Here is a 57671-nt window from a genome sequence, read left to right on the forward strand (position 1 = left end):
ACTAGGATCGTCGATGGCCTGGTTCAGGTAATGTTCGAGGTTTTGCTTCAGCCAGGCCGAGGACAGGGGTTGGGGTTCTGCAGAGGGCTTGTTTTGTGTTTTGGGTTCAATTTCAGCCTGAACGTCACTGGTCGGTTTGATGTCGGGTTTTAGTTTTTCCTGCTCGGCTTGACTTTCGGGTTGGGTTTTTTTAACCGGCTCCGGCAACACCTCGTACCAAAACCAGCCGCGCTGTTTGTCGGCGAAATAGGAAACCTCGGGCGCGCTGTCGTTACCCGTCGCCAGCGAGGCTTTGAGACACAAACTCATGATGATCGGTAAAGAAATGGCGTTTCGGTTCATCGCGCCATTGTCCGTCAGATTTTCCCAGCGACTTTTGCAGCTGACGACGAAAACGCCATCAGCTGCAAGATAGTTCGAAATGCGATCGCAGATCGCGACCGTAACGGCAGACGATCGCAAATTCGGCGTCAACTGCAATCGTTACCCCATCTCGGTTGCCTAAAATGCCGGCTTTATTGCGAATGGGCGATGGGCCGTAAATCCCAATAGGAAATTGACTTTCGATTTGCCTACGCTAGTAGGGAAACGTGGCAACGGTAATCGGCCGCAAAGCCGAAGTTATTTCCTGGGTAGGCATGAATCTCACCGTTTTGCCAATGCAATGCCTAAATGAACCATCCAGAAAATGACAGTGATATGCCTACTACGGTAGGCATTTAAGGTGCAAAACCTATGCACTAAGCCACTTTCCAAGGCTCGCAATGAACAGAAAATTCCGTTAGGCATTGTCCATGTCTATCCCTACAGTTAAGTATTAGGAAAATTCATGTCCAGCGAACATCCTGTCAACGCACAGTCCACTCTCACCGAACAAGACCTGCTGCATTGGATCGAAACCCGGTGCGATCATCTCCAGGCCCAAGCCAAAGTGTTGGTCGACGATTATTGGCGCCAAATGAAAAGCCAGCGTCAGAAACACAGCAAAAGCGAATCAGGCCGAATTGGCGTCCGCATCCGCTGCCGGGAAAGTCAACGCGCTTTCAGCATTGAGTGGTACCGCATGGCCACGTTGCGACAAAACGGTCAAACCAAGCCCATTGCGCAGTACGTTAAGAAAGGCCGTGGCTATCGTTATCCGCTCGGTAACCTGCTGAAGAACGAACCCGCCTGGGAGACGGAATTAGTCGAAGAACTGGAAACCGAGTTTGCTCATATCCGGCAACAGCTCGATCGGTTGGGAAAAATTCGGGATGCGGTGCAGCGATATTGCAAGGTGATTGATGCCAATAACAAATTCATCGGTTGAGATGACTAAATGACAATCTTTTCACCGATAAACCAGAGAGCATCATAGTCCCCAATTGTTAAGGGTTATCGGATGCCTGCTCATCATTTGATGATAACCTTGGGACCACAAACCATGGTGGGCAGGCTTCGGACAACCCTAAACAGATTTGCACCTTCGGTTTGCACCCGAAGTAAACGTCAGCTATCGAGCAAGACGAACTCACAGTATCGGCCACTTTGCGACATTTAAGTTTTGAAATGAATGGCTGTTGCACGACGGTTAGCTGTCTTTCAACGCCTGCCGTAATAGTCAACAAATTCAGAGCGTAGCGTTCAGTTGGTGTCCTTGTTGGCGGCGTTGTAATGTTCTTAATATCCGAGGCCACCAAGGTACGAGGGAATCATGCCCAGATCCATTACACGCCGAACCTCTTTCTGCGTGAGATTTCTTGCAACGTATGGAAAGAGAGTTATTAGAAGTGCTTTTGAAGCTTCGAATGCCTCTGGTGTGTATTCATATTCGCCGTAGATCTGATTCAATGAAGCCATCACCCAGCGTATATACATCGTTGGGATTCTAAGATCGAATATATCTTCCCACCCGTCGTTATACCCATCACCTCGCCTCTGATCTGCGAGAATATGGTCACAACCGTGCTCCCCCCTGCAGCACCAATAAATTTCTTTCACATGCCGGTAATGGATTCCGTCCTCTCGCTCTTTGAACTTGCTCCATTCAACAACAATACCCCGCCGCCCTTCCGTGATATCTTCACCGCAGTTCTTGCAAAATAGTCTTGAATGATCAGCAAAAATCTGTGCTGGATTCGGATTTTCTTTTGCCCAAGAAGAGAACGACTTCGGGAAATACCGTTCAGCAATTTCAAGGCCTTTTGGCGAAGCCAAGAGCATTTGCTCTATCTTTGATGAATCAAAGAATTGGTGCTCAATCGTACCAATGCCTTGAACTTTCATGATTAAACCTGAAGATGGAATTGTTGAATAGAACCCAATAAATCCCTGACAACCGTTAGATTCCACGGAATCTCGAATCTCATTTTCGTCTGATTTTGACACGGATGCACCAGAATGAGCCTTATGTTTGCAGCTAACAAGCCATCTTACTGAGGTGTTTCCTGAAATACCTTTTCTTTCCTCTTCTACCAAAATATCTGCCCCACCGTCTGCACCCCGGCCTGGCTCTCGAATAATCTTGTACCCAAGGTGTGCAAAAAAATCCCTAGCAAACAGTTCAAACTTGTCTTGTTCACCTGTCGCTTTGTGAGCTTCAGGTATTTCTTTGAAATTTAATATCGACATTTGGAATTAACTTTTATTGAACAGAATTTTGAGCCAATCGGTGCTAGGCGGCCGGCCTTATCACGCAGCATCCAGCGACCGAAGGGAACGAGGTTAAGCGCCGGATATGTTTCATCGCATCAGAATCTTGGCTGTGATGATGGCAGGGTCGTTCTCATAACCGCGCTCCGCGAGAGCCACAACTTTTTGTTTGATGTCCTCAGGCGACCAAAAAAACCAGTTTTTACCCGACATGAACTTTCTAATTGGCTCACTTCGACCTTGGTAGACCTTGCCAGCGGCAAGGCCAAGGATGATCTTCGTATCGGAATTCGCCATGTCGCAGGCAATGAGATCTGTAATCAAACGTGTAAAGACGACCTTGCGATAGCGATCGGAAGTGAAAAGTTTGTATCTCCCCTCCGGGACTTCATGTATTTCCTGTAATTGTTCGAGATTCACGCCAGATGAATCAAGAAAGGACTTCGCCTCAAGGACGAGCAATTCGTTCTTGGAAAAATTAAGCGCAAGGATGTCAATCTCCGGCCTGGGAATTGAGTGCTTTCCAATCTGACGTTTTTCTTCCTTTGTTACGTTGACTTTGAATGACCTACGAACCCAATAGCCTTCGGCTTCAAGTAGTGTGGAAATGATGCCCTCGAAATGATCCATCAGCAGCTCACTTAAACATAACTAGCAATTATGTAGTTTCCCTATTTTTTCCAGCTAAAACTTATTTGTACGATAATTGACTGGTTAGCGTGGAATTTTCTTTTCTGTATATCATTCGGTAATTATAAATGATGGCCGGTAATGATCTAACTGTTGCCATTCAATCAGATTAGGCGATAGACAGCAACTGGTCGCCACAAGACGACCAAGCGCGTTCCGAATAAGCCTAGTGACAATCACCTCACTAGCATTCGTTTCAAAATCGAAATCCTGGCCATCACCAGTCCCTATATATAGATTAAATAAAGATTATATATAGATTAGCACCCTCGATTTTCAGCTTGAAAGAATCGCTGCAGACCACGAATAGCAAGGCCTGCGGCGATTTCACAAATTGCCCGAAGCGTCGGTCTAATGCCGTGTCAAACGTCGGCCTAATGCCGTGCTTTTTGTCGGTCTAATGCCGTGCCCGTCGGTCTAATGCCGTTACCTTGTCGGCCGAATGCCGTGCCTCCGTCGGTCTAATGCCGTATCCGCGTCGGCCTAATGCCGTATTGAGAGGCTTCTGCCAACCCAAAATAGCGTCGGTCTAATGCCGTGCTTTTTTAGTTCTGCTGGTCGCCGAGAAAACGCTGTTGGCTGGGCGTCGGCTGGCGTTTGATCCTCACGATATCATCGGCGAATTCAAAGCTAGCCAGAGTGCCGATGTTCACCAAGGCCTCTAACGCTTTACCCAACCGATATTTGAAATCGCGCAGGGTTTTCGAGCCGCTGCCGCTCAGTCGGTGAATGGTGGCAATTTTCATCGGAAACGGAGCGGCATGGGACGACAGGAAACCGTGTAACCATAATGCCAAGGGTTGCTTTCGTAATTTCTGCCGCTGTTCGAATTCGATGTAGGTGTAGCCCTCTTCGAACAGGCGCAGCATCGACTCAGTCAACTCCACCACATAGCGCTGCGTCCGTTCATCACGGTAATAACGCAAGAAACCTTTTTCACCGAAGGCATCCCTGCCGTGAAAGGTGATTTCGACAAAGGCGCCGCCTAAGCGGGCCATCGATTCTTTTAACCATTCATGCTGGCTTTTACCGCTACCGCGCCCCAATGCCGTCAATAGGGCATGGGCGCTGAAGGTCACACTAAATCCCGGTAATTGTTGCCGGGACAAGTGCACTATCTGCATCCAGACATCGAGATCGGATTGATTGAGCTGTATGCCGAGGTAGCGCACCTCTATACCATCGACCGCAGCCAGCAAAGTGCGTTTTTTGTAGGCAATACGTTCCTTTCCCTGGATGCCGGCGAACAATGCGCTCCGCAAACAGGCATTCGGCGTACCGCGAATTGCCGATGGCCAGTTGGGCAAAGACGTCAAGGGTTCGACAACCCGCAATTTGGCTTTTTTCCGTTCCGTCAGAGACTGAAAACGTTCGGTGAGATTGTCCAGCGAATGGTTTGTGCTATTTCTATCCATGACGGCCGCCTCACTTCTTCAAGCTGCCGGGATTGCAGCCATGACTCAGAACGTTTTGCGGGTTAGTCATTGTTCTGACTAACGCCTGCTCCACCGGCGTCATATCGAGCTGGTGATGGCAATATTTTCGCCAGGCGCGTTCGATGGCCAATGTATCGTCATTCGGGCTATCTGATATGTGGGAGGTGCTGACATTAAGGACATGCCCCGCTGCGTCGTCACTTGCCACGTAACCGCCAAGCGGCTGATCGGCTTGCCTGACGACGTGTTCAATCGATGAAGACCGTAATACCGAACCGCCCAATCCACCTGTCTGCCAAGCATTATCCAGGCGCCAGGGTTGTTCGGGTTGAACCGGCACAATCGATTCGATGACGGTCTCACTTATGGCAGCATCGGGCCGATTTAGCGAAGTACAGGCCGTGCCACATATTGCGGACACAAGACAGTGGATTGCGAGCGATTTGGATTTCATGGGAGCTCCAGGGCTAATTTTTAGGAGCTCGTTACACTAAACACTCTTTTGCGAGGCCTGCTTGCAGCTGACGTCGAATTCGTCGTCAGCTGCAAGCGACGATTGAAAAATTCCCGGCAAGATGCGGCGTTATGGAAAATACGCCTTCGACTCTCATTACCCGCATCCGCCAACGTCTGTTTGGCGTCGAGTCCGCGCCTGTCGATCAGGTTGCGACAACGATTGATGAGGATGTGCCGCGTTATCCGCCGTTTATGAAGGGTCTGCCAGCTGCGCCTGTGGAACGCATACTGTCAGGTCAAACGGAGTTGATTTCCGCCATCGAACAGGCGCTGGCCATGCCGGATAATCTTTATCAAACCATAGTCGCGCCGGTCATCCGTCGCTATGCCGCCTACAGCCACTTGTTGCCGGCTTCGGAATCGCATCACCATCGCGGCGCCGGTGGGTTATTTCGACACGGATTGGAAGTTGCACATTGGGCCACTTTGGCTTCCCAAGGCAGTTTGTTTGCCACGTCAGCATCACCCAAGGAACGAAAAGCCCAAGAATTACGCTGGCGTCTGGCGGTCTGTTTTGCCGGGCTGTTGCATGACATCGGCAAACCGGTCGCCGATATCGCCGTGGTCGACGCACAGGGGCAACATACCTGGAACCCTTGCGATGAAAATATCACTGACTGGGCTGTGCGACATGAGATCGACCGGTACTTTCTGCGCTGGCGAGACAACCGCCATAAACGCCATGAACAGTTTTCGGCCTTGGTGATCGAGCGCGTCCTGACACGCGAAGCCCGCACATTCATTCTGGAGTCCGGCCCCGACATCATGCAGGCCATGCTGGAAACCATTAACGGTTTGGACCGCGGCTCCAAAGTCTACGCACTGGTGATCACCGCCGACTGCAAAAGCGTAGAACGGGATTTAAAAGCGCACTACCAAAACATCGATTCGGCCTTGGGCATGCCGGTGGAAAAGTACCTGTTCGACGCTATGCGCCGCTTGGTCAAGTCCGGACAGTGGGCCGTCAACGAAAAAGGTGCTCGGCTATGGCGTTTTGAGGATGGCCTGCATATCGTGTGGCGGGCCGGTGCGCAAGACATCGTCACATTGCTTGCCAAGGACAAAGTGCCCGGCATTCCTCGCGACGAAGACACCTTGGCGGACATTCTGATCGAACGCGGCTTGGCCATTCCCAAATCCTGGCCAGATGGTCGGCAATACCGCTATTGGCAAATGCAGCCTGAAGGCTTGGACAATCCGCTGTATCTGTTGCGCCTGAAATCCGCGGAACTGATCTTCAGTGGTGAGCTGCCGCTCGTGGTTGAAGCGCGCGAAATCAACGAATCCGATGCGACCATCGTAAAAGCCGAGCCAGTTACCAATCCGGCACCGAAACTCAGCAAACCGGCAAAACCCAAGAGCGTCGCGGTTATGAAGCAACCCCAACGCGCTGATAAGCCGAAGCCAGTTGAGCCCAAAGAACCGCAGATAGAACCTGCTCATGACACGAGCGCTGAACTCGAGCTACCGGCCATTGAATCGGCACCAGGCATTTTGAATTCCTTGCCCTCAGATCCCGATCAAGGTCTGTCTGAATCCACATCAACCGATGGCCTCCCTTCGTTGTGTCAGGCCGAACAACCTAACAACGCAACTCGCGCCGAACCGACCAACGCAGAAAAAACTGCATCAGCCGCAAAACCTGATTTCTCCACGAGGGATTCGAAAAGCGTCTCCAATCCGGTCGACAGCGTCAAGTGCTGGTTGGAAAACCATGGCGATGCCGGCCAATGGCTATTGGACATCGCCGCTATGCTCAATCAAGGCCAATGGCAGTTAGGCAACGATATATTGGAAGTCCAAGACAAATACTTGCTCCCGTTTCCAGCGACGGCTGAAAAACTCGCCGTCGATCCGCCCCAGTTCATCAAAACCCTGGAGGACAGAGGTTGGCTGGTGACCGACGTTCTGTCGCCGATGCGAAAGGTACAAACCATCCAATCGGTCCGCGGCGTCCTGCTGGCATTGGAACCGAGTTTGGCTTTGAAGGCATTACTGAAATCCCAAGGCAAAGCCACGCTGACAGCATCATCCAAACAAGCCCCAAGCAACAATACCGATAAGACCAGAGATCAAGTTAAGTCTGCTCAGCCTCAGGACGAGACGCATCTGAAGCCTAAGCCTGTCCAGCCCAAATCAAACGCAACCGGCATGCAAAAATCAATCGGCGGCAACGTGTCAGACAGTTTGGCCAATTCCGAGCCTGATAAGGCAAGTGATCCCGTAACAACCCCACCGGCAAAAGCCGGAACGATCGATTTGCTGATCACGCATGTGCGGCAACAAAACATTCCGCCCGATGAATCATCGACAGACGGTCACTGGCACACAGTGTCCAATGCCGCGCTGGAGCAATTTCTGACGCAACATCCGACAATCAAACGCACTCGACTGATGCTCGATATCGCCAACCATCCTGATTGCCGTTCGGTCAGTGCCGCGGAAGGCATTCAGGTTCGGTTATGCCCATGAAATCCGATTACGACTACCAATTTCCTTGGCGACCCATCTTTGAGGTGTATGCCATCTCGGGTTGGTTGGGCGGTGCTGGATTGGCGCATTTTACCAGTCGCTGGTCAGGCTTGCCGCATGAGCCGTTCGACTGGTTGATGACGGCATGCGGAGTGATGGCGTGCTGGCGGCTGTCGCCGGCGTTGAGTCTGTGGTACCGCAAACGCCGGTTGCGTCAGTTTCGATTCCAATACCTGGATGCCGAAAAGCTTGTGACCCTGGTGAATCGCAACCCCGAGGCCTTGTGGTTCGGTTGGGGATTTGATTGGGTACAAAAGCATGCGCAATTGGCCTACGAGATTTTAAAACGCGATGTCTCGACCTTGATTCCCAGCGATCATCAACGCATGGGTTCGGCTTGGATACACGGCCTGGAAGTGTCCGAAAATGACATTCGCCAGCCTTTACAGCATACCGCCGGCCATACGCTGCTGGTCGGCACCACCGGTGCCGGTAAAACCCGTGCCTTTGATGTATTGGTGACGCAAGCTGTGTTGCGCGGCGAAGCGGTGATCATCATTGATCCTAAAGGCGACAAAGATTTGATGGCCTGCGCCAAACGTGCCTGCGCCTTGGCCAAGCGTCCAGATCGATTCGTGTATTTCCATCCGGCATTTCCGGAAGACAGCGTCCGACTCGATCCCTTGCACAATTTCAACCGGCCTTCGGAGATTGCCAGCCGTATCAGCGCCATTTCGCCCAGCGAAAGCAGTAACGATCCGTTCAAGGCGTTCGGTCAAAAATCACTGGATAACGTGATTCAAGGCTTGATGGTCATCGAGGAGCGGCCAACGTTGGTGAAGCTTCGCCGTTACCTGGAAGGCGGTCCTTCGACGCTGGTGATTCAAGCCTTGGAACGCTATTTCGACAACAATCTGGGCCATTGGCGACAAGAGGCGCGACCTTACCTGAAAAATGCCAAGGAGACTGATTCCAAAGCGGTAGGTCTGGTGCGGTTTTACCGGGAAGTCGTGCAGTACCAATTGCCTAATCTGGATTTGGAAGGCTTGTTGTCTTTGTTCGAACATGACCGGGCGCACTTCAGCAAGATGGTAGCCTCCTTGATTCCGATCATGAACATGCTGACCTCCGGTTCCTTGGGCCCCTTGCTGTCACCGAATCCGTACGACGTGGATGATCTGCGTCCCATCACCAATACTGGCCACATCATCGAAAAAGCCCAGGTCGCTTATATTGGCCTAGACTCGTTATCGGACGGCATGGTGGGCAGCGCGATTGGCTCGATTCTGTTGGCGGATTTGGCCGCCGTCGCCGGCGACCGTTACAACTACGGCGTCTCAGACCGACCAGTGAATGTGTTCGTCGACGAAGCCGCCGAAGTCATCAACGATCCATTCATACAGGTGTTGAACAAAGGCCGTGGAGCCAAGATTCGCCTGTTCATCGCCACCCAGACCTTTGCCGATTTCGCTGCCCGAACCGGTTCTCAGGACAAAGCCCGGCAAGTGCTGGGCAACGTCAACAACCTGATCGCACTCAGGATCATGGACAGCGAAACCCAGCAGTACATCACCGACAATCTGCCCAAAACCCGTTTGAAATACATCATGCGCACCCAGGGCGTGGCCACCAGTGCGACCAATCCCACGGTGTTTTCCGGCAATGTCGGCGAACGCTTGATGGAAGAAGAAGGCGATTTGTTTGCGCCACAGTTACTCGGACAACTGCCTGACTTGCATTACATCGCCAAGTTATCCGGCGGCCGGATTGTCAAAGGTCGGTTGCCGATACTGCGGTCGGCACATGACCGCCAAGGTGCGAGCTCATGACCCGCAATCTGTTGTTCAGCCTGATGCTTTGGCTACTGGAAGTGATCCTGGTGGCCAGTTTTGTGTCTGATCGCTGGACGCGCGAATTGCAGCGCGCCGAAGATCAAATGATGATCGGCTATTTTGGCGCCGCTAAAGAATCACAGATCAGCCACACCGCGCAACGCTGGTTTGATCGCTTGTTCGTCAGCACCGGCATCCGCGACAGCGTGTTCCGCTACTTCATCCCGACTGAGCGCGAACGGCAGATGTCCAAAGGCTTCGAGGATGTGGGACGTAACGATTTATTTCCCTTCATCGAAAGCCGGCTCAACGTGCTGTGGGATACGATCTTTCAAATGATCAAACGTCTGACCACGGCGTGTATCTGGTTGCCTCACCTGGCGGCTGCTTTGCTGCCGTTTGTCATCGACGGACTGGTGCGGCGCAAGATCAGCCAGACCAATTTCGATTACCCCAGTCCCATGGCGCATCGCTACAGTCTTTACCTGATTTTAGGAGCGCTGTATCTGCTGCTGGTCAGTTTGACCATGCCGTTTCCGATTTCGCCGCAAGCCGTGCCAATGGGTGTCTTTGTCGTCGCCTACGCCGTCAACGTGCTGTTGGCCAATACACAAAAGCGGGTCTAGGTGTGCCATGAATGTCATCTGTTTTCTGCACGGCATGATCCACACACATCCGGCGCATAACCCCAGGCTCAGGCAAAACCCCAAACTTGTTTTACCCCTCAACCTCAACACAACCCAGGAGCATTATCATGTTAAACCGTTCTATTAACGACACCGCTACGTCGGATCCTTTGGTTAAATTCATTACGTTAACCGCTAAGACAGTCGCCCTGAACCCAACGTCGCCTGAGCTCGATTCACTTTTTCGAGCGTTTATTGAGTCCTGTATTGCAAATGGCCAGGACGATATTTTGGTAAGCGCTTTACGACAAGCGGAAGGTTTGCACGTATTTTCGCTATTAAATGAGCGCATTGTTTCGCTCGCCGAACGCATTCGGGTGAGATTGCCGTCTATGCCGAATGCAGAGTCGATCGTATTCGCCATTCCGATGGTCATCGAGCCCCATCCTGGAAAGGCTTTACCTAAGCGTATTGAAGACCCCGAACGCATTAGACAATTGCTTCAAAGCCATGGGCTGATCAATGATGGACAAACTCTCGCCATTCACGACGAATTATTCAGCCTTGAAGACATCAACTGGTTACCTAGCCAAATTCGCCAGCTCAACCAGCAGTTGATCGAGCAAGCCGAAGGCGAAATTTCAACATCGGAATCACGCCGTTCTTTTGTTATGAAGCCCTCGGAGAGTCCGGAGGGGGACCTCATTTTGCGCTTCCTGGTGGGTGTGTTGATTAGCGATCAGGCATTAACGCCTCTTTTTTGTGAACAGCCCCAATCGGATGACGTTGGCGGATTTGCCGAAGAATGGTCAGAGGCCTTTAAAGAGGAGATGGATGAACAAACTGGTCACAATGTCTGGGAGATTGAAAAACCCAATCCGCTGAGTATTGCCGCCTCGCGCGGGATTCATTTACTCAATGAGCTTGATATCTTCTATAAGCTAAATATGAAAGCCCAAGATTATCCCGTGTCAAAAGTCCTGCTCAGTAAACATGGCGTCGATGGCATACCCACGGAAATACGGGCGGCTTTTTTTGATCGTGAAAAAGAATTGTCAACCGTTTACGTTTGGCCGCTCTTGACAACCGATGACGCTAAGTCAGTATTCGAAGACATCAACGGGCTACTGACCAATCTCAATATTCCTCACGTGATTGACAACAATCTTCTTCCTGCCATCGAATTCACGGGGAATTTCCAACACTATTGTGAATCGATGTCCAGACAATTGGAACCAGAGGAGCCTCAAACGTTCTTTATATGCTGAGTCATTTGGGTTGAACATGATGATGGCAGCCTGATGGCCTTTGAAGAGGGTCAGATGTAGCGCCCAGAATTTACATGAAATGGCTTGAATCAGCTGGCATACCCTCGCGGTCATGGTCAAAAGCCGGGCTGCGAGGATTATTGCTTGTTAAAAAGTCACTCAGTGGTGCGATTAGTGCGCCTTCGAGAGCTGCAGCCACAAGCATCATGATTGACTAGTCGGAAAAACAACTAAAGATCGCATTCCCAAAGCAAAAACCCATCGACAACATCCTGCGTTGATTGATGACGCTTGGCGTTGATCAGCGACATGAAGGACTCATTCAGAATCTGCAATGCTGCCGGATCGTCGGCATTAACGTATCGGCTTGATCTTCCCTGTCCGTTCTCGCACCTCTCAGGCTGCCAATTTTGCGGATAGGAATTAACTTGATAGCCATGGTCAGCCAGTATCTCGGCAACAAAGGGTTCTCCGCTTTTGACCGTCCACTTAACCTTTTTCAATGTGTGTAGTCCACCCAAAAGAGCCAGTATTGGCTTGTCGCGTGGGAACTCAGATAATCGGTTGGCCATATTTACGTCGCGGTCTTGATCGGCGTCAATGGCCTCGATTCTCAAGCATGGAAATTTCGATTTGAGCGTGACTAGATAATCAATCAGTTTTCGCATACCTGGATGATCGATGGCATACGGTACTTTAATCTCCGCTACCTGTGCTTCGCCATGGGTTACAGCATCGATGACGGGTTGTTGATTGCGGTTAATTTCGAGTCCGACAGTCAGGCATTGATGTCTTTCCAGCGCCGCATCAACCAGTAGAGCGAAAAGCTGTGTTGATTCCGGTTTCTGGTGGCTTTCGCCGATGATGACAATGTTGCCGGGTTTGATATTGTCCTGGTTGGTCGAGAAATCATTCGACCATCCAAGACTGGGTAGCAATACAACATAAATACCAAACCAGCATCTTTTCAGCATCTAAATGGCTCCTAAGAAATAAAAAGGCGTGTTTTATTAGCCTTGTCTACCGATAACGCCTCCGTTAATTTCAGTAGAGCAGAATGAATAAGACTCAGCTTAGAACGGCCAAACTGCATGACCAGAAGCTATTCCATACACCGCTCATCATCATGCCTTGGATTGTTTACATAATCGCTGATCGGTGTTGTAGTCATATCAGCGTACGCCTGATTATCCAGTAAGTGAAACACGTCATCGTCAGTGGCTGATTTATCCAGCCAATCCCGGTAATGGTTTGCAGGCATGATCACCGGCATACGTTCATGAATCGGTTGCATCAGTTGCGTTGCTGCGGTCGTGATGATGGTACAGGAATACAGTGTTTGCGCTTCGTGCTCCCAATGTTCCCAAAGTCCAGCAAAGGCAAATAACTGATTGTCTTGCCGGTGGATATGAAACGCTTGTTTATGCGTTTCCAATTTCTGCCACTCATAAAAACCTCTTGCGACGACTAAGCTGCGTCGCTTAAGGAAGGCAGCACGAAAACTGGGTTTCTCTCTAATGGTTTCTGCTCGTGCGTTGATGAGGTGATGGCTGTGTTTATCATCTTTTGACCATGACGGCACTAACCCCCAAAACAGGTTTACCGATTTTAGCGATTTATCGTCTAGCTCAACGATGCACAGGATTTTTTGCGCAGGGGTAATGTTGTAGCTAGCTTGAAAGCGAGGCAAGCGTGGCAACTCAAAATGTTCAGCAATGCTTTCAGGGGTTGCTGTGAGCTGATAACGACCGCACATTGCAAATGCCTCCGTAATTAACGACTGGCACTATTAAACGTCAGAAATGCATAACAACCAAACACCACAACAAATAAGAACAAATACAAAACAATTCCGTTTTTGAGGTACACTGCTTGCCCTCATCAGAACCACGAATTTGGGATATAAGCATGAGCGTCATTTCTATATCAAGCTATCAACCACGCAATACGAAGCCATTGAATAGTGCTGCACTATGGTCTGACGATCTGGAACTGCCGATTCTGGAACCTCAACAGCAACTGAGTACGCTTGAATTACCGTTATTCACGTCTAAAGTGCCTGCGGGTTTTCCATCACCGGCTGATGATCATTTGGAATCGACGATAGACCTCAATCAACATTGCATCAGCAATCCACCAGCCACCTTCTTCGTTAAAGTAAAAGGTCATTCCATGACCGGTGCAGGCATCAATGATGGTGATATGTTGGTGGTAGATCGTTCTTTACGTCCAAACAGCAATAGTATCGTGGTTGCGGTGATAGACGGTGAAGTCACCGTTAAAGCGCTAGATACGACTACCGATGAAATTTGGTTGCGATCAAAAAATCCCGACTATCCTGACTTCCAGATTAAAGAAGGCATGGAGTTGCATATTTGGGGTGTGGTCAAAAACGTGATTCGTTCGCTACCGGTATAGATGACTCCAGTACCCATATTCGCGATAGCGGATTGCAACAATTTTTACGCCAGCTGTGAACGGGTTTTTCAGCCCAAATTAAACGGTAAACCGGTTGTAGTGCTATCCAATAATGACGGTTGCGTGATTGCCAGAAGTAACGAGGCCAAAGCCCTGGGTATCAAAATGGGTGCCCCTTATTTCAAAATTGAGCCGTATGCCAAGCAAGAAGGCATTGCGGTATTTTCCAGCAACTATGCGTTATACGGTGACTTTTCTCAGCGAGTCGTTCAAACCTTATCACGCTATGCGCCAAGAATTGAAGTCTATTCCATTGACGAATGCTTTTTGGATTTTACCGGACTGCCACAAAACCTGACGGAGTATAGTTTAGAGATTTGTGCGATTGTAAAGCAATGGACAGGTATACCGATTTCCATTGGCATTGCGCCAACTAAGACCTTAGCGAAGTTAGCCAATCGGTTAGCGAAAAAAGGTCATTCCAAACATGGGCCCGCTCTGGACTGGCGCGATATTGCTGATCCCGATGCAGTGTTAAAAACCATTGCGCTGGATGACCTTTGGGGTATTTCCAGACGTTGGAAAGACAAACTCAACCAAATTGGTATTCATCATGCATTAGCACTCAAGCAATCTGATCCAAAACAGCTACGTCAACATTTTGGTGTAGTGATGGAACGCATTGTGACGGAGTTGAACGGTATTTCCTGTATTGCCTTAGAAGAAATGCCCGCACCGAAAAAACAGATTCTGACTTCGCGTAGCTTTGGTGAGCGATTGACAAAGTACGACGATTTACGCGCAGCGGTGACACACTTTGCTTCGCGCTCTGCGGAAAAGTGCCGACAACAGCAATTGACCACGCACGTATTGACGGTGTTTATTCATACCAGTCCGTTTGATACCCGCAACCCGCAATATTCCAATAGTGCAACGATTGAGTTTGATCGTCCAACCAGTGATACCGCGCGATTGAATGCAGCCGCTCAACAAGGTTTGAAGCGGATTTTTAGACGTGGCTTTTCTTATCAACGTGCCGGTATTCTATTGCCTGACTTATGGTCAGCAAATGTCGCGCAGCTGTCGTTATTTGACAGCGGTGAAAACAACCTGCGATCTGATCAGCTGATGACCGCACTGGACGACATTAACCGCAAACATGGGAAACGCACCATTCGCTATGCGAGTGAAATGCTTAGTAAGCGTTGGCAGATGCGTCAACAATTCAAATCGCCGTCCTACACCACCAATATCAAGGAATTGCTGACGGTTCAAATTTGAAGAAAATCTTATGCTTTTGTAATCGCTATTTCATTCCTCACCCGACATACGTTTTCGCCAATGCAGACACAAGCCCAAGCATCTTAGAGTCTCGCCTCTTCGAAGACGACTCTCTAGGCCTCCGGCAGCAGGCCAAGAGTAGCCGAAGAATAATCTATGGTCACTGACTGCAAACTAGCTCATTGTCACCAATGATTTGGCTTGGTGTTTGGTCAAAAATCTAATCTATTATTGAAAGTCGAAGCGTTATGTACGGAATATTACGTAAGATTAAGATGACTCGAACGCCTGACCTAGGGATGCGGTGACAGTCAACATGTTAGGTTTACGTTGGGCGTCACAGACGGACATGAGACATCAAACAATCATGACTCTGGTTGTTGTATTGGTGACGCTGCCCATGGTCGTCGCTATCGGTACCTATCTTCGAACCTTTGATCAGCTGCGATTCTCCATTAACGATCATTGATAGCACGTAAACATAGCCTGAGTTGGGTTACGCTATCCGTAAGCGCTCTTTCAACAGCGTCTATAGTTCCTGATTGAAATCACAGAAGATAGTGTCCACGTATAACAAGGTGGACACCTATGATGGAGAACAAGAGTCGATTATCGCGACCACTGGTGGTGGGACATCGGAGCAATGGCCGTTGTCGTTATGATCCGGAAGCCAAACGGGAGCTCGTTGAAGCCTGTCTACAACCGGGTGTTTCGGTAGCCCGGATGGCACTGGCACACGGCATCAATGCCAATCTGCTGCGTAAATGGATTAACCAGTACCGTGAAAATTCCAGCTCAGTGCCGCCAAGTATCCCGGCCACGCTATCGGCCTTCGCACCGGTTCTGTCAATGGCGGTGACAAAGCCGGTAAAAGCCACTCTCCATGTGGCGTTACCCAATGGGGTTAAACTGGAACTGCAGGGTGTTGGTTTGACCGATCTTTCCCCTTTATTGAATGATCTGGCCGCTTTGACATGTTCCGTTTCGAGCCCGGGTTAAAGGTCTACTTGCACCGAGAACCGGTCGATGGCCGCAAAGCCATCAATGGTTTGGCGCTGCTGGTTGAGCATGCGTTGGGGTTGAATCCGTTTGAGCCGGCCATCTACGTGTTCAGCAATCGTCGGCGGGATCGGATCAAGCTGCTGTTGTGGGATCGTACCGGATTCTGGTTGATGATCAAGCGGCTGGAGGCCGATCGATTTCGCTGGCCGAAAGAAGCCGCTGTGGTGACCTTGACGGTCGAGCAACTCCACTGGCTGTTAGCAGGAATTGATCTGGCAGCGATGCGGCCGCATCCGACTCGAAACTATACCCACGTAGGCTGAAGTGATGGTGTAAAGCCTGTAAAATAGCGGCATGACGACCGCCATCACGCTGTCCACCGAAGAGTATCAGGCCTTGCTGGGCGAACAGCAACGGCTGGCCCATCAACTGCGGTTGATGACGGTCGAGCGTGATCTGTTGAAAGAACGCCTGGATGCCTTTTTGCATCGTCTGTTTGCCGCCAAGTCCGAGGCCAGGGCCAATCCGGCTCAACGCGATCTGTTTCTGAACGAAGCCGAAGCGCTGGCCCCCCAAGGTGTGCCGATTGCCGAGGAAGTCACGCCCGAAGCGGTTGAAGTCGCCGGTCATAGCCGTCAAAAGCGCGGCCGCAAACCCCTTGATCCCCACCTGCCGCGCGAGATCGTGCGCCACGAACTACCGGAAGCCGAACGCGTGTGTACTCATGATGGTGCGTATCTGGTAGAAATCGGCACTGAAATCAGCGAGCAGCTCGACATCGTTCCGCAACAAGTGCGAGTCATTCAACATCACCGCGTCAAATATGCCTGCCCTTGCTGCGATGACAGCATTCGGGTCACGCCGGCACCGGCGCGTATTATCCCCAAGGGCTTACTCACCGAAGCGGCATTGGCCTGGGTGGTCACCGCCAAATATCAGGATAGTCTGCCGCTGTATCGGCAAGCCGCACTATTAGGCCGATTCGGTGGCGATCTGTCGCGTACCACCCTGGCGGCCAGCATGGTGCGGGTCGGTCAGGCGGTGCAGCCAGTGATCAATTTGCTGCGCGACCATCTGCTGGACGCCGACCTGATCCTGGGCGACGAAACCGTCATTCAGGTGCTCAAAGAATCTGGGAGAGCCGCGCAAAGCAAGAGCTACCTGTGGGCACAGATGACCGGTTCCGGCCCGCCGATCCGGCTGTTCAGCTACACGCCGGGGCGCGGCGGAACTCATGCGCACCCCCTGTATGAAGGCATTAGGTCAGGTGTAGCACTGATGAGCGATGGCTATGAAGTGTATAACGCCATTGCCGCCGCGCGCGGTGCGGTTCATCTCGGCTGCTGGGCGCATGCACGCCGTTATTTCGTCGAAGCGGAAGCGGCCATCCCCAAAGCCGCACGTAACGCACAGCAACCCGCGACGCAGTTTATCACCGCGATGAGCGAGTTGTATGCCATCGAAGCCAAGGCCAAAGACCTCAGCGCCGAACAGCGCAGACAACGGCGCCAGGAACAAAGCCGACCGGTTTTAGCCAAGATCGAAGGCTTGCTGCTACAGCATCTGCACTCGGTGACGCCCGGCAGTTTGCTGGGCAAGGCCCTGCATTATCTGTCGTCGCAATGGCCCAAATTGACGCGTTTCGTCGACAATGGTGCCTGGCCCATAGACAACAATCTCTGCGAAAACGCCATACGTCCCTTCGTGGTGGGGCGCCGCAACTGGTTATTTTGCGACACGGTGGCCGGTGCCCAAGCCAGCGCCAATCTCTACTCGCTGATCGAAACCTGCAAAGCCAACGGCATCGAGCCTTACGCCTATCTGGTTGAGTTATTCCGTCAGTTGCCCCGGGCAAAAGCCGTCGAAGACTTCGAAGCATTGCTGCCTTGGCGTCTCGCCAATCCAACGGCCTAATCAAACTCGTACGGCTTTGTACTGAAATTCAATAGCGTCGTTTAAAGGGCGCTTACCGCTATCCTTATTTATGCCTTTGAAAAAACCCGATCAAAATAAGTTGGAGGAAATATTATGTCCCGTGAAATTTTACAGGCGATAGCTGATATTTATAAACGGCATGACCCCGAAGATGCCGATTTTTATACGTTGGAATGGGTGCAAGAGAAGTGTTCTTATTTTTACAAGTCGCCAAAAGAATTGCTGGCAATTTTGCAAATGAGCCAAGACCGGGGGATCAACACTGAAGGTGCGCTGTGGTCAAAAGAGGACGGTTTAGCAGCCCATCGCGAGATGAAGTATAGCGGACCAGTTGATGCATATTCTTACGAGCTAATGGAGAAAAGCGGTGAACTGGCTAGACTAGAGGCTGCTTGTAAGGCTGAGGAAATTGCGAGGAAGCTAGCCATTGAAAGCTTGCAGTGCTAATGCGGGTAGTAGCGAAAGCCCACTCCGGACCTTGCTAGCCGAAATGTAGTTCTCCGCTTTATGGTCGGCAGCAGCCTCTCGCACCTCTCCAAAGCAGCCAGTCGGTCGAAGTTAGACTCTGTGAGCCGTAGAGCCACAAAGCCGCCGTTGGCGATCTCAACCTATCGGCCAAAAGCAGTCGGCCGGGGTAACTTTCCAGTTTTGTTATTTAAGGCATCCCGTAATCCAATTGAATGTCCGGTTTTCGGCGAGCAATTTGACATTATGGTTGAGCCACTACGGCCAAAACCGGCCGGTGGTGATGGTGGCGAAAATTTTGATCCCTATCTGCAACGAATGGCGGTTTTTCGGCAAGCAATCTTGAGACGTCTTCGGCTTAGCCCGGCCAAAACCCGCCTGTCGGGGTAACTATCCAATTTCAATAGTTCAGGTATCCTAAGGCTCCGCGGAATGTCCGGTATTCGGCGAGCAAAAGCTGTTATGACTGTCTCACCGCGACCAAGAGTTGTAGGCCGTTAGCGGCAGGTGTCAGACAGTTCGAGGGATATACCACTCTGCCGCGATCTGATGCTGGACCATGACAATAAGTTAAAGATTTTCGTCAAATAGATCAGAAATATCGCATTTAAAGTATCGTTGAATGATGTCTGCCAATTCATTTCTGGCATCGTCTTCATGCCGCGCGAAGCGATGGTATAAAGGCTCCACAATGCCCACGAAAATGTTTAACAACTCCGGATCAAAATGCTTGCCAGCCTCTCGCTGGAGGTGATCTATCGAATCTTCGTAGCTCAATGCCATTTTGTAGGGACGCACCGACGTCAAGGCGTCGAAGACATCAACGATGGCGAAAATACGTGCCGCCAGCGGAATTTCCTGTGTTTTCAGACCTGAATAGTAACCGCTGCCGTCGAATCTTTCATGATGGTTACCGACGACATCGCCGGCATCGCGTAACCATTGGCAATGATTGATGATGTCCAGTCCATGCAAAACGTGGGTTTTCATGACTTCGAATTCGCCGGCATCCAGCTTTCCGGGTTTCAGCAATATATGATCCCGGATGGCAATTTTGCCAATGTCATGCAAAAAAGCGCCCTTAATTAGCGTGCGAATACGGCCGGCGTTCAATCCAGCCGCCTCGGCTAGCCTGACGGCATAAATAGTCACCCTAAAATTATGCGCGTCGGTCTCGCTATCGCGTTTGGCAATCGCACTGCCAAAAGCTTGTAAGGTTTCCAGATTCGCATCCAGCAGATGTATCGATAATCGTCCAAGGTGATCGAATAAGCGGCGCACCACCGGATAATGCAAAGAGGTCACCAGCATCACCAGCAATACCGAAACGGCAACCGAATGGATAATATCGCGCCATAATTCCGCGATAGCCTGCGGAGCAACCGAATAAAGACCCCTTAATGTCGCCACGATTCGGCCATCGGCATCCATGATGTTCAAGCCAATCGCATACACGGGGTTGCCGTCAGGCCCTATCAATGGCGTCAAGGCAAGCTTGTTTCCGCTAGCGGCGGCTTGTCGATCATGGTTCTGAATCAGAGTTTGTAGCTGGGGATAGTCCAAATCTTCCATGCGCCCAATTTCCAGGCCTTTGGCATTGTGAATCGATAACCAGACAAAATGCCCGAAGGCACTGTTCGTGGAAACTTTCCGCAAATCGTCCACCGCTTGCTGTACCTGCGATTCCCAGGGGCGATGGCTGAGTGCCTCAATATCCTGGATCCGTAGTTTCAGTAATTCGATGGCGAGATGGGTGCGCTCGGCGATGACGGCTTCGAACCGCCCGCGCTCCAGCCAAAATACGCCGCCGCCAACCAGAATGGACACCACGGCCGACAAGGCTATTAGCCGGACTATCAAACTCTTCCGTAAAGAACCAATTCGTGATTTCATCGATACGCCAATTGGTATGCGATTCTAATTTTTTTCATTCAATAATGCTTGATCAGTAATCTGTTTATACAAATGAGCAACTTGGGCATATAACGCTTGATACTCAGGATGCTGGTCTACTAATGGTTTAATTCGTTGGGCATCCCTAATCAAGTCCTCCAAAAACTGCCTATCCCAATGATCTAAATGCTCCCCATTTGCCAGCCTTTCCTGAATGCTTTTGGCTCTTGGTATGATCTCACTGGTAAGTTTTTCCAGCAGCACTATTGCGATGCCCTGGTCGTTTGAAAATTCAGTCATGTTAATTCCTCCTAATTGTTGGATTTACGGCGCTAACGATTTGCAGATGAAATTAGTGTTTACTGAGCAATGAGCGGTCTTCGTCGCAGATGACCAACGTCATGGTGCGTGGCCGAGGCTGCTTTATAAACTCGGAACACTGGCTCCGGAAGCTTAGCTATCACGGCTCAGTCGGAGCAGTTCCTGCCTGGCGCCAAAACTGAAGTCTTTCAGCGGGTCTGCAAGTCCAGAAGCCGCCATTTTGGGTAGTTCTTCTATAGACAGTTTGGGTCGAAAATACTGTTCCACGATACGCTTTATCGTTTGGTCCGCGGCATCAACGACCGAATCCGAAGAAGTAAGTCGGATACGGTTCAGCAGCGCATAGGCATTCATCAGGGTTTCGGGATGCTCCAGCGTGCGATCGAAGGCATCCATCGCCAACTTGGAGCATTCATCAATGAACTCGGTATAGACCAGTTCGCGCCGGCGTATTTCAGCATTGATCGATTCACGCTTGCTCTGGGCTTTTTGAGTAAACCGCGCGGTCGCGATGCTGGAAACTCCACCTACCAAAGACCCGAGAACAGCGGAAAGCCCGCTGATGATAGATTGATCCATTGTTGCTACCTTTTATTGATGGATATGAAAAGTCCGTTGGTTTTTCCGCGCGAACAACACTACTGCTCTTTCGGCAGTGCGCCGCTCATGCCCTGGATTACCGGAATGGCGATGACGAGTGCCAGTAAGCCGAGACTTAGGTCGTAGAAACCCATCCCCTTTGAGAAGGCACCGCAGCAGATCGATACCTTCTCCTACGATATAGTAGTTACGCACCCCCGTTTCATGCGAAGTAAAGCTACTGTCACCATCCCCCGCCCAAAGCTTTATATAAAGCAACATGCCCCGTCGCCCACGCCAAACGGCTTTGCAACAGTTGCTCGCGGGCATTGTGCCAACTGCGGCGGCTATCCAGCACACTTGAGAGATCGGCCTCGCCTTCGGAGTAATAAGCCTCCGCGGTTTCCGCGGCCTTTTTTGCCGACTGCACGGCGCTTTCCAGGGCCAACCGCCGGCTGTGTTCGCCCTGCAGCGTGGACAGCCCGTCTTCGACTTCCCGCAGCGCCGCTAAAACCGATTTTTCATAGGCCATCAGCGCTTCCTGGTGACGGGCTTCTTGAGCATCGATGTTCGCCAGCAGGCGACCGGCCTGGAAAATGGGCAGCGAAACGCGCGGACCGAAGCCGTAGAAACCGCTGGACAGGCTGGTGAAGTTGCTCAAATCCTGGCTCTGAAAGCCGGCCGCACCGGTCAGGGATAATTTGGGGAATAATTCCGCCACCGCCGCACCGATGGATGCGGAAGCCGATGCTACCGTGCGTTCGGCCTGGCGGATGTCGGGCCGCCGCCGCAGCAAATCGGAGGGCATGCCTGGCTGAACGGCAGGCGGGACGGGAATCGCCGCCTGGACTTCTGCCAATTCGCCTTCCAATCCGGCAGGCGGCAATCCGGCCAACAGCGCCAGAGCATGCCGGGTATTCTTGATCTGCGCTGAGATAGGTGCAACGCTGCCCTCGGCCGTTTCCAATTCAGCTTTCGCCCGCTGCACATCCAGTGCCGTCGCCATGCCTTCCTGAAAGCCGGCCTCGGCCAGACGCAAGATCTCACGCTGGTTTTTCAGGTTATCTTCGGCTATAGCCAGCCGGGAATGCAGCGCCGTTAATTCCAGATAGGTCCTAACCACTTCGGCGGCTAGGCTGACTTGTACGTCGAGCTGGCTATCGGCTATCGCCTCGGCGTTGGCTTCAGCCGCTTCCTGTTGACGGCGGATGCCGCCGAATAGGTCCAGTTCCCAGGAGCTGTCGAAACCGGCCTGGAACAGGTTAAACGGCGTGCCGAGAGGACCCAGCGTGGAAAGCAGACCGTTCTTACCTTGGCCTCCTCCTTGTATCGAACCCAGCGCACCCAGTAAGGCATTGGGGCTGATCCGTTGCCGTTGAAAAGCGCTGGAGGCGTTGACGCTGGGCCAGCGTTCCGCGTCGGTCACATCGCGTTGAGCTCTGGCGGCCTGGATGCGGGCTCCTGCCGCCTTGAGATCGAGGTTGCCTTGCAGCGCCCGCTCGACCAGCCGATTCAGCCTGTCGTCGTTGAAGCCCCGCCACCATTGCGCCAGTTCATTAGCGGCAGCGACGGTGGTTGCCGGGGCCGCTTCGGTCCAGCGTTCCGGCATGGCCGGCTGCGGCGGCTGATAATCTGGGCCCACCGCGCAGGCGGTGAGCAAGACGGCAAGACCCAGCAGACTTAGCCGCCGAAAAATAAGTGTGGTCTCATTCCCGCGCGCCGCGCAGGACTCAGAAAAGTGCATAGCCATCTTCATTCCTCCCGTATCCCAAACCAAGCCACATACAAAGCCGGCAGGAATATCAAGGTCAGCACAGTAGCCACCAATAAGCCGCCCATGATCACCACGGCCATCGGTCCCCAAAACACGCTACCGGCCAGGGGGATCATCGCGAGGATTGCCGCGGCGGCGGTCAGCACGATAGGGCGCAAGCGGCGCACGGCGGACTCGATCACTGCATCCCAAGGCCTGACGCCGGCGGCGATGTCATGCTCGATCTGATCGACCAGGATCACCGAATTGCGCATGATCATCCCGGCCAGTGCAATCACGCCCAATGTGGCGACAAAGCCGAAAGGCTGATCGAAGATCAATAGAAAGGCCGCCACGCCTATCAGTCCTAGCGGCGCCGTCAACAGTACCATCGCGGTACGCTTGACGCTCTGCAACTGCATCATCAGCAAGGTCGCCAGGCCGAACAGCATCACCGGCATCACCGCATTGATCGAGGCCTGAGCCTTCTGGCTGCTCTCCACCGCGCCGCCCACTTCTATCCGATAGCCGTCGGGCAGTTTGGCGCGCAGGGCTTGCAACAATGGCTCGATTTGAGCGGTCACTTCCGGCGCTTGAGTGTCGTCGCGGATGTCGCTGCGCACCGTGAAGGTCGGGAAACGGTCGCGGCGCCAGATGATGCCTTCCTCGAAACCGTATTCGGCACGCACCAACTGGCTCAGCGGCACCGACTTGCCGTTTCGGGTCTGGATATTGATCTCCTCGATCAACGACGGGTCGTTGCGCTCGCCGGGTTCGCCGCGGCCCAGCACCTCGATCAATTTGTTGTTTTCCCGGTAATCGGTGATTCCGAATCCCGACAGCTCGGTATTGAGTGCCAGGGAAATGTCCTTGGAACTGACGCCCAATACCCGCGCCTTATCCTGATCCACGTCCAGACGCACCGCCTTGCTGGGCTCGCTCCAATCCATCTGCACGTCCAGTGTATGCGGATTGCCGCGCATGACCTGGGCAACTTCCTCGGCAATGGCGCGGGTTTGTTTGATGTCGCGCCCCGACACCCTAAACTGGACCGGAAAGCCGACCGGCGGCCCGTTTTCCAGCCGGTTGACGCGGGCGCGCAGCAAGGTAAAGTCGTTGTCGAACGCGGCGAGCAAGCGGGCGATCAGTTTTTCCCTCGCCGCCATATCCTTGGTCAGTATCACGATCTGGGCAAAGTTGTCGTGCTCCAATTGTTGATCCAAGGGCAGGTAAAAGCGGGGCGAGCCGGCACCGACGTAACTGACGTAGTTGACGATGTCCGGATCGTCTTTCAGCAAGGCTTCGGCTTTTTGGGTTTCACGCTCCGTGGTCAAGATGGACGATCCCTGGGGCAGCCAAAGATCCACCAGCACTTCGGGACGTGCGGAAAACGGGAAAAACTGCTGTTCGACCCAATGGAACGAAGTCATCGCCAGCACAAATGCCACGGCGGTCGCCGTCAGTACCCAGCGTCGGCGGCGCAGACAGCCGGCCATCAGCCGCCGGAATTTCGGATAAATACTGCGGTTATAGACCTCGGCCTCGTCTTGCACACCGTGACCCGTGAGATCCGGTAATAGCAGATAACCGATATAGGGCGTGAAGATCACGGCGACCAGCCAGGACACCAACAAGGCAATGCCCACCACCGCAAAAATCGTGAAGCAATATTCGCCGGCGGAAGACTTGGCGAAGCCGACCGGCGTGAAGGCCGCCGCCGTCACCAGGGTGCCGGTCAGCATCGGAAAGGCCGTGGAGGTGTAGGCGAAGGTCGCCGCCTTGATCCTGTCCCAGCCCTGTTCCATCTTCACCACCATCATCTCGACCGAAATGATCGCATCGTCCACCAAGAGCCCCAAGGCGATGATCAGCGCGCCCAGCGATATGCGCTGCAAATCGATGCCCAACAACTTCATCACCAAAAAGGTAATAGCCAATACCAAGGGGATGGACAAGGCCACCACCAAGCCGGTGCGCCAGCCCAGGGACAGGAAGCTGACCGCCAGCACGATGACCAGCGCCTCCTCCAGACTCTTCATGAATTCGGCGACGGACTCCCTGACGACGCCCGGCTGATCGGATACCTGATGCACGTCGATGCCGACCGGCAGGTTGGCCGACAATCGGTTGATCTCGGCGGATAGTTGTTCGCCCAAGGCCAGGATGTCGCCGCCCTTGGTCATCGATACCGCTAACCCAATGGCGTCTTCTCCGCTGTAACGGAACTTGGGTGTCATGGGTTCGGCGTAACCGCGATAAACCCGGGCGATGTCGCCCAGCCGGAACTGCCGACCATTGGCTTCGATGCCGATTTCGCGTATCGCCTCGACCGATTTCAAGTCGCCGCTGACGCGCAGGTAGAGCTTATCGCTGGCTGTGTCGATGCTGCCGGCGGGATTCAGGCCGTTCTGCTCGCGCAGGGTCTTGGCGATGATCATCGGGTCTATGCCCAGCGTTGCCAATTTACGGTGAGAAGCCTCGATATAGACCTTCTCTTGCTGGACGCCGATCAAATCGACCTTGGCGACACTGGGAATTCTCAGCAGCTCCTGGCGCACGTCGTCCACGGCGTCCTTTAGTTCGGCATGAGTAAAGCCGTCGGCAGTGAAAGCGTAAATCGTGCCGTAGGTGTCGCCGAACTCGTCGTTGAAAAACGGCCCGCGCACGCCCTCTGGCAGCGTATGGGCGATGTCTTTCAGTTTCTTCCTCACCTGATACCAGGCATCGGGCACTTGTGCATTGGGGGCATATTCCTTGAGGTTGACGAAGATGAAGCAGCGGCCGGACTCGGAGTAACTCTTCACGTAATCCAGCCAGGGCGTCTCCTGCAATTTCTTTTCCAGGCGATCGGTCACCTGTTGTTCCATTTCCCGCGCCGTCGCCCCCGGCCATTCGGCGCTGACAACCATGGTCCTGATGGTGAAATCCGGATCTTCGGCTCGTCCCAGTGTGAAATAAGCCAACGTTCCTGCCAAGGAGACGGCGACCAACAAATAGGCGATGAAAGACTGATGGCGCAAGGCCCAGTCGGACAGATTCAATGACTTCATGGGCTAACTCCCAACAGGCGTACCTTCTGTCCCGCAACCAACTTGTGCACGCCGGCGGTGACGATGGTTTCGCCCTCGTTCACCCCTTCGTTCAATTTGGCATTCTCATTGTCATATCCTGCCACCGTGACGGCGCGAGGGTTAACGGTTTTGGTCACGGGATCGAACACCCATACCGCCGTTTTTTCGTTATCTTGGGTCAGCGCCGTCAACGGCAGACTAACCGCGGGCCGTGCCTCGTCCTTTTGTACATGCACGGTAGCGGTCATGCCCAAGCTGACGCTAGCGTCGGCGTCCGCGAGCGATACCTTGGCAGTATAGGTCCGCAGTACCTCATCCACGCCCGGCGAGACCTCCCGGAGCCGGCCCTGGTAGAAATGTTCAGGCTGCGCCCACAGATTGACCTTGATAGAAGTGGCGGTACGTAAGTCCTGTAAGCGGTTTTCCGGCACGCTGATCACGACTTCCTTTTCGTCGGTTTGCGCCAGACGAACGATGGCCTGACCGGCGGCGATGATTTGTCCCGGCTCGGCATCGACGGCGGTGATGACGCCGGCACGGTCGGCCCGCAGTTCCGCGTAGGCGGATTTGCGGGCATAACTTCCCAGCGAGGCGTGCAAGGCGGCGACACGGGCTTCGGCGCTGCGAACCTGGTCGCGGCGCCGCTCCAACGCGGCCGGACTGGCCAGATCTTTTTCCTGCAGATTGGCGAGATGGCCAAGATCTTTGCGGGCCTGATCCAGCTCGGCCTGCGCCGCCGCCAGTTGCGCCTCGGCCCCGGCTTCGTCCAAACGCACGTCGGCTTGGTCCAAGGTCGCCAATAATTGGCCACGTTCGACGGTAGCTCCCACGTCCACCAGACGTTTGACGAGTTTGCCGCCAACCTGGAAAGCCAAGGGACTCTCGTGTCTAGCCCTGATTTCGCCGGAATAACGAGCGGTGGTCGCCGTTTGCCGGTATTGCGCCTCGACCACTCGAACCGGTCGGGGCGGGGGGTCGGCCGTTTTGGATTCTGAACAGGCCGTCAGAAAAATTGCGCTTAAGGCTGCCATAGCAATGAGTTTGGCATGCCAATCTTGCGATAGATGCGTCGCTTGGGTGCAGAAGGTTCGGCTACAAATGAAACTGTTGCCGAACCTAGCGTAACCCGAGAACATCAAAACCTTGTGATTCATCGTTGCACTCCTCTGATCATCGCGTTAATGGTCATTTTGGCGGTATCTTCGACACTACGCCACTCTATCCAGGGGTCGCCGTAGAGGTTGATATGAATGGCGACGACTCCGTGCGTGCCAGCCCAGAAAGCTTGTGCCAACAAATGGGGATCGGTGAATTCGGAAGCCAGCAATTGCTTTGCGATGGCATCTTCAAACGTATTCAACAGCAGCAGGTAAGCGTCGGTCTCCGGATTGCCGTGCCCCATTTCAGCCAGTTGTTCCACTTCATGCAGCCGGTTGCTCATAAACATCAGCCGAAAGTGATTGGGATACTCGATGCCGAATGTCACGTAAGCCATCCCGGTCTTACGCAGCCGTTCCAGCGGCTCAGGCTCGTCGGCAGCGTTTTGGATCGCCTGCATCAACGACAACATATCCAACCGGCACAGTTCCCGAATCAAAGCATCCTTGTCCTTGAAATGGAGATAAATAGTGGTGGGGGAATATTCAATTTCCTCGGCAACGCGGCGCATCGTTACTGCGTCGTAACCTTCGCTAGCAAATAACCAGCGCGCCGCATCGAGAATTTTGTTGCGGACTTTCAGGCGATCCCGCTCACGCCGTTCGGATATGCTCATAAACACCATTTATTTACTTAACGGCGTTATCTTAGTAACCGTTGTTATTATTTGTCAAGTAAACAATTTCAAGGGAGCTTAGTAGCGTTGAGAAACTGGCATTTGATTACATCAATGCCATATACGGGTTAGAGGGAGCTTTGTAGAAAAAGGAATACACCGAATGTCCGCAATATTAGGAGCTTCTACCAGTCACCGATGCGTTTTTGACGAAGTGAATGAATGTCTCCAAGCTGAAATCGCGTCAGCTATTTCCTCAGTGGCTGGAAACATCTGGAGAATGAGGAGCCCAAGCCTACGCTGCGGTTGGCAAACCAAGCGAGGCGCATATAAATGTAGGAAGTATCTGCAGAGGGCAAGCCCTGAGGGGGGAAGCCGTTGGCTCCGAGCGCTGGTTGCGGAAACCGCCTGATCGCTAATGTGGAAGCGGTTAAGGGCGCGGTCTTGTCACTCCGATTCGATCCAATCCGTTAAAGAAAATAAGCCCCCATTAACGGTTAAGTCCATTCGATAACGGTCAATTTCACATACCCCACTGGCGCCTAGCCTGCTTAGCCAACTAAACATTACTGAGTTATCGGCAAGAACGAAACCTCTTAATATCTCTATGCCTTTTTTACTGGCTATCCGATCGAGCATTGCAAGTAGAACAGTTCCGAGCCCCCGATGTTGATAACTATCGATGACTACCAGAGCAAATTCAGCTATCGTGGGCTGATCCTGAATACGGATAAACCGAGCAATCCCAACGCCCTGATGTTCAGGCTCATTATGTGCGTGTGCAATCCACGCAACATGATCGTGTTGATCGATTTCTGTAAAATTTTGCAATTGGGCATCGGTTAGTTTCATGATGGGAGAAAAGAAACGGAAGTAGCGCGATTTCAAGGATAAAGCCAACATGCCTTGTTGTATAGTTTCTTTGTCGTCAGGCCGGACAGGCCTAAAATCGACCAACTCACCATCCCGCATTGGCAGGGTAAATTCTTTGAAGTTGTCGATACTGCTAAGATACTGGTCATTCATTTTACGATCTGGATGGAAATTATCTTTAACAGCAACACTATAAAGGACGCCTAACCGGTTCGGTCAATCGTCGATCAACCTTATGTGCTTCAAGCCCTCGGCAAAACCATTATCCGGCATGAGCAAAGCTTGCTTAGCACTGTGCGGGCACTAGGCGAAAAAAACCCGATTAGTTACCGTCGAGGACGTTGACAACTGAGCCGGTGCAAGTCAGGCCCGATCAGCCCCGTTCCAAAGGGTTAGTCACGGTAGTATGACAATAATCTCCTAAAACCACTGTTTGGAGACTGTCATGAACCCAGTAAATCAAAACGCGCAACATGATCCTTGGAACAAAGGCAAGTTGATTGGCCAGAAGTCACCACTAAAATTAAAGGAAATTTGGGCCATACGTATTCGTTTGCAGATGGCCAAAAATACCCGCGAACTGGCGCTCTTCAACCTCGCTATTGATAGCAAGCTTCGGGGATGCGATTTGGTCAAGCTTAAAGTTTGCGACGTTGCCCAAGGTGGCCGGGTATCATCACGCGCAATGATAATGCAGCAGAAAACGCATCGACCAGTTCAATTTGAGATAACGGAACAAACCAGAGACTCTTTGGCCAATTGGATTAGTCAGGCGCAACTAAAATCCGATCAGTACCTTTTTCCAAGTCGAATTCATCATTCGCCACACCTTTCGACGCGGCAATATGCTCGAATAGTTGAACATTGGGTGACATCTATTGGTCTTGATCCCGCTGCTTATGGCACACATACCATGCGACGGACAAAAGCGACCTTAATTTACCGTCGGACAAAAAACTTGCGTGCCGTCCAGCTATTGCTAGGTCATACTAAGCTCGAAAGCACGGTGAGGTATCTAGGCATCGAAGTTGACGACGCCCTAGAAATATCGGAGCAGACTGAAATTTAGCGGCTTGACTCAAAGTGGCGGCTACTCAAAATGTAGCCGCCGTTTTTATATCGATCCATCGAGTCTGGGGGCGGCGGATTCGATGGCTGCTTTGTAGACCTCCAGTTCGCAGAATCTGGATTCGACTGACTGACCGGTTTGGAGAAACGCGACAGGCAGCAAAGGGTCGGTTTGGCTCAGTGACGAACGGCGGCTTTCGGGTATCAGAATTCAATGACGGCTTTCGGGCGATAAACTTTAAGAGACGACAGTCAAATGGCGACCCTTTTCTGACCCTCGTGCAATGGCTGGGAATGACAGATAACCATCAAGGAGCTGACATCCGATAATGCCGTCAAAAGTTTTTCAAAAAAACTATATAGGCTTGTAATTAAGCCTGCCAAGTCAGCAGAAAATGCCATTTTCTGCTCACAATAATACAAAAACAGGTGCTTCGATTCTCATATGATATGCAAATGAGAATGCATTTTTCGTCGAATACTGGCATTTATTATTCGTGGCTTTATGTTACGTGCAATAAAATCCAGCATTAGCGTTAATGTCGTTAGGCTAACAGACCAATTATCAGGCCATCGAACCGATAGTTTTGCGAAAGCGGGTCAAAGCCAGGATGAAAAAAATACTGCCAATAGCAATCAAGGAAAGTAGTTGCGGCCAGATGATACTGATGCCAGCACCTCGGTACAGGATGGCTTGGGAAAGCGAAACGAAATGGGTGGTCGGCGCCACTAGCATAATATTCTGCACAAATTCCGGCATGCTTTCACGTGGAGTAAGTCCGCCGGACAGCATTTCGAGCGGCAGCAGGATAATCAACAATAATAAACCGAGCTGCGGCATCGACCGAGCCACAGTACCGAGAAAAATACCCAGTGATGTGGTGGTGAACAGGAAGAGCGTCATACTGGCCACAAAAAGTAACATCGAACCTTGTAGCGGTACTTCGAGCAAACCTTGCACGATAACAATCATAGACACTGTCCCTGCTATTACCACGATTAGCCCCATAGACCATACTTTCGCCAGCATGATTTCCAACGGGGTTAGCGGCATGACCAACAAGTGCTCGATGGTGCCATGCTCGCGTTCTCGGATCAATGCCGCACCCGTAAGGGCAAGCGAAAGTGTGATGATGCTGTTGACCAGTTCTATCACTGAGCCAAACCAGACCGAGTTTAGGTTCGGATTGAATAAGGTCCGTATTTCCAGTTCGACAGGCAAAGTTACAGGTGAGCGATGGCCTTGGCCGAATGTCGACACTTCGCCATTGACGATGTTTTGCACATAATTGTTGCCGATAAAGGCTTGTGAGATGCGGGTGGCATCGACATTGAGCTGTATCGTCGGTCGCCGTCCGGCCAACACGTCGCGTTGAAAATCGGGCGGAATATCTAATACAAAGGTGTAAAGTCCTGCATCCATACCGGGATCGGCAGCATGCTGGTCGATAATTTTTGGTGCCAAAAAATGCGGCGGATAAAAGGCATTGGCAATACGCTCCGATAAAGGCGACTGGTCTTCGTCGACGATGGCAATCGGCGCTTTATTGAGCGATTGCGGCAGGCCATTGGCGATTACATAGATCTGGCCGCTAAACATGAAGCCAATAATGAGCAGCATCAGTGGGTCGCGGCTTAGGCTGCGTATTTCCTTGATACCGAGATGAAATATATTGCGCAAAGAGTACATGCCTACCGCTCCTGTTTATCAAGCAACCAAACGCTCAAACCCACCATCAGCAAAATCGCCAAAACAAGCGGCAACAAATAGATACCCAGGTCGGCGAAGCCCAACGCTTTATTGAAGGTTCCACGGCAGATGGTCAAAAAGTGCGTGCCTGGAAAAATCTCGCCCAACAAACGGGTACCACCCTCCAGCGAAGATACCGGATCAATCATGCCGGCAAAACGGATGGAAGGAATAAATGAGGCAAGAAAGGTGGCAAAGATGGCGGCAACCTGGCTGCGGGTAAAAACCGAGACCAGTAAACCAAAACCGGTGGCGAATGTGACATAGAGGAAAGCAGCCAAGGTCAAGAATAAGAAATCGCCTTTATGCGGTACACCAAAAACCCATACCGACATTGCACACATACAAAAGAAGTTGACCATACCCATGGCGATGTAGGGCAATTGTTTGCCGACCAGAAATTCCAGCTTGGTGACCGGGGTCACGTATAGGTTAAGGATGGAGCCAAGCTCCTTTTCGCGCACCACACTCAATGCACTGAGCATGGCGGGTATCATCATCAGCAGCAGCGGGATGACAGACGGCACCATGGCTGGCAGGCTCTTGACGTCGGGATTGTATCGAAAGCGGGTTTCAATATTGATCAACCCTGTCGGAATCGAATTGGTAGCATGACGACGCACCTGTTCCAATAACCAAGTCTGGTGCATACCTTGCACATAACCGACGATATTTTCAGCGCGCGTCGGCATCGCGCCGTCGATCCAAGCACCGATTTTGACCTTGTCGCCGCGTTGCAGATCGCGTGCAAAGTTGGGCGGTATCTCCAATGCCAGACTCAGTTCGCCGCTACGCATGCGGCGATCAATTTCTTGGTAATCGGCAATGGGGGGTTGGGCGATGAAGTAGCGCGAACCACCCAGGTCGAGCGTATAATTATTGCTAAGCGTGGTTTGATCGCGATCCAGCACAGCAAAGCGAAGATTTTCGACATCCATCGTGATGCCATAACCGAAAGTCAACATCAAAAACAAGGTGCCGAACAAGGATATCGAGGCACGGATCGGATCACGGCGCAGTTCGATGGTTTCACGGATGCAGATACTGATCAGACGTAACAGGCTGAAACCAGCCTCAGTTTGGGCGGCAGGATTGTGGGCATCATTTTCCAGTTGCACTTTGGCGTTTGCGTCTAGCTTAGGAGTTTCGTTAACGAGCTGGTCGTCTGCACCACCGGCTTGTTTCAGATAAGCAATAAAGGTCTGCTCCAGCGTGGCATGGCCGCTGTTTTGAACCAGCTTGGCTGGAGCGTCGCTGGCCAGCACTTTACCGGCGTGCATCAGTGAGATGCGATCACAGCGTTCAGCTTCGTTCATGAAATGGGTGGAAATAAACACGGTCACTTGATCGCGGCGGGCGAGATCGATGATCAGCTCCCAGAACCGGTCCCGTGCCACCGGGTCGACCCCCGAAGTGGGCTCGTCCAGTATCAATAAATCCGGCCGGTGGATAACGGCTACCGCGAGCGACAGACGTTGGCGCATCCCCAGCGGCAATGCGTCGGGCAAACTGTCCATGGCGGTTTCAAGCATAAAACGCTGTGCCATTTCAGCGATACGAGGCGCGATTTCAGCTTCGGGCAAGTGGAACAGTTTTGCATGCAGTTCCAGGTTTTGTCGTACGGTCAGTTCGGAATACAACGAAAACGCTTGCGACATATAGCCCACACGCTTGCGTGTTTCCAGGTTTCCGGCATCAAGAACCTTACCGAACAGCAGTGCTGTTCCTTCGGTTGGTTGCAGCAAGCCGGTGAGCATTTTCATGGTGGTCGATTTGCCGCAGCCGTTGGAACCCAAAAACCCGAATATTTCGCCCCGTTCAATCCGTAAGCTGACCTTATCGACGGCCATAAAATCAGCAAAGCGCATGGTAAGCCCTTTCGCCTCGATGGCAACCTCCGTTGCGCCGGTGCCGAGGTTACGGGGTGGAATGATTATTTCCTGATGGCCTTGGCGTTTTGATTCCGGTAATAAACGAATAAAGGCGGTTTCCAAATCTTTGGCATCGGTCTGCGTACGCAATTCGGACGCGGTGCCGGTAGCCAGTACTTTGCCAGCATCCATTGCCACCAGCCAATCGAAGCGCTCCGCCTCGTCCATATAGGCCGTTGAGACTAAAACACTCATGCCAGCGCGGTGTGTCCGTATGCGTTCAATCAAATCCCAGAATTGTGCACGTGACAGTGGATCGACGCCCGTGGTGGGTTCATCCAACACCAACAGGTCAGGATCGTGGATCAGCGCACAGCATAGGGCGAGTTTCTGTTTCATGCCGCCCGACAATTTTCCGGCTGGTCGCTCTTTGAAAGGAGCTAAACCGGTGCTATGCAGCAGTTCGTCGATGCGTTGCAGTCGCTCGGTTTTCTGGTGCCCAAATAAACGACCGAAAAAATCAATATTCTCAAATACCGACAAAGTCAGATAAAGATTCTTGCCCAATCCTTGCGGCATATAGGCAATGCGCGGACAGACTCTCAGGCGGTGGTTGGCATCGGCAATGTCTCCGCCCAGTGTTTCGATTTTGCCGGTTTGTAGTTTGCGGGCACCGGTCAGCAATGACATCAGGCTGGATTTGCCAACACCGTCCGGGCCGATCAGTCCAACCATGCGGTTGGCGGGAATTTCCAGGTTCAGGCCATCCAATGCCAGCGTGTCGCCATAACGTAAACTGGCGCCACTTACTCGAACCACCGGAGTGGATAACGCCTCCAGGGTCATTTAGGCAACTTGATTTCGAGATGGGTTGGCCATGCTGCGTTTGGATCGATTTTCACATAAGCCATGCCCGGCACGCCGGTCTTTACCTGATCGATATGTTGTTTCAGCAAATGGGGATCGATTCTGGCTCGCACACGAAACATCAGTTTGAGACGCTCACTCTCAGTTTCCACGGTTTTGGGCGTGAATTGGGCAACACTGGCGACGAAGCTGGCCTTGGCCGGAATCACATAGTTCGGCAATGCATCGAAAATTAATCGGATATCACTGCCGAAGCCAACCTTGCCGGCAGCTTCGGTGGGCAGAAAAAAGGTCATATAGACATCGGTGAGATCGACTAGGTTTAACACACGGCCTCCCGCACCCAGCACTTCGCCCGGTTCGGCAACACGGTATTGTACGCGGCCATCGAGCGGGGCTTTTAGCTCACTATCGTTGATGTCGGCCTGTAAGCGGGCTACCGTCGCTTTTGCCGCTTCGATCATTGACTGGGATTGTACGACTTGCGATTTCGATGCTTCGATAGCAGCACTGGCGGCGGCAACTTGGGCTAATGCCGCACTCTGCGCCGCCCGTAATCCCAGAACGCGAGCACGATCATCGTCGACCTCCTGCCTTGGCGTTGCCCCTTCGCCGACTAATCGTTGCGAACGCTTCAGGCGCTTACTCGCTGCCTCGAGTTCGGCCTGGCGTTGGGCGACAACCGCTTTGGTTGCATTTTGTTCGCTTTCGCGCTGAAGGACGATAGCTTGTGCCGTGACATGGGCGTTCTCTGCTTGCCGCACCTGGGCTTCAGCTTCGGCTTTTTGGGCGTTCAAGACTTGTGTGTCCATACGCGCAAGCGTTTCTCCTGCATGGACGAAATCGCCTTCATGAACCATTATTTCCAAAATACGGCCGGGGGCTTTGGTTGCTATATCGATTTCAGTCGCTTCGATACGGCCATTGCCCGAAGCAATGCCGGGTGGTAATTTGGCCGGTCTTAACATCCACCACATAGCGATTGATATGGCGATTGCGGTGCTTACGAGGATAACAATCAGTTGTGATCTATTGGGTTTTATCATGACTATCTCTGGGGTGTTGTTGTCACCGGTGGTGCGACCACTACACCGCCTCCAAGTGCCTTATATACGGCAATCAAGTTAGTGGAAGCCGACGATTCAGAACGCGACAGGTCAATTTCGGCGACATAGAGGGTGCGCTGGGCATCCAACACGTCCAAGAATGAAATAACGCCTTCTTGAAAACGCAATTGGGAGAGCCGGACTGATTCGCGTAAATCCGCCACCGAGAGAACGAGCATTTGTCTCCGTTTCTCCTCATTCAAATATCGGGTCAGGGCCGTTTCAGTTTCCTGTAAGGCCTCGAGTACCGCTTTTTCATAGCCTAAATAGGCTTCCTTATGTCGTGCATTTGCCAAATCGATACCAGCACGAATGCGTCCAAAATTGAATAGTGGCTGTAATAGGTTGCCGGCAGTACTGTAGGAGAATGCGGCCGATTTGAATAACGTCTCAAGGTCGGTGTTGCGAAGGCCTAAAAAAGCGGCTATTGATATTTTAGGGAACCATTCCGCGATTGCAGCGCCTTGTAGGGCAGTAACAGCCGCAAGATGGCGTTCGGCGACACGCAAGTCGGGACGGTTGCGGATCGTCTCCGCCGGTGAAGCTAAAATTTCCTTTCCTGGTGCGCTCGGTATTGCCTCCAAAACTTGAAGGTCGGCCTGAAGCGAACCAGGTTTTTTGCCCAACAACACTTCCAATTGCCGGAGAGCACCAACCAATTGTGCTTCCAAGGCAGGAATCTGAGCCATCGTTGTTTCGGTAAGCGCTCGCGCCCTAATTACCTCATGGCGAGTGCCAACCCCTTCCTCGTATAGCTTCTCCGTCAGTTCCAAGGTATGTTGCTGAGCTTTTAGATTCGATTGGGTAATGTGAAGCTGGTTTTGGAAACTGCGGTATGCAACATAACTTCGTGCAACTTCGGCTGTCAGTGTCACCAAGGCTTGACGGTATTCTTCGGAAGCGGCCTCTAAATCAGCAGTGGCGGCTTCCAGCCGACGTTGCACACGCCCGAATAAATCGATTTCCCATAGCGCATCGAAGCCCAGTTCAAACAGGTTGAAGCGGATACCGGGCGCAAGGCCAGGGAGCGGGTTGTCTTGGCGTTGTGCGCCTGCTTTGACGTTAACAACAGGGAACAGTTCCGCACGGGTGCCTCGCCGTTCGGCACGGGCTTGGTCAATACGAGTCAACGAAATTTTAAGGTCGAGATTACCGGATATGGCCTGATCGATTAAGCGATTCAAATGGGGATCATCGAAACTTTTCCACCAGGTCTTCAGGTTTTCCGGATTGACTGGCTTTAAGTTGATATCCGTTATTTTTTCAGCTTGCCAATGCTCCAGGGTGTTGGATTCAGGTTTCTTATAATCTGGGCCTACAGTACATCCAACTAACCCGCAGCAGATTAATACCCGAAAGGTTTTATTTTGCATTAGCCCTTCCTTCAAAAACAACGACACTTCTGGCATCAATTCGCTGAAAATTATTGGTTGTTGCTCGTTGGCGCACCTCCTCAATAATGTCATCTGGAGCGTGTGCAGAAGTATCGATTGCTAGATACCAACGCTTAAGCGGTATATTAGGTAATTTTACACCAATGCTGTCAGCGGACATGTTTAGGACAATATGCAAATCACCTTCAGATTCAACAACACCCGCAATTGTACAAGCAAGTACTTGGGTTTCAGCCTGTCCCCAAAGAGGTTCGTTCAACTGTAGCCCATGCCAGGAAATATCGGGAATGCCGTGCGGGGCAGAGTCACCGGTAAAAAAGCGGGGACAAGTCAAAGAAGGATGACGCAGGCGAAAAGCTATCAACTCCCGAACAAAACGAATCATTTCCCGATGTGTTTCGGCAAGCCTCCAGTCTAACCAGGAAACCTCATTGTTCTGACACCAGGCGTTGTTATTGCCATGTTGGGTTCGAAGAAATTCATCACCAGCTAGCAGCATAGGCACACCACGGCTCAGAAACAGGAATGCCAGGAAGTTACGGGATTGTTGGTGTCGAAGTGCCAAAATATTAGGCTCGGCGGTATCGCCTTCTGCTCCACAGTTCCAGCTAAAATTTTGGTCAGCACCATCGCGATTGCTTTCGCCATTAGTCAAATTGTGTTTTTGATTGTAGCTGACCAAATCCCAAAGCGTAAAACCGTCATGACAGGTGATAAAATTGATGCTACTTGTCGGTAATCGATGATCTTGCTCGTACAGATCGCTGCTACCTCCCAGACAAGTTGCGACTTCTCCTACTAAGCCACGGTCACCGCGCACGAACCGCCTAATGATGTCGCGATAGCGCCCGTTCCACTCCGACCAACGCGTACCTGGAAAAGAGCCGACCTGATAGAGGCCAGCCGCATCCCATGCTTCTGCGATGATAGGTGTCTGGCTGAGGTTGTGCGATAACTCAATGCTCCAAGGCAATGAAGGGTTTTTCAGTACTGTTCCATCTTCGCCCCTTGAAAATACACTGGCAAGATCAAAACGGAAGCCGTCAACACGCATAGTCGTAACCCAATATTCCAAGCAATACACAAGAAAATGCGTGACTAACGGGTGATTGCAGTTGATGGTATTTCCACAACCAGTGTAATCGCGGTAGTGCTGGCCATCAAAGTGGTAAAAAATCTCATTCCCAAGAACCTTGAAATGTATAGCTGGCCCTCCCGCGCCGCTTTCGCTAGTGTGATTGAAGTCCACATCCAGGATGATGCCGATACCGTCTGAGTGTAATGCATCAACAAGGCTTTGGAATTCCCTTACAGGTTCCGATGTCGCACAGTAATCGGGATGCAGCGCATAAAATCCATAGGGACTATACCCCCAAAAGTTTACAAGACCCAACGCAGCCACCTCGTTTGGCACGTCCTGTTCGTCAAAAGCCATCACCGGAAGCAATTCTACATGGGTAATGCCAAGTTCCTTAAGATAAGGGATTTTCTCTATTAAACCGGTGAACGTGCCCGGGTGTTCCGTCCCAGAGGAATGATGCTTTGTATAACCGCCCACATGTAGTTCATAAATTACCGCCCCATCCAGCGATTTTGGCACGAAAGTTTTTTCACTCCAGTCAAAGCGAGTATCGGTTACTATGCCGCGCAGTGCGTTTGCTGCTGAAATGGGCTGTCTGCGATCCCAACCTGTATCGCTCACGGCACGTGCCCAAGGGTCAAGCACTTCCCACCAAGTACCATCAGGCTGCTGGACACGCCATGAATAATAAATCCCAACAGGCAAGCGTTCTACGAAAACATGCCAGGCATAAGAAGTCCGATTGAACTTCGGATCAAGCACAACCACCTGGAACGGCTCAGTACTGACTGCGCCTTTATAAAGCAGTAGCTCAATGCCGATGGCATCGTGGCTATAAATGGCAAAGTTGGTTCCATCGACGTTCCACGTTGCACCGCCAGGAAGCCGAGAGCCGACTCCGGCTTGAAAACAAGTAGGCTGTTTCACAACTCTTCACCACGACGGATTAGCAGATGTTGTGTATGCCGTGCGATCATCAGGTTTTCATCGGTAGCCAGAGCCCATGCTGATACTTTGGAGCTTAATGTAGAAATGCATGAATTGCCGCTTTCATTGGCTGAAGCATCGATTTCAAGCCCTAACCACTCGGTTTGTTGGCAGACTTTTGCGCGAATGACAGTAGCATGCTCACCAATCCCTCCGGTAAATACCAAAGCGTCAAGCCCACCTAGCGCTGCCGCCAATGAACCTATTTCTCGGCCTAAGCGATAGACAAATAAATCAATCGCTTCCTTTGCTTTTGGGTCGTTGCTGGTAAGTAAGGTGCGCATGTCGTTGGAGATGCCGGACACACCTAACAAACCGGATTCGTGATAAAGCAGATGCTCAATAGCACGCACATCCATGCTGTGATGATCCATAAGATAAAGTAACACGCCGGGGTCAATACTCCCACAACGCGTAGCCAAGACCAGTCCATCAAGGGGTGAAAAACCCATCGTCGTTGCGGTGCTTCTGCCGTTTTGGATGGCACATAAACTGGCACCGCTACCTAGGTGGGCGACGATTATTTTCGCGTTCACTAATGTTGGATCAAGCGCAGGCAACACTGAAACCATGTATTCATAGGACAATCCATGAAAGCCATAACGAATAACGCCTTCATCAAAAAAATGTCTCGAGATCATCGAGATTTTTACCCAGTCCGGCAACTGCGGTACGAACTTCCTGTTCGATACCAAGGTTGACTAGGCTACTACCGAGCTGGGGGCCGATAAGAAATTCTGCGGAAAAATAGCACACCATCTTGTCAACACGAGCATCCGCCAAATACGTTTGCATTGTGTGAATCCATAGATGTTGTAGTCTGTCCCGGACTGTTAGCGCTAAGGCCTTGTAATAGGAGTGTTCGGGGGCTGCTTCCGGTAATCGGCCAAGACTATAGGTCACATGATCGAGAATCGCCTGTTTCAGCGCAGCGGTATTCAAGCTAGTACGAGTATCGTTTAGTTCAGACTTAACGCCATCTTGCATATTAGTTTGTTTTTCTTTTGTTTATCGACATGTTTATGTCCTCAATAAGGCCAATACCACTTATCTTCTTCCGGCCTGTCGATGCCATGCTCATAAGCATAGTTTCGGCACTCGATCTGCAAGTCACGTAATTGTTGCTTTACATGGGCACCCGACACCAGTAAAGACGGGATACGATTAATAGCATCTATCGCCAAACTGAAGCGGTCGGTTTCATTTTGAATCGCCAATTCCAGCGGCGTATTGATACTGCCCTTTTCCTTGTACCCACGCACATGCAGATTATGGTGGTTATTGCGGCGATAGGCGAGCCGATGGATCAACCAGGGATAACCGTGAAAGTTGAAAATGATCGGTTTATCGAGGGTAAATAGGCTGTCGAAATCACGGTCAGCAAGCCCATGCGGGTGCTCGGTGCTGGGCACCAATTTGTATAAATCGACCACATTGATAAAGCGAATTTTAAGTTGCGGAAAGTGTTCGCGCAGCAACACGGTTGCAGCCAGCGCTTCCTTGGTGGGAATATCGCCCGCACTTGCCATCACCAAATCCGGCTCACAACCGGCATCGTTACTCGCCCATTCCCAAATACCGATGCCCTTGGTGCAATGTTTGATCGCCGCGCCCATGTCCAGGTATTGCAGGTGCTTCTGCTTGTCGCAGACGATGACGTTGATGTAATCGGTGCTGTTCAGGCAATGGTTGGCGACGGACAGCAGGCAGTTCACGTCCGGCGGCAGGTAGATACGCGTCACTGACGGGCTTTTGTTGACGACGACATCAAGGAAACCCGGGTCCTGGTGGGTAAAACCATTGTGGTCCTGCCGCCAGACGGTCGAGGTAATCAGCAGGTTGAGCGATGAGACCGGCGCTCGCCAAGGCACTTTCTTGGCCATGGCGAGCCATTTGGCATGCTGGTTGAACATGGAATCTATGATATGGACAAAGGCTTCATAAGTGGATAAGAAACCGTGCCGTCCTGTCAACAAATAGCCTTCCAACCAACCTTCCAAGGTATGTTCGGACAGCATTTCCATCACCCGTCCGTCCGGCGACAGTTCACTTCCGCCGGCATCTTCCGGTAACATTTCCGCCAACCAAGATTTCTTGCTGGCCATATAAATGTCATCCAGCTTGTTGGAGGCGGTTTCATCGGGGCCGAACACACGGAAATTGCCCATGTTGTCGCGCATGATGTCGCGCAGGAATTTACCCAAGGATCGCGTGTTTTCCGCCGTGACTTTCCCAGGACTCTCTAATGCCAGGGCATAATCTTGGTAATCCGGCATCCTTAAGGCTTTGCGTAACAGGCCGCCATTTGCGTGTGGATTGGCGCTCATGCGTCGTGTCCCTTGGGGCGCAAGCGCCTTAAGTTCAGGCATTAGCTTGCCTGTGGCATCAAACAATTCTTCAGGCTTATAGCTGCGCAACCAGGTCTCCAACAGATCAAGGTGAGCCGGATTTTCCTTGACCTTTGCCAACGGTACTTGATGCGAACGCCAGAAACCTTCCACTTTGTGTCCGTCTACTTCTTTGGGGCCTGTCCAGCCTTTAGGGCTACGAAATATGATCATCGGCCAGCGAGGTCGGGTTGGAACGCCGGTTCGGCGTGCTTCTTCCTGGATTCGTCTGATTTCCAGCACACAGGTTTCTAGGCTCTCTGCCATTAATTGATGCATGGTCTCGGGATCACTGCCTTCAACAAAATATGGCGTATAACCGTAACCATGAAATAGCTTTTCAAGTTCTTCGTGGGAAATGCGCGATAACAGCGTCGGATTGTTAATCTTGTAACCGTTCAGGTGCAAAATCGGCAACACGGCACCGTCACGTATAGGATTAAGAAATTTATTGGAATGCCAGGATGTTGCCAAAGGGCCAGTTTCCGCCTCGCCATCGCCCACCACGACGGACACCAGCAAGTCTGGATTATCGAATGCAGCGCCATACGCATGGGAAATACTGTAGCCTAACTCCCCGCCTTCATGGATGGAGCCCGGCGTTTCGGGCGTGCAATGGCTGCCGATGCCGCCAGGGAAAGAAAATTCCTTGAAGAATTGCAGCAGGCCTTCTTCATCTTCGCCTTTGTTGGGGTAAATTTCCGAATAAGTGCCTTCAAGATATACGGGCGCCAACACGCCCGGCGCGCCGTGTCCGGGTCCGGCCAGGAAAATAGCATTCAGATCGTACTTGTTGATAAGGCGGTTCAAGTGGACATAAATAAAACTTAAACCGGGACTCGACCCCCAATGTCCCAGCAATCGATTCTTGATGTGTTCGGGCTTGAGTGGTTCTTTCAGTAATGGATTGTCCTGGAGGTAAATCATACCTGCGGCCAGGTAAGTGCAGGCTCGCCAGCAGGTATTTATTTTATGGAGTTCATCCGCGCTTAATTGGGAAACCGGTTTTGCATTTGTCATCTTTTAAGAGCTTACTTATAGGGTTAAATGAATATTCTTTCGATTTATTCAGGACTATATTCGATAATTGTCGTGATCATTGTTTACATATATTCAATGCAAAGGGTCTTAGGAAGTTAAGCGTATGAAAAACTATGCTAACTTACTGAGATGTTTAACAAAAACAGGTACTACAAGCGTTCAAGAATTGCAGAGGCAAAATTCAGGCAATCTCCGGTATTTCAGCCTGGATTTTACCGCCACGGACACGGCCCTGCTGACCGGGTTTTCCGTCCGCTCCGTCAACGCCATTTACCTTAAAACCAGGCGGCGAATCGCGCTTGTTTGTGAAGCCGATTCGACGCTTTCAGGGGCGGTCGAAGTCGACGAGTCCTACTTCGGCCCACACCGCGTCAGGGGCAAGCGTGGGCGCGGCGCTTCGGGCAAGACGGTCGTGTTCGGCATCCTGAAACGCCAAGTGAAAGTCTACATCAGAATCGTTCCCAACTGCACGAAAGCCACGCTGCAGGCGGTGATACGGGGCAAGGTCAACCCTGGAATCGTTATCCATTCCGACGGCTGCCGCGGCTACGACGGCCTGGTCGACATCGGCTACTACAAGCATTTCAGGGTCAATCATGGCGACAACGAGTTCGCCCGGGGCGAATATCACATCAACGGCATCGAGTCGTTCTGGAGCTACGCAAAACGCCGCTTGGCCAGGCTCAACGTGATGCCCGCGAAGACCTTCTACCTGCACCTGAAAGAAACCGAGTTCCACTTTAACCTCAGGCATGCTAACCTTTACCTTGATCTCCTAACATTGCTCCGAAACAACCCGCTTTAGCTTCCTAAGGCCATTGTTAACACACATTAGACCAGTCGCCTAGTTGTTTCTGTTATTTTCTTCTTCATATCTAAAGTTATTTTTTGAAAGGTTCTAAGCTCAATAGGAATAAACAGCAAGCCTTTGCTAATTAATCCAACATGCACTCCATAATCGACTGTCTGCTTTCAAAGACGACTGACAATTCATTTCACTTCCTCAATTATTTTTTATAAAAAAAATTGGTAGTGGCAAAATTTTAAATGATGCATCAACTTGCGGATATTCTGGATTGTAAGAACAGCAATGGCTCTGTTGCTTTAATTTTTCTTTCGACTTAGCTTTATCATTTAACGATTATCCACTACCAAAAAATTTATCTATAACTGGAAGGTTGAGTTATTTCTACCTTCTAGTCTAAGCCAATCAAATCAACTAAATTTCATATGTTGCTAGTGAACAACTAACCGGTTGACCAATAATTACTTGTTCAAATTCGCTTGCTAAACTTTATCATTCCAGAGCAATGCATGCTTGTTTCAGTTCAGCAATGACCAATGAAGCAGGTTTTTAGCTGCAACTTCGCTTAAGGGGAAATATCATTCAAACGCTATCCCTAAAGCATCAGCGACACCTTTGCCATAAGCTGGATCAGCCTTTAGGCAGTTACTAATGTGGCGATCCTGAATCGCGCGCGGTACCCCATCGATTGCACGCGCTGTGTTCTCGAACAGTACCTTCTGCTGCGCTGGTGTCATTAGGCGAAACAAGGCGCCTGGCTGCAAGTAGTAATCCTCGTCCTCACGATGATTCCAGTGGTCAGCAGCGCCCTCGATAGACAGGGATGGTTCACTGAAACTTGGCTGTTCCTGCCACTCGCTATAGCTGTTCGGCTCATAGCCCAGCGTCCCGCCATGATTGCCATCCATCCGCATTGCACCATCGCGGTGATAGCTGTGGAAAGGGCATTTAGGCGCATTTACCGGAATTTGGTGATGATTGACTCCTAGCCGGTAACGCTGCGCATCGCCATACGAGAACAGGCGAGCCTGCAACATCTTGTCCGGAGAAAAGCTGATCCCAGGGACTACAGAAGCAGGACAAACTTATGAATCATTTAGAGTTAAGGGTGTGTCATTTTTTGAGAGTTAGCTATTGCGCTGACCAATGATTATAAGTTTTCTAAGTTAATTGGTTTTTATGTCGGTTTGAATGTCCGTTATCAAGAGGAGACCTGCTGTTAAAGGGAAACTGGTGATGGTCTGGTCATGGCCGACTGCCGGAACCCGCGAAAGGCTGCTTCGTAGAAGCGAAGCCCGAAAAACGATGTTTGCGCAAGCGGCCGCTTTGGAGAAACGCGACAGGCAGGAAGGGGTCGTCATGCGACTGTCTGCATCTCAGATTGATCGCCCGTAAGCAGTCATAGAATTCCAATACCCGATAGCTGCCTTTCGTCACTGAGTCAAACCGACCCAAAACCGACATTGACTGGTACAAATTGAATGTCGCAAATTTGCCAAGACCAGGCACTTATTCTGACTTGTGACAAGCCAGAATAAGCTTCCATAGCGGTGCCTGCCGAAACTACTTAATTTCGCTGGCTTTTGCCTTAGTCTTGCCCATTAGATTTGGCGGTGGACCGATGGGATCGAAGTTTTTCAACAACGGCACATCGTCTTTGTTGAGCCATAGCACGTCCATGTTATAGGAGCCTTGCGGTCCCCAGCCGCCGAAGAACTTCTTGCCATCCGGCGTGAACGACCAGCACATGTCTTCACCGGCGGTATTGACGGTGTCGCCAAGGTTTAGCGGCTCTTGCCACTCGCCCTTGGGATTCTGATGCGAAATCCATTCGTCATGTCCGCCGCGCGAACCCATGTCGGTGCGGGTACTGGTGATGATCAGGCTCTTGCCATCCTTCGATAGCCCAGTCCAATGTAAATGATCGCGGTACGGCGAGTTGACGCGTGAACCCAGGCTCTGTGGTTTCTGCCAGGTACCGTTTTTCTTTTCGACCTTCCAAATGTCACTATCTTGGGTGACGCCCGGTTGCTGGTAGCTGAAATAGATCAGACTATCCGAGGCAATAATCGGGCAATGTTCTTCACCGGTTGGCGTGTTAAGGTGCGGCAGTTCCGGCACCTCGTTCCAGGTTTTGGCAGTTTGCCAGACGCCATCGATTTTCTGTACTACATACAGATCGCCAGTCGAAAGATTACCGGGTTGATAGCGTGTAAAGTAAATCGCGTTACCGTCATCGGATAGGCTGGGTTCCAGTTCCCAGGCCTCGGTATTGATGTTCGGACCTACTTTAGGGTCAATGCCCGGTCCCAGATGAATCGGCGTTTGCCACTGGCCATTGACGTTGTGCGCCATCCAGATGTCGAAGCTATAAGGGTTGCCTTTTGATTCGATTACGCCCGGTCGTGTGGAAACGAACAATACGGTTTTGCCGTCGGCACTGTAGGTCATTTCGAATTCAGCAGCATCCGAATTGATTGGAGCGCCTATGCTTTTTGCCAACGAGGGCGCTTGGGCGCTTGCGCCGGACGGCATATCCATGCCAGGCATCCCATTAGAAACTCCGTGCGCCAGTATCAGCATCAGCCCCACAGAACAAGACGTTAGAACCCGGAAGTTCTCTTTCATATACTATCCCCTCATTTAAAATGAATTTTTTAATTTTGTTAAATTAACGCAATAGAACCAGCAACCTGGTTGCGATAATTTTTCCGATCTTGATCTGGGATCAAATAGCTAAACTTTTGCCTCAAGCACCAAATTGGTCGGTGTCATTGCCGCCCGCCTTACTCGGCTGAAGCCTCCTGTATTGAGCACTTCGGTGAGTTTTTTTTGACCGGCCTGGGCGCCCAAGCCCAAACCGACTTCCTGAGACTTGGACGCGGGTACGCAGACCATCGTGGAAAAGGAATAATAAATCTGGCCCAGAGGATGCAGGTTTTCTTCCAGACTGTCGCCAGCAAAGGGCTCGACCAGCATAAAGGTTCCGCTGTCGGACAAGGAGCTTGCAATATGCAGTGCAGCGCCAACAGGGTCGCCCATATCGTGCAGAGCATCGAACATCGTGACAAGATCGTAGTTTTTCCCGGGATAGTGTTTCGCTGTCACGACTTCGAAAATCGTATTGCTGGCGACGCCTTCGGCTCGAGCCCGCTCCCGTGCGTGTTCGATCGACGGTTCGTGAAAATCAAAGCCATGAAAGGTCGAATTTGGGAATGCCTTGGCCATCAGGATCGTCGAAGATCCATGTCCGCAGCCAATATCGGCAACTTTGGCGCCGGCCTCGAGTTTTTCGCGCACGCCATCAAGCGCGGGCAGCCATGAATCGATCAGGTTCATCGCATACATTGGCCGGAAGAAGCGTTCGGTGCCGCAGAACAAACAAGGACTATGATCGCTCCAGGGCAAGCCCTTACCGGAGCGGAAAACTTCAGTCAGTTTGGGTTCATCGACATAGGCAGACATGACTGCCTGGAAGAAGCCTTGCATGCAAGCCGGATGCCCTTCGGCGGCAAAAACGACGGCTTGTTCGGGCGATAATGAAAATCTGCCGGCTGCTGAATCGTAATTCACATACCCCGCCGCCGCGTTGGCAGAAAGCCACTCTCGAAGATAGCGTTCATCCATTCCGGTGCTGTCGGCCAGTTCCTGGCTGGTTGCGGGAGTAATCTCGGCCAAGGCGCTATACAGGTCGAGTTTGTCGCCTATATAGGCTATCAGCAAGCCCAGTGAACCGGCCACATCACCCATCACTTTTCCCTGCAACTGTTCCAGCTTGTTCTCATTAATATCTGTCAAACGTATTGCCATCTCTTATGCCTTCTGTTGTTAAGATCATTGCGAGTAATCTTTTGATCGTTGTGAAATTGCGGCCAGTTAAATTATAAGCGGGGGCTTTTCCGTCTCGAACAGAATCGCCTGCATCGGGTAACGCGTCGGGCCAGAGCCGAATTCTTTTTTGAACGCCTCAGCCAGTTCCTTGACTATGTCCTCGGGATCGATGCCGCCCCGGTCCTTGATTTCAAAAATAACGGGTGTGTAAACCAGGGCGCGCGCAAACGCCGTCACATCTAGAATGTCATAGACATGGCGCTGAACGGAAATAACGACTGGATCGAAACCGATCTGAATCAACTGCTCTTTGAGTGGATCGATTTGATGGCAGGACATGGGATCGAATAGAAACTGCGGTGTATCCGACGGAAAATATTGCTTGAGAACTTCGAAACTCAAACTGGCAAATGGGTTATAGCGTTCCGAATCCCAGACGCGGAACAGATAACGGCCGCCCGGCTTCAAGGTCCGGTAAACCTCGCGAAAGCCCTTGTCCCGGTTGAAAAACATGATGCCGAATTGGCAGACCACGGCATCGAAGGTTTCGTCATCGAACGGCAACGCGGTGGCATCGGCGTTTTGGAAGATTACCTGTTCGCCAGGCTGAAACTTTTGCCTCGCCACATCCATCATCGAATCGCTAATATCGATGGCGGTCAGGCGTGCTTCTTTTGCCAATAAATTACGCAAGTGACGCGTCACGATGCCGGTGCCAGCGGCGATTTCCAACACATCCATCGGCGCTTGCTCGGCGACGCGTCTTGCGGTATCGGCACCGTAATGCTCAAACAGCACCGGGCCAAGATCACGGTCATACGGTATGACAACCTCATCAACATAACCAGCCATAGTCAATTCCCTATATTAAGTCTGAATGTTATTGCAACCCAAAGCCTTACCAATGATTGAATGCCGCATGTTTAGTAACGGCATCACTGGGATGGCTTTGAAATAAGCTATAAATTGTATCGTAATGTGCTATCGATTAAAATGCATGGCAAATATCGAATTTAGCATAAGGCTTTTGCAAATATGCATAACATGAATTGGGACGATCTACGCTATTTCATCGAAGTGGTCCGCTCGGGCAATGTGACCGAAGCAGGCTTACGCCTCGGCGTTAATCAATCAACCGTAAGTCGCCGGATTGCTCAGCTGGAAAATCAATTAGGCAAAGCCTTGTTCGACCGAACAGCCAAAGGTTGGCTAATCACACCGGTTGGGGAAAAGATCGTTATGCTTGCCGAAGAAATGGCAAACCAAGCCAACGCCATTCATCGGAAAATAGAAAGCGATTCGGAAGACGTTTCGGGAGTCATCAAATTGACGGTTTCCGATGTTTGCGCCAAGCGATTCGTATTCCCTGTCATCCGCGATTTCAAACGCGACTATCCTGATGTCGATTTCGTGTTGATTGCTGCCGAAGAAGTCTTGAATCTAGCTGGCCGCGAGGCCGACATTGCGATTCACGCCATTATGGAGCCACCGCCGAATGTGGTGGGCAAACGCATCTGTCGGCTTGCCTATTCTGTCTACGGTCACCCGGAATTAGTGAAAAACCTGTCAACTGAAATGCCGCCCTGCATCACTTGGATAGGTGATGGCGCCACCTTACCCAATTGGATAACGAAAAACTTTCCGAAACTCAAACGGGCATATCGGACGAATTCCAGCGTAGCCATGTTTGAAATGTGCCGGGAAGGTTTGGGCTTGGCTTTGCTGCCTTGTTCGCTGGCCGATGAAGCGGATGAGTTGGTCCGTGTCCCAGTCGAGCATATCGAATCCGGTTATGACGTATGGGTTCTCAGTCATGTTGATTTACGTACCACCGCACGAGTTCGTATCTTTCGAGATCGCATGGTCGAATTTTTGACTAACGAAATCGACTTATTGGAAGGGCGTAAACCAAAGATCAATTCATGGAGTTGAAATTCAGCTTTGAGTAAAATTCCGGTCATTCCGTTAAGGATATTCATTGCCTGCTTTTGGCCGTTGTGACTCAGTGAAAATATCAGTTTGCTCGCCTAATAGCTGACATTCAGCTGATACACCGAATAAATGAACGCTTGAAATTGGAAAGTATGGCCGACAGCCCAGTAATTGACTTCATACAAGACAGTTTTGGCTAATAGACGTCACGAATTTTTGTTCAGTCTAGCCGCCAAATGAGTGATCCTGCGCTGTGATTTTTGATTTTTCACAGCCATCGCCAGCGCTTTGGACTGGGCAATCACCACGACCAATTGTTTGCCTCGCGTGACGCCGGTATACAGCAGATTGCGTTCCAGCAGCATAAAATGGTGCATGGCCATCGGTATGACCACCACGGGGTATTCAGAGCCTTGCGATTTGTGCACACTGGTCGCGTAAGCTAGGGTAATTTCGTCCAGATCGCTGAATTCGTAGTCGACCTCCCTATCGTCGAATACGATCTTGACCTGGCTTTCCTCAAGATCGATGGCTTTGATCACGCCAATGTCGCCATTGAAGACTTCCTTGTCGTAGTTGTTGATCCGCTGAATCACCTTATCACCCGGCGCATAGGTATTACCGAAACGGGTAATCTTCGGTTCGCTGTGACCATTTAACCTCGCTTGCAATTCGATGTTCAAGGACCGCGCTCCCAGGCCGCCGCGATTCATGGGCGTCAGAATTTGCACGTCGTTGACCGGATGAAAGTGGAATCGCTGCGGAATCCGTTCGAGGACGACGTGCATCAATTTAGCGAAAATCTCCTCGGGTGTTTCGGCGTAGAGGCAATAAAAATCGCTGAGGCTTTCAGTTTTATCCACTACCGGCATTTGCCCGTGGTTAATCCGGTGCGCATTAGTGATGATTTTGGAGGTACTGGCCTGGCGGAAAATCTCGGTCAGACGCACGGTGGCAATTCGCCCGGATTCGATGATGTCAGCCAGTACAGATCCGGGGCCGACCGAGGGTAATTGATCAACATCACCGACGATCAATACCGCAGCTTCCGTCGGTATGGCTTTTAACAGCTGATTCATTAACACCACGTCCATCATCGACGACTCATCGATCACCAAGCAATCGAGGTCCAGCGGGTTTTCGTCGTTATGCTTGAACGCGAACTGTGTCGGATCAAACTCCAGCAATCGATGCACCGTTTTCGCTTCCATGCCGGTCGATTCAGTTAAACGTTTTGCCGCTCGCCCCGTCGGCGCACATAAACCAATCCGAACGCGTTTGGCTTTAAGAATCTTAAGCAGACTGTTGACCAGGGTGGTTTTACCGACACCGGGGCCGCCGGTGATCACCGAGACTTTATGCTGGAGTACCAATCGAACGGCAGCCGCTTGCGACTGCGACAAGGTCATGCCGGTTTGCTCTTCCACCCAGGGTATGGCTTTTTCTGCGTCAATTACACCCCAGGGTGCATCGCCTTGATTTAATCGGTTCAGGTGGGCGGCACAGCCTATTTCAGCGCGGTGCAAAGGCGTCAGGAAAATGAATTCGTCACTGCCGTCGATTTCGGCGATCAAATTGCCTTCGGTTAATTCCGCCGCGATGGCTTGGTCGATAATCGACAATGGAATTTCCAGTAGTTTCGCCGCCATTTCGCACAGATTGCTCCGAATCGCAGCGCAGTGGCCTTCGCCAGACCATTCCTGCAAGACATGTCGGACACCCGCTTGGGCGCGCAATAGGGATTGCGGGCCGATGCCCAACTTCTGGGCCAGGGTGTCAGCCGTTTTAAAGCCGATGCCGTGAATGTCCAGTGCCAGGCGATAGGGATTTTCGCGCACTTTCTCGATAGCCTGCTCGCCGTAGGTTTTGTATATGCGCACCGAACGCGAGGTGCCGACGCCATGGGATTGCAGAAAAACCATGATCTCCCGAATCACTTTCTGTTCAGCCCAAGCACTGGTCACACGCTCCTGGCGTTTCTTACCAATTCCTGGTAATTCCAACAGACGCTCGGGTGTTTGCTCAATCACATCGAATACCCGCTCACCGAAGGCTTTGACCAGCTTCTTGGCAAAATGGGGGCCGATACCTTTGACCATGCCGGAGCCCAGGTATTTTTCGATGCCGTCCAACGTGGTCGGCGGCACGACTTTTAACGAGATGGTTTTGAATTGCTGGCCATGTTGGCGATCGTTAACCCAGCAACCCAGGCATTCGATGTATTCACCGGCCGTGACACTGGCGGCCGAACCGATCACGGTAATCAGTTCCCGATAACCTTTGACCTTGACCCGTAACACGCAAAATCCCGAGGCCTCGCTATGGAACGTCACGCGTTCGACGGAGCCATGCAGTTTTTCGACGGGATTGTCAGCAGAATGCGACTGGCTGGGTTGGAAATCCATACTGATCGCGATCCCTAGCGCTTTTTCATCAAGTCATCGAGCGTCAGTCCGCAGTTTGGCGCGAAGGACAGCATAAAAAATCTGACCTCAGGCTGATCCATTGCTTCGATATCCCGTTCGAGCTGTTCGGCCGCTATTTCAAATTCAGCATTGCCGGCTTTTAATTCGGCCTGGCATTTCAGGTAAGCGGATATCTTGTCGGCCGCTTTAATGATTTTCTGATGATCTTCAGACATTTGCTGGTGATCGATCAGAGCCCGGATATCGGGTTGTAATGCTTCAGGCAGCAGATTTAATAACTCTTGTTCCGCTTGCTGCTCGATTTGCTTATAGGCACCGAGAATGGCGGATGAATGGTATTTGATGGGTGTAGGCATATCACCCGTAATGACTTCAGTGATGTCATGGTAAAGGGCCGCGGTTGCCACGGAATTGGCATCGACTTGACCCTCAAAATAGCGGTTTTTGATGAGCGCCAAGGTATGGGCAATGACAGCCACTTCCCAGCTGTGCTCCATGACATTTTCTTCATGGGCGTTGCGTTTTAGTCCCCAGCGTTTAATCCATCTTAAGCGCGAAAGGTAAGCATAAAAATTCGAACTAATCGATGGTGACATGGGGTTAAGAAATCCTAAGTTTGTTCAAAGCAGATTAAAACACCGCAGCGCAATAGCCTTAATCTTACTGCCGCTGAATCGTTATCCCCAAATTCTGTGGATAACATTGTTTAAAATATAGGGTTAGTTCATCTAACCCGCTGTTCTACTTAAAGGCTTATCAAATTGGGCAATAATTGGTCATCAATACACCGTGACGTTTTACATTCACCAGTTACTGTGGCGGAAGCTGTCGCTCGGTTGTTACTGGTTCTGGAAGAGAAGGACCAGCTGACAATAGCGGCAATGGAACTGAACAACCTGATAGACCTGCATTACGGGCTTGGACTGGCGATTCGAAATGCCTACGACCTTCATAATCCGGATAATCCGTTACTGATTGAATGTGACACGTCCCATCCTGATGACGCTGCACTTTTCATCATCCATGCTCTGTGGCAACGGCTACAGTAAACAACTACTTTACGGATTAACAGATTGCCTGCGTTACGCCTTACCTTTGGATTTTTTATCGTTCTATGCTGGAGCGGTGCGCATGCTCACCCCGGTAAGGTTAATACCGAAGGTTGCCATACCCATCGAAAGACGAGTGAATACCACTGCCATGAAGATCGCATCAAGGCAAAAGTGGAACCGGTCGTGCCACCCAGTGAAACAGCACAGCCACCTGCTCAAGTGCAAGCCAGCATGGAGTCGAATGAGCTTCTGAAGCTTGATTACGAAGGATTCACCCTTTGGATTGATTGCAAAGAACGAGCCGCTATCCGATTTCGCTATACCGCCCAGCGAGACAATGGCAACGTAAAGCGCTACGATCATTTCGAGGTGGATCCAGGTACACCAGCAGCGTGCCAACAGTTCAGTAGCCAACCCTATGGCAATGGCTATGACCGCGGTCACCAAGTGCCCGCAAATCACCTAGATGACTCGGTCAATGCGATCCATCAATCGAATGATCCCCACCGTCAAAAAAGGACAGTTTAAGAAGCGAGGGATTGATAAAACTGGGTTTCAAATTCCATTGGGCTTAAAAAGCCATTGGTCGAATGCAGCCTGACCGGATTGTAATCGGTTTCGATATACTCAAACACCGTTTGGCGCATGGTTTCACGGTTCTCAAATCGTTCGCCATGAATGGCCTCGACCTTGAGGGAATGGAAGAAGCTCTCGGAGCAGGCGTTGTCATAGCAGCTACCCTTGGCGCTCATGCTGCCGAGTAATTGATATTGTTCCAATAATTGCCGGTAGGCATGCGAACAATATTGGCTGCCGCGATCTGAATGAACCCGCACACCTTTAGGCCGTTTGCGTCTGAAAATCGCCATTTTCAGTGCGTCACAGACTAGATCAGTGGTCATTCGCTCAGACATTGCCCATCCGACGACCTGCCGGGAAAACAAATCAATCATGACTGCCAGATACAGCCAGCCTTCATCGGTCCAGAGATAGGTGATATCGCCCGCCCATTTTTGATTGGGCGCCGTGGCTGAAAAATCCTGTTGCAGCAAGTTATCAAACACCGGCAAGTTATGCTTACTGTTGGTTGTTGCCTTGAACTTTCGAGCCGCCTTAGCCACCAGGCCTTGCCGTTTCAGACTGGCGGCAATGGTTTTCAGATCATAAAACTGACCCGATGCTTTCGGCATTTTTCGCTGAAGTCGTTCAGCGCCATACCGCTGTTTATGCTTAAGAAACAGGGCTTTAACCTGTTGATCAAAGGCTTGTCGCTTTTGATGCCGGGCACTGGGCTTTCGATTTAGCCAGGCGTAATAACCACTGCGTGAAACCTGAAAACACTGGCACATCACCGTCATAGAATACTCAGCTCGATGGTTTTTCATATAGCCGTACCTCGCTTGAACTGTTGAGCGAAGTACGTCGCCGCATTTTTTAACAGCGACAACTCCTCAGCTTGCTGAGCCAGTTGCCGTTTAAGCCGGGCATTTTCGGCGGCTAGACTGGCTTCCCGTTCACTAACCGTCTTGGTGTGTTCAGCCTGTTTGCGCCAAGTGTAAAGTTGCGATGCGTGCAAGCCCAATTGCTTTGCTGCCTTGGCAACGCCAATTTGGGCCGCCAGCTTCAGGCTTTCTTGTTTATATTCGTCGCTATGCCGGATGTGACTGGCTTTGCCGACTGTGTCTTTTGTACTCATGCAAGTACCTCTCTTCGGGTGAGAATACTCGCTTTCAAAAGTGTCCACTATTCGTGGTGGGGATTAGAACTATATGGCGAACATCTTGCCTCAAACGTCGCAGATGAATCGAGGCGCCTGGTTGCTTACAGAGGAAATCATCGAGTGTTACCGAGATATTGATGATCTCTTAATCCTAGGGGGCATTATCTGGGGTCAGGATACCAGTAACGATATTTTTGCTTCCAGTCATGGCGTACGCACCCCCGACTACTTTTACAAAGTGATCGTACGGGGCACTGGCGCCGATGAACGGGCAATTGCCTGGGTAGTGCCGAATTCCACTGAGGCCACGAAACGCAACCTGGATCACTTTCTGGTATCGATTGACGAACTGGAAAAACTTACTGGAGACCAATTTCCAGTTGCGGACTATGCAAAACATGACAAGCCAGCCACCAGCTGGTTAATTCCATACGGCTGTAACAAAAGTTAATCCTGGCCTGGAGTGACCAGCTAGGCTGCTGGTCATGAGCATCCTGTAAAATGCCATTAATAAGCAATCCTTGCCATGAGTTTTCCTTCGCTTTATCATTATAAAAATTCATCGAGATCGATTAATTATTCACTCAATATGGCATATGATCACCTGTCGACTGTCAACGATCCTTGGATCCAAACGCCTTAAAGTCGCCGATGTTTGTCACGCAACAGGCATTGCGCGGGCGACGGTAGATCGCTATTACTACGATCAGGTAAAAAGCTTTGATCGCGAGGTGCTTGCCAAGTTGTGTCGCTATTTGCAGGTAAAGCCGGGTGATCTACTGGTATTGGTCGACCAACAAGATCTATTTGAATCGTGGGAACAGCCCATTCAGCCCAGCGAACCGAAAATCAAGGGAGGCGTATGATTGAGCGCGAGGTGAAGGTTTTGCTTGATGCCAATGCGGTGAAGCAAGTCCAAGTTCATTATGCCGTGATGGCACAAGGTTACATGGTGGTCATCAACGGACAACCATTGGAAACGACCAAACGTGAAACCAAGGAATTTAAAACCTTGGACGCGGCAGCCAAACAATTATTCAAACTGGGGATTGCGGATTTTTCAGTCAAGCTAAAAACCTGTACTGGCTGAACAAACCGACATACAAATTTTTTGCTTCAAGGAATTCGAAGTGGGCGTAATCAGAAACTGCATTTTTGGCAAACAATGCGATAAAAAATGGGCCGAGTTGACTCAAACGGACAATCAGGACGTTCGCTATTGTTCAGCCTGTGAACAGAATGTTTACTTGTGCCAGGACGAATACACTTTAGCCGAGGCGATCCAAGCGAATCGTTGTGTTGCCGTTGATATTGATGAAAACGTGCGGCTATTAGGTGAGCCATTACCTCTCCCTTATTCATAGGCTCAAGCCTATCTCTGCCTCATGAACATAAACGAAATGGGATATTTGAAATTATGCGTGGGTGAACGCTTTGATCATGACATGCCCGCGGAAGGCATGAGCATAATCCTAGCCAATGGCACGCCTTTGCTGACGCTTAATTTTTTGGCATCCCCTCGAGAAATCCAAGCCTTTCTGAATGGGAATACATCGTTTGCGTTATTCGCAAAAGCCGAACTCATTTTGTTTTTATTCAAAATCGAGGGTTTTCTGGATTGGTCAGATTTGGCGTTTACCATTCATCTAGCGGGTGATGAGTCGATTGAAGAGGGTGATAGTTACTTGCCTTTTAATCTGGTCTTGGTGGATCCAGTCACCAAAATTGTTAAAGGCCTACGCATGGTGACCGTTTCACCGGATTTCAGGTCGAGGCTAGCTGAGTTGATCCGAAAACAAGCCTCAGAACCGTTTGATACGATGGCCTATTATCAAGCCATTGGCAGCCTGTACGATCAATATCCTGCTGCTAGTGATTTGCTCAAGCAGGCCGTGATCGTCGAACAGGGTGGCAAGACATTGCCAGCGCTGTAATGATCTAATCACCAACACCCACTGTTACAAATCACCGATTGGACATACACCTTAGAATGACAAAGTCTGAACTTATCGAACGCACCAGTCTTAAATTGCCACATTTGATGCAACGCGATGTCGAATTAGCAATTAACGTAATAATTGATGCGATGATCCATCACCTGGCACGAGGCGAACGAATTGAAATTCGTGGATTTGGTGGATTCTCAGTTATCCAGCGAGCCGCTCGCATAGGGCGTAACCCTAAAACGGGCGAACAAGTGAGTTTGCCTATTCGGCATACAACCCACTTCAAAGCGGGGTTGGATTTACGCGAGAGGGTAACTCTTTCAAATGACCGTTTTCCTTTGATTAGGGACTAGGGACTGTTGCCTTGTACATGGGTAGCAAAAAGCGCAGAACAAAGCATAGCGATTTCATAATTCCATATCAATTTTCACATCGCCTCGCGATGTGCTCAGAAATGTTTCTGTCTCGAAAATACCTACTCAACGAGATAGCGATATTAGTAGAGGCATCAATCCGTCCCGTCGTTCCCGACCGTTGAATCCTATATTCTAGGAAAGATGGGCGCACAATCTCTCTCGAACTTGAATTCTTAACGGTTCTCCATTTAGACAACTCTTGCTCAAGAACTATTGGAAGCTGTTCAATCATCACGGATGATTTTCACAATCACAGGTAATAAAAAGCGCCTAGCATCAACCATTAAATTAAAATTCCTACACCTTCCGCAGCTGACGTCAAATTCGTCGTCAGCTGCAAAAGCTCTCTTCAAATACCCCTTCACAATAATGACCATCCCAACCGGAGGTCATTATGGAACCCGTTGCAATCCCCCAATCGATAGACGATCCCATCCACATTTTGCTGTGGAGTGCGGACGAGATCGTACCCTTCATGGTGAGCATGCTGACCGGCATGTTAATCGATCAATTTATTCCAGGCTTGGCGCTTGGACTCATCGCAGTCAAGTTTTACCGGCGCTTCCGCGACAACCGGCCTGACGGCTATACCTTGCATGCGCTGTATTGGCTGGGTTTGTTGCCGAGTCGCGCGCAGACCATCCCCAACCCTTACATCTGCCGGTTCCTGCCATGAGATGGTCGGATTTTCTGCAAACCTGGGACGGGCACGAGACCGAGAACCGGTTCAGCCGCGTCGTTATCATTGGCTTGCTGGTGATTTGCGTGATCACATCGCTGGCCGCCTGGAGGACCGAGCGCAGCATCATCCTGGTGCCACCGACCTTGACGCAGGAAGTCGAAGTGACGCGCAGCCAGGCATCCAGCGAGTTCAAAGAGTCCTGGGGCTTGTTCCTAGCGGAATTGCTTGGCAACACCACCCCTGCCAATGCCGATTTTCTGAAAACCGCCGTCGAGCCTTTATTGGCGCCGGATATTTACCGCAGTGTACTGGATGCCATGAGCGATCAAATCAAGGCCATCAAAATGGACCGGGTCGCGATCAGTTTTACCCCGCGTCATGTCGATTACGAAGCCGAGACCAACAAAGTCTTTGTCAGCGGCGAACTCAAAAGCCAAGGCCCCAGTTCCAAACCCGACGTAAAGATCCGTACC

The 57671-nt window shown here is 51.1% G+C and carries 53 protein-coding genes and 2 pseudogenes (2 of these 55 only partly in view); 24 read left to right on the forward strand and 31 right to left on the reverse strand.

From position 1 onward, the window contains the following. On the reverse strand, window positions 1-342 hold the 5' end (the start) of the coding sequence (locus ACQE3D_RS18555) for a conjugal transfer protein TraF (RefSeq protein ID WP_313729552.1). Its footprint begins 669 nt before the window's first position; only the first 342 of its 1011 coding nucleotides appear in the window; its start codon is at window positions 340-342; its stop codon lies beyond the left edge, outside the window. Window positions 343-829: 487 nt separating this feature from the next. On the opposite strand from ACQE3D_RS18555, the gene mobI reads away from it, so the two are divergent. Continuing rightward, the gene (gene mobI / locus ACQE3D_RS18560) at window positions 830-1309 is read left to right on the forward strand and encodes a conjugative transfer protein MobI(A/C) (protein WP_255187032.1); all 480 of its coding nucleotides are present in this window, start codon (window positions 830-832) and stop codon (window positions 1307-1309) included. A 350-nt stretch (window positions 1310-1659) separates the two neighbouring features. Here the strand turns inward: mobI and ACQE3D_RS18565 are convergent, their stop codons facing one another. From ACQE3D_RS18565 to ACQE3D_RS18580, 4 genes are all read right to left on the reverse strand, one after another. Next, complete coding sequence (locus ACQE3D_RS18565) at window positions 1660-2610, reverse strand: restriction endonuclease (protein WP_313729551.1); 951 nt, start codon at window positions 2608-2610, stop codon at window positions 1660-1662. Window positions 2611-2721: 111 nt separating this feature from the next. After that, window positions 2722-3261 carry a hypothetical protein gene (locus ACQE3D_RS18570; RefSeq protein WP_313729550.1) on the reverse strand — a complete coding sequence of 180 codons (540 nt, stop codon included), beginning with the start codon at window positions 3259-3261 and terminating at the stop codon, window positions 2722-2724. Window positions 3262-3866: 605 nt separating this feature from the next. Then, window positions 3867-4736 (reverse strand): plasmid replication initiator TrfA, encoded by an 870-nt coding sequence (trfA, locus tag ACQE3D_RS18575; protein ID WP_313729549.1) that lies wholly within the window; start codon window positions 4734-4736, stop codon window positions 3867-3869. A 10-nt stretch (window positions 4737-4746) separates the two neighbouring features. Further along, window positions 4747-5211, reverse strand: a complete 465-nt coding sequence (locus ACQE3D_RS18580) for a hypothetical protein (protein ID WP_313729548.1) — start codon at window positions 5209-5211, stop codon at window positions 4747-4749. Between the two features lie 254 nt (window positions 5212-5465). Between ACQE3D_RS18580 and mobH the strand changes: the two genes are divergently transcribed. The 4 genes from mobH to ACQE3D_RS18600 all read left to right on the forward strand — a co-directional run bounded on the left by mobH (window position 5466) and on the right by ACQE3D_RS18600 (window position 11471). Continuing rightward, a complete protein-coding gene (gene mobH / locus ACQE3D_RS18585; protein ID WP_427551771.1) occupies window positions 5466-7745 on the forward strand; it encodes a MobH family relaxase in 2280 nt (759 codons plus the stop codon). Beyond that, entirely contained in the window at window positions 7742-9574 is a 1833-nt protein-coding gene (gene traD / locus ACQE3D_RS18590; RefSeq protein WP_313729547.1) for a conjugative transfer system coupling protein TraD, read from the forward strand. Before mobH ends, traD begins: the two co-directional genes overlap by 4 nt. Next, the gene (locus ACQE3D_RS18595; protein WP_313729546.1) at window positions 9571-10203 is read left to right on the forward strand and encodes a DUF4400 domain-containing protein; all 633 of its coding nucleotides are present in this window, start codon (window positions 9571-9573) and stop codon (window positions 10201-10203) included. The genes traD and ACQE3D_RS18595 overlap by 4 nt, the downstream gene beginning before the upstream one ends. Window positions 10204-10331: 128 nt before the next feature. Continuing rightward, window positions 10332-11471 carry a hypothetical protein gene (locus ACQE3D_RS18600; RefSeq protein WP_313729545.1) on the forward strand — a complete coding sequence of 380 codons (1140 nt, stop codon included), beginning with the start codon at window positions 10332-10334 and terminating at the stop codon, window positions 11469-11471. Between the two features lie 230 nt (window positions 11472-11701). On the opposite strand, the gene ACQE3D_RS18605 is transcribed toward ACQE3D_RS18600, so the two are convergent. Then, window positions 11702-12445 (reverse strand): hypothetical protein, encoded by a 744-nt coding sequence (locus tag ACQE3D_RS18605; RefSeq protein WP_313729544.1) that lies wholly within the window; start codon window positions 12443-12445, stop codon window positions 11702-11704. Window positions 12446-12573: 128 nt separating this feature from the next. Continuing rightward, window positions 12574-13227 (reverse strand): SOS response-associated peptidase, encoded by a 654-nt coding sequence (locus ACQE3D_RS18610; RefSeq protein ID WP_313729543.1) that lies wholly within the window; start codon window positions 13225-13227, stop codon window positions 12574-12576. 152 nt (window positions 13228-13379) lie between these two features. Here ACQE3D_RS18610 and ACQE3D_RS18615 point away from each other — a divergent pair, with 152 nt between their 5' ends. The 6 genes from ACQE3D_RS18615 (at window position 13380) to ACQE3D_RS18640 (ending at window position 18554) form a co-directional block, all read left to right on the forward strand. Beyond that, window positions 13380-13889 carry a LexA family protein gene (locus tag ACQE3D_RS18615; protein WP_313729542.1) on the forward strand — a complete coding sequence of 170 codons (510 nt, stop codon included), beginning with the start codon at window positions 13380-13382 and terminating at the stop codon, window positions 13887-13889. Next, window positions 13890-15170, forward strand: coding sequence for a Y-family DNA polymerase (locus ACQE3D_RS18620; RefSeq protein WP_313729541.1), 1281 nt, complete (start codon window positions 13890-13892; stop codon window positions 15168-15170). Between the two features lie 588 nt (window positions 15171-15758). Then, window positions 15759-16169, forward strand: a complete 411-nt coding sequence (gene tnpA / locus ACQE3D_RS18625) for an IS66-like element accessory protein TnpA (RefSeq protein WP_313729540.1) — start codon at window positions 15759-15761, stop codon at window positions 16167-16169. An 8-nt stretch (window positions 16170-16177) separates the two neighbouring features. Continuing rightward, window positions 16178-16495, forward strand: coding sequence for an IS66 family insertion sequence element accessory protein TnpB (gene tnpB / locus ACQE3D_RS18630; RefSeq protein WP_269022628.1), 318 nt, complete (start codon window positions 16178-16180; stop codon window positions 16493-16495). A gap of 31 nt (window positions 16496-16526) precedes the next feature. Further along, window positions 16527-18086, forward strand: a complete 1560-nt coding sequence (gene tnpC / locus ACQE3D_RS18635) for an IS66 family transposase (protein WP_255187168.1) — start codon at window positions 16527-16529, stop codon at window positions 18084-18086. Between the two features lie 114 nt (window positions 18087-18200). Next, entirely contained in the window at window positions 18201-18554 is a 354-nt protein-coding gene (locus ACQE3D_RS18640) for a hypothetical protein (protein WP_313729539.1), read from the forward strand. Window positions 18555-19142: 588 nt separating this feature from the next. Here the strand turns inward: ACQE3D_RS18640 and ACQE3D_RS18645 are convergent. From ACQE3D_RS18645 to ACQE3D_RS18680, 8 genes are all read right to left on the reverse strand, one after another. Then, window positions 19143-20465, reverse strand: a complete 1323-nt coding sequence (locus ACQE3D_RS18645; protein WP_427551173.1) for an HD-GYP domain-containing protein — start codon at window positions 20463-20465, stop codon at window positions 19143-19145. Window positions 20466-20489: 24 nt separating this feature from the next. Next, the gene (locus ACQE3D_RS18650; protein WP_427551174.1) at window positions 20490-20765 is read right to left on the reverse strand and encodes a hypothetical protein; all 276 of its coding nucleotides are present in this window, start codon (window positions 20763-20765) and stop codon (window positions 20490-20492) included. A gap of 153 nt (window positions 20766-20918) precedes the next feature. After that, complete coding sequence (locus ACQE3D_RS18655; RefSeq protein WP_256610831.1) at window positions 20919-21365, reverse strand: hypothetical protein; 447 nt, start codon at window positions 21363-21365, stop codon at window positions 20919-20921. Window positions 21366-21609: 244 nt separating this feature from the next. Beyond that, window positions 21610-23115 carry an efflux transporter outer membrane subunit gene (locus ACQE3D_RS18660; RefSeq protein ID WP_427551176.1) on the reverse strand — a complete coding sequence of 502 codons (1506 nt, stop codon included), beginning with the start codon at window positions 23113-23115 and terminating at the stop codon, window positions 21610-21612. Between the two features lie 2 nt (window positions 23116-23117). Continuing rightward, window positions 23118-26168: an efflux RND transporter permease subunit gene (locus ACQE3D_RS18665; protein WP_427551178.1), complete on the reverse strand. Its 3051-nt coding sequence runs from the start codon at window positions 26166-26168 to the stop codon at window positions 23118-23120. Beyond that, on the reverse strand, window positions 26165-27343 hold the full coding sequence (locus ACQE3D_RS18670; RefSeq protein ID WP_427551179.1) for an efflux RND transporter periplasmic adaptor subunit: 1179 nt from the start codon (window positions 27341-27343) through the stop codon (window positions 26165-26167). The genes ACQE3D_RS18665 and ACQE3D_RS18670 overlap by 4 nt, the downstream gene beginning before the upstream one ends. Further along, the gene (locus ACQE3D_RS18675; RefSeq protein ID WP_427551181.1) at window positions 27340-27963 is read right to left on the reverse strand and encodes a TetR/AcrR family transcriptional regulator; all 624 of its coding nucleotides are present in this window, start codon (window positions 27961-27963) and stop codon (window positions 27340-27342) included. Before ACQE3D_RS18675 ends, ACQE3D_RS18670 begins: the two co-directional genes overlap by 4 nt. A gap of 447 nt (window positions 27964-28410) precedes the next feature. Then, window positions 28411-28989 carry an N-acetyltransferase family protein gene (locus tag ACQE3D_RS18680; RefSeq protein ID WP_427551183.1) on the reverse strand — a complete coding sequence of 193 codons (579 nt, stop codon included), beginning with the start codon at window positions 28987-28989 and terminating at the stop codon, window positions 28411-28413. A 66-nt stretch (window positions 28990-29055) separates the two neighbouring features. Between ACQE3D_RS18680 and ACQE3D_RS18685 the strand changes: the two genes are divergently transcribed. Next, window positions 29056-29181 (forward strand): KfrB domain-containing protein, encoded by a 126-nt coding sequence (locus ACQE3D_RS18685; protein WP_427551773.1) that lies wholly within the window; start codon window positions 29056-29058, stop codon window positions 29179-29181. A 100-nt stretch (window positions 29182-29281) separates the two neighbouring features. Then, entirely contained in the window at window positions 29282-29905 is a 624-nt protein-coding gene (locus tag ACQE3D_RS18690; protein WP_427551185.1) for a tyrosine-type recombinase/integrase, read from the forward strand. Between the two features lie 564 nt (window positions 29906-30469). Here the strand turns inward: ACQE3D_RS18690 and ACQE3D_RS18695 are convergent. The 8 genes from ACQE3D_RS18695 to ACQE3D_RS18730 are packed head-to-tail and all read right to left on the reverse strand — an operon-like array spanning window position 30470 to window position 42367. Beyond that, on the reverse strand, window positions 30470-31594 hold the full coding sequence (locus ACQE3D_RS18695; RefSeq protein ID WP_427551187.1) for an ABC transporter permease: 1125 nt from the start codon (window positions 31592-31594) through the stop codon (window positions 30470-30472). A 2-nt stretch (window positions 31595-31596) separates the two neighbouring features. Beyond that, window positions 31597-34371 (reverse strand): ribosome-associated ATPase/putative transporter RbbA, encoded by a 2775-nt coding sequence (rbbA, locus tag ACQE3D_RS18700; protein WP_427551189.1) that lies wholly within the window; start codon window positions 34369-34371, stop codon window positions 31597-31599. Then, on the reverse strand, window positions 34368-35438 hold the full coding sequence (locus ACQE3D_RS18705) for an HlyD family secretion protein (protein ID WP_427551191.1): 1071 nt from the start codon (window positions 35436-35438) through the stop codon (window positions 34368-34370). The genes rbbA and ACQE3D_RS18705 overlap by 4 nt, the downstream gene beginning before the upstream one ends. A 2-nt stretch (window positions 35439-35440) precedes the next feature. Next, entirely contained in the window at window positions 35441-36871 is a 1431-nt protein-coding gene (locus tag ACQE3D_RS18710; protein WP_427551193.1) for an efflux transporter outer membrane subunit, read from the reverse strand. Then, window positions 36861-38900, reverse strand: a complete 2040-nt coding sequence (locus ACQE3D_RS18715) for a glycogen debranching protein (RefSeq protein ID WP_427551194.1) — start codon at window positions 38898-38900, stop codon at window positions 36861-36863. Before ACQE3D_RS18715 ends, ACQE3D_RS18710 begins: the two co-directional genes overlap by 11 nt. Then, entirely contained in the window at window positions 38897-39601 is a 705-nt protein-coding gene (locus tag ACQE3D_RS18720; RefSeq protein WP_427551195.1) for an acetate/propionate family kinase, read from the reverse strand. Before ACQE3D_RS18720 ends, ACQE3D_RS18715 begins: the two co-directional genes overlap by 4 nt. Continuing rightward, window positions 39579-39947 carry a hypothetical protein gene (locus ACQE3D_RS18725; protein WP_427551196.1) on the reverse strand — a complete coding sequence of 123 codons (369 nt, stop codon included), beginning with the start codon at window positions 39945-39947 and terminating at the stop codon, window positions 39579-39581. Before ACQE3D_RS18725 ends, ACQE3D_RS18720 begins: the two co-directional genes overlap by 23 nt. A 41-nt stretch (window positions 39948-39988) precedes the next feature. Further along, complete coding sequence (locus tag ACQE3D_RS18730) at window positions 39989-42367, reverse strand: phosphoketolase family protein (RefSeq protein WP_427551197.1); 2379 nt, start codon at window positions 42365-42367, stop codon at window positions 39989-39991. Window positions 42368-42517: 150 nt separating this feature from the next. On the opposite strand from ACQE3D_RS18730, the pseudogene ACQE3D_RS18735 reads away from it, so the two are divergent. Beyond that, a pseudogene (locus tag ACQE3D_RS18735) lies at window positions 42518-43193 on the forward strand (IS1595 family transposase). A 578-nt stretch (window positions 43194-43771) separates the two neighbouring features. Here the strand turns inward: ACQE3D_RS18735 and ACQE3D_RS18740 are convergent. From ACQE3D_RS18740 to ACQE3D_RS18760, 5 genes and pseudogenes are all read right to left on the reverse strand, one after another. After that, the gene (locus tag ACQE3D_RS18740) at window positions 43772-44077 is read right to left on the reverse strand and encodes a catalase-related domain-containing protein (RefSeq protein ID WP_427551775.1); all 306 of its coding nucleotides are present in this window, start codon (window positions 44075-44077) and stop codon (window positions 43772-43774) included. Further along, window positions 44063-44263: pseudogene (locus ACQE3D_RS18745) on the reverse strand (catalase); the annotation flags it as partial. The gene ACQE3D_RS18740 and the pseudogene ACQE3D_RS18745, both read right to left, overlap by 15 nt. A 493-nt stretch (window positions 44264-44756) precedes the next feature. Continuing rightward, window positions 44757-45821 (reverse strand): TolB family protein, encoded by a 1065-nt coding sequence (locus ACQE3D_RS18750; protein WP_427551198.1) that lies wholly within the window; start codon window positions 45819-45821, stop codon window positions 44757-44759. A 108-nt stretch (window positions 45822-45929) separates the two neighbouring features. Beyond that, window positions 45930-47003, reverse strand: coding sequence for a class I SAM-dependent methyltransferase (locus ACQE3D_RS18755; protein WP_313729528.1), 1074 nt, complete (start codon window positions 47001-47003; stop codon window positions 45930-45932). Window positions 47004-47069: 66 nt separating this feature from the next. After that, a complete protein-coding gene (locus ACQE3D_RS18760) occupies window positions 47070-47876 on the reverse strand; it encodes a class I SAM-dependent methyltransferase (RefSeq protein ID WP_255188819.1) in 807 nt (268 codons plus the stop codon). A gap of 192 nt (window positions 47877-48068) precedes the next feature. Between ACQE3D_RS18760 and ACQE3D_RS18765 the strand changes: the two genes are divergently transcribed. Further along, window positions 48069-48956 carry a LysR family transcriptional regulator gene (locus tag ACQE3D_RS18765; RefSeq protein ID WP_313729526.1) on the forward strand — a complete coding sequence of 296 codons (888 nt, stop codon included), beginning with the start codon at window positions 48069-48071 and terminating at the stop codon, window positions 48954-48956. Window positions 48957-49162: 206 nt separating this feature from the next. Here ACQE3D_RS18765 and recD2 read toward each other — a convergent pair whose 3' ends face one another. Both recD2 and yfbR read right to left on the reverse strand, forming a co-directional pair. Further along, complete coding sequence (gene recD2 / locus ACQE3D_RS18770) at window positions 49163-51361, reverse strand: SF1B family DNA helicase RecD2 (RefSeq protein WP_313729525.1); 2199 nt, start codon at window positions 51359-51361, stop codon at window positions 49163-49165. Between the two features lie 14 nt (window positions 51362-51375). Beyond that, on the reverse strand, window positions 51376-51978 hold the full coding sequence (yfbR, locus tag ACQE3D_RS18775) for a 5'-deoxynucleotidase (protein ID WP_313729524.1): 603 nt from the start codon (window positions 51976-51978) through the stop codon (window positions 51376-51378). Between the two features lie 219 nt (window positions 51979-52197). Here yfbR and ACQE3D_RS18780 point away from each other — a divergent pair, with 219 nt between their 5' ends. Next, entirely contained in the window at window positions 52198-52431 is a 234-nt protein-coding gene (locus ACQE3D_RS18780; RefSeq protein ID WP_313729523.1) for a DUF6794 domain-containing protein, read from the forward strand. Window positions 52432-52455: 24 nt separating this feature from the next. Further along, window positions 52456-52962, forward strand: a complete 507-nt coding sequence (locus tag ACQE3D_RS18785; RefSeq protein WP_313729522.1) for a YHYH domain-containing protein — start codon at window positions 52456-52458, stop codon at window positions 52960-52962. Here ACQE3D_RS18785 and ACQE3D_RS18790 read toward each other — a convergent pair. Beyond that, window positions 52959-54130, reverse strand: a protein-coding gene (locus ACQE3D_RS18790; RefSeq protein ID WP_409521109.1) for an IS3 family transposase whose coding sequence is annotated in 2 segments (ribosomal slippage) — window positions 52959-53875 and window positions 53875-54130 — 1173 coding nt in all. Because the reading frame shifts where the segments join, the coding sequence is not laid out codon by codon here. The two genes, ACQE3D_RS18785 and ACQE3D_RS18790, sit on opposite strands and share 4 nt — an antisense overlap. Before the next feature lie 73 nt (window positions 54131-54203). On the opposite strand from ACQE3D_RS18790, the gene ACQE3D_RS18795 reads away from it, so the two are divergent. The 7 genes from ACQE3D_RS18795 to ACQE3D_RS18825 form a co-directional block, all read left to right on the forward strand. Beyond that, window positions 54204-54605: a DNA/RNA non-specific endonuclease gene (locus ACQE3D_RS18795; RefSeq protein WP_313729520.1), complete on the forward strand. Its 402-nt coding sequence runs from the start codon at window positions 54204-54206 to the stop codon at window positions 54603-54605. A 145-nt stretch (window positions 54606-54750) separates the two neighbouring features. Beyond that, a complete protein-coding gene (locus ACQE3D_RS18800) occupies window positions 54751-55020 on the forward strand; it encodes a helix-turn-helix domain-containing protein (RefSeq protein ID WP_026600320.1) in 270 nt (89 codons plus the stop codon). Next, a complete protein-coding gene (locus ACQE3D_RS18805) occupies window positions 55017-55244 on the forward strand; it encodes a hypothetical protein (protein ID WP_054758235.1) in 228 nt (75 codons plus the stop codon). The genes ACQE3D_RS18800 and ACQE3D_RS18805 overlap by 4 nt, the downstream gene beginning before the upstream one ends. A gap of 295 nt (window positions 55245-55539) precedes the next feature. Further along, window positions 55540-56088, forward strand: a complete 549-nt coding sequence (locus ACQE3D_RS18810; RefSeq protein ID WP_313729519.1) for a hypothetical protein — start codon at window positions 55540-55542, stop codon at window positions 56086-56088. Between the two features lie 56 nt (window positions 56089-56144). Further along, window positions 56145-56453, forward strand: coding sequence for an integration host factor subunit beta (locus ACQE3D_RS18815; protein WP_313729518.1), 309 nt, complete (start codon window positions 56145-56147; stop codon window positions 56451-56453). A 457-nt stretch (window positions 56454-56910) separates the two neighbouring features. Further along, the gene (gene traL / locus ACQE3D_RS18820; protein WP_192391924.1) at window positions 56911-57192 is read left to right on the forward strand and encodes a type IV conjugative transfer system protein TraL; all 282 of its coding nucleotides are present in this window, start codon (window positions 56911-56913) and stop codon (window positions 57190-57192) included. Continuing rightward, a protein-coding gene (locus ACQE3D_RS18825) for a TraE/TraK family type IV conjugative transfer system protein (protein WP_313729517.1) crosses the window boundary here: on the forward strand, window positions 57189-57671 show its 5' portion. It continues 129 nt past the right edge of the window; only the first 483 of its 612 coding nucleotides appear in the window; it begins with the start codon at window positions 57189-57191; its stop codon lies off the right edge, out of view. The genes traL and ACQE3D_RS18825 overlap by 4 nt, the downstream gene beginning before the upstream one ends.

Origin of the sequence: Methylomonas sp. MS20 (genome assembly GCF_050275925.1) — a bacterium.
Lineage (GTDB): Bacteria > Pseudomonadota > Gammaproteobacteria > Methylococcales > Methylomonadaceae > Methylomonas > Methylomonas koyamae_A.

What these genes read in the sequence shown, in the direction of transcription:
- ACQE3D_RS18570 (WP_313729550.1), bottom strand. Translation starts at nt 3,261, where the DNA reads ATGGATCATTTCGAGGGCATCATTTCCACACTACTTGAAGCCGAAGGC.
- recD2 (WP_313729525.1), bottom strand. Translation starts at nt 51,361, where the DNA reads ATGGATTTCCAACCCAGCCAGTCGCATTCTGCTGACAATCCCGTCGAA.
- ACQE3D_RS18680 (WP_427551183.1), bottom strand. Translation starts at nt 28,989, where the DNA reads ATGAATGACCAGTATCTTAGCAGTATCGACAACTTCAAAGAATTTACC.
- ACQE3D_RS18675 (WP_427551181.1), bottom strand. Translation starts at nt 27,963, where the DNA reads ATGAGCATATCCGAACGGCGTGAGCGGGATCGCCTGAAAGTCCGCAAC.
- ACQE3D_RS18760 (WP_255188819.1), bottom strand. Translation starts at nt 47,876, where the DNA reads ATGGCTGGTTATGTTGATGAGGTTGTCATACCGTATGACCGTGATCTT.
- ACQE3D_RS18660 (WP_427551176.1), bottom strand. Translation starts at nt 23,115, where the DNA reads ATGGCTATGCACTTTTCTGAGTCCTGCGCGGCGCGCGGGAATGAGACC.
- ACQE3D_RS18690 (WP_427551185.1), top strand. Translation starts at nt 29,282, where the DNA reads ATGAACCCAGTAAATCAAAACGCGCAACATGATCCTTGGAACAAAGGC.
- ACQE3D_RS18805 (WP_054758235.1), top strand. Translation starts at nt 55,017, where the DNA reads ATGATTGAGCGCGAGGTGAAGGTTTTGCTTGATGCCAATGCGGTGAAG.
- ACQE3D_RS18795 (WP_313729520.1), top strand. Translation starts at nt 54,204, where the DNA reads ATGGCGAACATCTTGCCTCAAACGTCGCAGATGAATCGAGGCGCCTGG.
- ACQE3D_RS18565 (WP_313729551.1), bottom strand. Translation starts at nt 2,610, where the DNA reads ATGTCGATATTAAATTTCAAAGAAATACCTGAAGCTCACAAAGCGACA.
- trfA (WP_313729549.1), bottom strand. Translation starts at nt 4,736, where the DNA reads ATGGATAGAAATAGCACAAACCATTCGCTGGACAATCTCACCGAACGT.
- ACQE3D_RS18815 (WP_313729518.1), top strand. Translation starts at nt 56,145, where the DNA reads ATGACAAAGTCTGAACTTATCGAACGCACCAGTCTTAAATTGCCACAT.
- ACQE3D_RS18665 (WP_427551178.1), bottom strand. Translation starts at nt 26,168, where the DNA reads ATGAAGTCATTGAATCTGTCCGACTGGGCCTTGCGCCATCAGTCTTTC.
- ACQE3D_RS18580 (WP_313729548.1), bottom strand. Translation starts at nt 5,211, where the DNA reads ATGAAATCCAAATCGCTCGCAATCCACTGTCTTGTGTCCGCAATATGT.
- ACQE3D_RS18620 (WP_313729541.1), top strand. Translation starts at nt 13,890, where the DNA reads ATGACTCCAGTACCCATATTCGCGATAGCGGATTGCAACAATTTTTAC.
- ACQE3D_RS18640 (WP_313729539.1), top strand. Translation starts at nt 18,201, where the DNA reads ATGTCCCGTGAAATTTTACAGGCGATAGCTGATATTTATAAACGGCAT.
- tnpA (WP_313729540.1), top strand. Translation starts at nt 15,759, where the DNA reads ATGATGGAGAACAAGAGTCGATTATCGCGACCACTGGTGGTGGGACAT.
- ACQE3D_RS18670 (WP_427551179.1), bottom strand. Translation starts at nt 27,343, where the DNA reads ATGAATCACAAGGTTTTGATGTTCTCGGGTTACGCTAGGTTCGGCAAC.
- ACQE3D_RS18800 (WP_026600320.1), top strand. Translation starts at nt 54,751, where the DNA reads ATGATCACCTGTCGACTGTCAACGATCCTTGGATCCAAACGCCTTAAA.
- ACQE3D_RS18595 (WP_313729546.1), top strand. Translation starts at nt 9,571, where the DNA reads ATGACCCGCAATCTGTTGTTCAGCCTGATGCTTTGGCTACTGGAAGTG.
- ACQE3D_RS18725 (WP_427551196.1), bottom strand. Translation starts at nt 39,947, where the DNA reads ATGCAAGATGGCGTTAAGTCTGAACTAAACGATACTCGTACTAGCTTG.
- mobI (WP_255187032.1), top strand. Translation starts at nt 830, where the DNA reads ATGTCCAGCGAACATCCTGTCAACGCACAGTCCACTCTCACCGAACAA.
- rbbA (WP_427551189.1), bottom strand. Translation starts at nt 34,371, where the DNA reads ATGACCCTGGAGGCGTTATCCACTCCGGTGGTTCGAGTAAGTGGCGCC.
- yfbR (WP_313729524.1), bottom strand. Translation starts at nt 51,978, where the DNA reads ATGTCACCATCGATTAGTTCGAATTTTTATGCTTACCTTTCGCGCTTA.
- ACQE3D_RS18650 (WP_427551174.1), bottom strand. Translation starts at nt 20,765, where the DNA reads ATGACTGAATTTTCAAACGACCAGGGCATCGCAATAGTGCTGCTGGAA.
- ACQE3D_RS18750 (WP_427551198.1), bottom strand. Translation starts at nt 45,821, where the DNA reads ATGAAAGAGAACTTCCGGGTTCTAACGTCTTGTTCTGTGGGGCTGATG.
- ACQE3D_RS18600 (WP_313729545.1), top strand. Translation starts at nt 10,332, where the DNA reads ATGTTAAACCGTTCTATTAACGACACCGCTACGTCGGATCCTTTGGTT.
- ACQE3D_RS18710 (WP_427551193.1), bottom strand. Translation starts at nt 36,871, where the DNA reads ATGCAAAATAAAACCTTTCGGGTATTAATCTGCTGCGGGTTAGTTGGA.
- traL (WP_192391924.1), top strand. Translation starts at nt 56,911, where the DNA reads ATGGAACCCGTTGCAATCCCCCAATCGATAGACGATCCCATCCACATT.
- mobH (WP_427551771.1), top strand. Translation starts at nt 5,466, where the DNA reads ATGAAGGGTCTGCCAGCTGCGCCTGTGGAACGCATACTGTCAGGTCAA.
- tnpC (WP_255187168.1), top strand. Translation starts at nt 16,527, where the DNA reads ATGACGACCGCCATCACGCTGTCCACCGAAGAGTATCAGGCCTTGCTG.
- ACQE3D_RS18705 (WP_427551191.1), bottom strand. Translation starts at nt 35,438, where the DNA reads ATGATAAAACCCAATAGATCACAACTGATTGTTATCCTCGTAAGCACC.
- traD (WP_313729547.1), top strand. Translation starts at nt 7,742, where the DNA reads ATGAAATCCGATTACGACTACCAATTTCCTTGGCGACCCATCTTTGAG.
- ACQE3D_RS18610 (WP_313729543.1), bottom strand. Translation starts at nt 13,227, where the DNA reads ATGTGCGGTCGTTATCAGCTCACAGCAACCCCTGAAAGCATTGCTGAA.
- ACQE3D_RS18730 (WP_427551197.1), bottom strand. Translation starts at nt 42,367, where the DNA reads ATGACAAATGCAAAACCGGTTTCCCAATTAAGCGCGGATGAACTCCAT.
- ACQE3D_RS18645 (WP_427551173.1), bottom strand. Translation starts at nt 20,465, where the DNA reads ATGAAATCACGAATTGGTTCTTTACGGAAGAGTTTGATAGTCCGGCTA.
- ACQE3D_RS18605 (WP_313729544.1), bottom strand. Translation starts at nt 12,445, where the DNA reads ATGCTGAAAAGATGCTGGTTTGGTATTTATGTTGTATTGCTACCCAGT.
- ACQE3D_RS18765 (WP_313729526.1), top strand. Translation starts at nt 48,069, where the DNA reads ATGAATTGGGACGATCTACGCTATTTCATCGAAGTGGTCCGCTCGGGC.
- ACQE3D_RS18615 (WP_313729542.1), top strand. Translation starts at nt 13,380, where the DNA reads ATGAGCGTCATTTCTATATCAAGCTATCAACCACGCAATACGAAGCCA.
- ACQE3D_RS18720 (WP_427551195.1), bottom strand. Translation starts at nt 39,601, where the DNA reads ATGATCTCGAGACATTTTTTTGATGAAGGCGTTATTCGTTATGGCTTT.
- ACQE3D_RS18755 (WP_313729528.1), bottom strand. Translation starts at nt 47,003, where the DNA reads ATGGCAATACGTTTGACAGATATTAATGAGAACAAGCTGGAACAGTTG.
- ACQE3D_RS18695 (WP_427551187.1), bottom strand. Translation starts at nt 31,594, where the DNA reads ATGTACTCTTTGCGCAATATATTTCATCTCGGTATCAAGGAAATACGC.
- ACQE3D_RS18810 (WP_313729519.1), top strand. Translation starts at nt 55,540, where the DNA reads ATGAACATAAACGAAATGGGATATTTGAAATTATGCGTGGGTGAACGC.
- ACQE3D_RS18655 (WP_256610831.1), bottom strand. Translation starts at nt 21,365, where the DNA reads ATGGATCAATCTATCATCAGCGGGCTTTCCGCTGTTCTCGGGTCTTTG.